The 56665-nt window shown below is 55.8% G+C and carries 55 protein-coding genes, 1 tRNA gene and 1 riboswitch (2 of these 57 cut by a window edge); of the genes, 29 read left to right on the top strand and 27 right to left on the bottom strand.

The annotated features are described in order from the left end of the window. The 10 genes from ACTJJI_RS14755 to ACTJJI_RS14710 all read left to right on the top strand — a co-directional run. On the top strand, window positions 1-848 hold the 3' portion of the coding sequence (locus ACTJJI_RS14755; RefSeq protein WP_440654618.1) for a phage tail-collar fiber domain-containing protein. Its footprint begins 1357 nt before the window's first position; only the last 848 of its 2205 coding nucleotides appear in the window; its start codon lies beyond the left edge, outside the window; the stop codon is at window positions 846-848. Between the two features lie 9 nt (window positions 849-857). Continuing rightward, window positions 858-1385, top strand: a complete 528-nt coding sequence (locus ACTJJI_RS14750; RefSeq protein WP_440654616.1) for a tail fiber assembly protein — start codon at window positions 858-860, stop codon at window positions 1383-1385. A gap of 124 nt (window positions 1386-1509) precedes the next feature. Further along, entirely contained in the window at window positions 1510-2703 is a 1194-nt protein-coding gene (locus ACTJJI_RS14745; RefSeq protein WP_014833333.1) for a phage tail sheath protein, read from the top strand. Window positions 2704-2714: 11 nt separating this feature from the next. Beyond that, a complete protein-coding gene (locus ACTJJI_RS14740; protein ID WP_014833332.1) occupies window positions 2715-3233 on the top strand; it encodes a phage major tail tube protein in 519 nt (172 codons plus the stop codon). Window positions 3234-3287: 54 nt separating this feature from the next. Then, complete coding sequence (locus ACTJJI_RS14735) at window positions 3288-3596, top strand: phage tail assembly protein (RefSeq protein WP_014833331.1); 309 nt, start codon at window positions 3288-3290, stop codon at window positions 3594-3596. Between the two features lie 32 nt (window positions 3597-3628). Next, window positions 3629-3748, top strand: a complete 120-nt coding sequence (locus ACTJJI_RS14730) for a GpE family phage tail protein (RefSeq protein WP_014833330.1) — start codon at window positions 3629-3631, stop codon at window positions 3746-3748. Next, complete coding sequence (locus ACTJJI_RS14725; RefSeq protein WP_440654613.1) at window positions 3741-6188, top strand: phage tail tape measure protein; 2448 nt, start codon at window positions 3741-3743, stop codon at window positions 6186-6188. Before ACTJJI_RS14730 ends, ACTJJI_RS14725 begins: the two co-directional genes overlap by 8 nt. 11 nt (window positions 6189-6199) lie before the next feature. After that, window positions 6200-6664: a phage tail protein gene (locus ACTJJI_RS14720; RefSeq protein WP_014833328.1), complete on the top strand. Its 465-nt coding sequence runs from the start codon at window positions 6200-6202 to the stop codon at window positions 6662-6664. Continuing rightward, window positions 6661-7806 carry a phage late control D family protein gene (locus tag ACTJJI_RS14715; protein ID WP_257256548.1) on the top strand — a complete coding sequence of 382 codons (1146 nt, stop codon included), beginning with the start codon at window positions 6661-6663 and terminating at the stop codon, window positions 7804-7806. The genes ACTJJI_RS14720 and ACTJJI_RS14715 overlap by 4 nt, the downstream gene beginning before the upstream one ends. A gap of 66 nt (window positions 7807-7872) precedes the next feature. Next, window positions 7873-8073 (top strand): ogr/Delta-like zinc finger family protein, encoded by a 201-nt coding sequence (locus ACTJJI_RS14710; RefSeq protein ID WP_014833326.1) that lies wholly within the window; start codon window positions 7873-7875, stop codon window positions 8071-8073. 154 nt (window positions 8074-8227) lie between these two features. On the opposite strand, the gene ACTJJI_RS14705 is transcribed toward ACTJJI_RS14710, so the two are convergent. Then, a tRNA-Ile gene (locus tag ACTJJI_RS14705) sits at window positions 8228-8303 on the bottom strand. Between the two features lie 125 nt (window positions 8304-8428). Here ACTJJI_RS14705 and mug point away from each other — a divergent pair. Further along, on the top strand, window positions 8429-8935 hold the full coding sequence (mug, locus tag ACTJJI_RS14700; protein ID WP_020689452.1) for a G/U mismatch-specific DNA glycosylase: 507 nt from the start codon (window positions 8429-8431) through the stop codon (window positions 8933-8935). Window positions 8936-9471: 536 nt separating this feature from the next. Here the strand turns inward: mug and rpoD are convergent. The 3 genes from rpoD to rpsU form a co-directional block, all read right to left on the bottom strand. Then, complete coding sequence (rpoD, locus tag ACTJJI_RS14695; RefSeq protein ID WP_013098777.1) at window positions 9472-11319, bottom strand: RNA polymerase sigma factor RpoD; 1848 nt, start codon at window positions 11317-11319, stop codon at window positions 9472-9474. Between the two features lie 153 nt (window positions 11320-11472). Beyond that, complete coding sequence (gene dnaG / locus ACTJJI_RS14690) at window positions 11473-13218, bottom strand: DNA primase (RefSeq protein ID WP_014833324.1); 1746 nt, start codon at window positions 13216-13218, stop codon at window positions 11473-11475. 116 nt (window positions 13219-13334) lie between these two features. Then, the gene (rpsU, locus tag ACTJJI_RS14685; RefSeq protein ID WP_001144069.1) at window positions 13335-13550 is read right to left on the bottom strand and encodes a 30S ribosomal protein S21; all 216 of its coding nucleotides are present in this window, start codon (window positions 13548-13550) and stop codon (window positions 13335-13337) included. Between the two features lie 236 nt (window positions 13551-13786). On the opposite strand from rpsU, the gene tsaD reads away from it, so the two are divergent. Both tsaD and ACTJJI_RS14675 read left to right on the top strand, forming a co-directional pair. Beyond that, entirely contained in the window at window positions 13787-14800 is a 1014-nt protein-coding gene (gene tsaD / locus ACTJJI_RS14680) for a tRNA (adenosine(37)-N6)-threonylcarbamoyltransferase complex transferase subunit TsaD (protein WP_014833323.1), read from the top strand. Window positions 14801-15092: 292 nt separating this feature from the next. Continuing rightward, window positions 15093-17105: a S8 family peptidase gene (locus ACTJJI_RS14675; RefSeq protein WP_440654609.1), complete on the top strand. Its 2013-nt coding sequence runs from the start codon at window positions 15093-15095 to the stop codon at window positions 17103-17105. 35 nt (window positions 17106-17140) lie between these two features. Here ACTJJI_RS14675 and ureG read toward each other — a convergent pair whose 3' ends face one another. The 9 genes from ureG to ACTJJI_RS14630 all read right to left on the bottom strand — a co-directional run bounded on the left by ureG (window position 17141) and on the right by ACTJJI_RS14630 (window position 23789). Then, the gene (ureG, locus tag ACTJJI_RS14670) at window positions 17141-17758 is read right to left on the bottom strand and encodes an urease accessory protein UreG (protein WP_003862566.1); all 618 of its coding nucleotides are present in this window, start codon (window positions 17756-17758) and stop codon (window positions 17141-17143) included. Between the two features lie 9 nt (window positions 17759-17767). Next, complete coding sequence (locus tag ACTJJI_RS14665; RefSeq protein ID WP_194515981.1) at window positions 17768-18442, bottom strand: urease accessory protein UreF; 675 nt, start codon at window positions 18440-18442, stop codon at window positions 17768-17770. Next, window positions 18442-18981, bottom strand: coding sequence for a HupE/UreJ family protein (locus tag ACTJJI_RS14660; protein WP_440654606.1), 540 nt, complete (start codon window positions 18979-18981; stop codon window positions 18442-18444). The genes ACTJJI_RS14665 and ACTJJI_RS14660 overlap by 1 nt, the downstream gene beginning before the upstream one ends. 9 nt (window positions 18982-18990) lie before the next feature. Beyond that, the gene (gene ureE, locus ACTJJI_RS14655; RefSeq protein ID WP_014833318.1) at window positions 18991-19455 is read right to left on the bottom strand and encodes an urease accessory protein UreE; all 465 of its coding nucleotides are present in this window, start codon (window positions 19453-19455) and stop codon (window positions 18991-18993) included. Window positions 19456-19464: 9 nt separating this feature from the next. Beyond that, on the bottom strand, window positions 19465-21168 hold the full coding sequence (ureC, locus tag ACTJJI_RS14650; protein WP_348579597.1) for an urease subunit alpha: 1704 nt from the start codon (window positions 21166-21168) through the stop codon (window positions 19465-19467). Then, entirely contained in the window at window positions 21161-21475 is a 315-nt protein-coding gene (locus ACTJJI_RS14645; RefSeq protein ID WP_014833316.1) for an urease subunit beta, read from the bottom strand. The genes ureC and ACTJJI_RS14645 overlap by 8 nt, the downstream gene beginning before the upstream one ends. A gap of 10 nt (window positions 21476-21485) precedes the next feature. Continuing rightward, the gene (locus tag ACTJJI_RS14640) at window positions 21486-21788 is read right to left on the bottom strand and encodes an urease subunit gamma (RefSeq protein ID WP_003862556.1); all 303 of its coding nucleotides are present in this window, start codon (window positions 21786-21788) and stop codon (window positions 21486-21488) included. 10 nt (window positions 21789-21798) lie between these two features. Further along, window positions 21799-22626 (bottom strand): urease accessory protein UreD, encoded by an 828-nt coding sequence (locus ACTJJI_RS14635; RefSeq protein ID WP_440654604.1) that lies wholly within the window; start codon window positions 22624-22626, stop codon window positions 21799-21801. A 149-nt stretch (window positions 22627-22775) separates the two neighbouring features. After that, window positions 22776-23789 (bottom strand): alpha/beta hydrolase, encoded by a 1014-nt coding sequence (locus ACTJJI_RS14630; RefSeq protein WP_440654602.1) that lies wholly within the window; start codon window positions 23787-23789, stop codon window positions 22776-22778. Window positions 23790-23937: 148 nt separating this feature from the next. Between ACTJJI_RS14630 and ACTJJI_RS14625 the strand changes: the two genes are divergently transcribed. After that, window positions 23938-24360, top strand: a complete 423-nt coding sequence (locus tag ACTJJI_RS14625) for a MarR family winged helix-turn-helix transcriptional regulator (RefSeq protein ID WP_014833313.1) — start codon at window positions 23938-23940, stop codon at window positions 24358-24360. Window positions 24361-24400: 40 nt separating this feature from the next. Here ACTJJI_RS14625 and ACTJJI_RS14620 read toward each other — a convergent pair whose 3' ends face one another. Continuing rightward, window positions 24401-25867, bottom strand: a complete 1467-nt coding sequence (locus ACTJJI_RS14620; RefSeq protein ID WP_063411992.1) for an MFS transporter — start codon at window positions 25865-25867, stop codon at window positions 24401-24403. Between the two features lie 91 nt (window positions 25868-25958). After that, window positions 25959-26573 (bottom strand): glycerol-3-phosphate 1-O-acyltransferase PlsY, encoded by a 615-nt coding sequence (plsY, locus tag ACTJJI_RS14615; RefSeq protein ID WP_014833311.1) that lies wholly within the window; start codon window positions 26571-26573, stop codon window positions 25959-25961. Between the two features lie 107 nt (window positions 26574-26680). On the opposite strand from plsY, the gene folB reads away from it, so the two are divergent. Together folB and bacA are read left to right on the top strand one after the other, a co-directional pair. Then, window positions 26681-27049, top strand: coding sequence for a bifunctional dihydroneopterin aldolase/7,8-dihydroneopterin epimerase (gene folB, locus ACTJJI_RS14610; RefSeq protein WP_440654598.1), 369 nt, complete (start codon window positions 26681-26683; stop codon window positions 27047-27049). A gap of 106 nt (window positions 27050-27155) precedes the next feature. Continuing rightward, window positions 27156-27977: an undecaprenyl-diphosphate phosphatase gene (gene bacA, locus ACTJJI_RS14605; RefSeq protein WP_014833310.1), complete on the top strand. Its 822-nt coding sequence runs from the start codon at window positions 27156-27158 to the stop codon at window positions 27975-27977. Window positions 27978-27987: 10 nt separating this feature from the next. Here bacA and ACTJJI_RS14600 read toward each other — a convergent pair whose 3' ends face one another. Together ACTJJI_RS14600 and ACTJJI_RS14595 are read right to left on the bottom strand one after the other, a co-directional pair. Continuing rightward, a complete protein-coding gene (locus ACTJJI_RS14600; protein ID WP_440654596.1) occupies window positions 27988-29229 on the bottom strand; it encodes a multifunctional CCA addition/repair protein in 1242 nt (413 codons plus the stop codon). A gap of 60 nt (window positions 29230-29289) precedes the next feature. Continuing rightward, window positions 29290-29910, bottom strand: a complete 621-nt coding sequence (locus tag ACTJJI_RS14595; RefSeq protein ID WP_014833308.1) for a TIGR04211 family SH3 domain-containing protein — start codon at window positions 29908-29910, stop codon at window positions 29290-29292. 238 nt (window positions 29911-30148) lie between these two features. Here ACTJJI_RS14595 and ACTJJI_RS14590 point away from each other — a divergent pair, with 238 nt between their 5' ends. From ACTJJI_RS14590 to hldE, 3 genes are read left to right on the top strand one after another with little or no spacing between them, the layout of a single operon-like run. Further along, window positions 30149-31450 carry a CYTH domain-containing protein gene (locus ACTJJI_RS14590; RefSeq protein WP_050860583.1) on the top strand — a complete coding sequence of 434 codons (1302 nt, stop codon included), beginning with the start codon at window positions 30149-30151 and terminating at the stop codon, window positions 31448-31450. Between the two features lie 18 nt (window positions 31451-31468). Then, window positions 31469-34327 (top strand): bifunctional [glutamate--ammonia ligase]-adenylyl-L-tyrosine phosphorylase/[glutamate--ammonia-ligase] adenylyltransferase, encoded by a 2859-nt coding sequence (gene glnE, locus ACTJJI_RS14585; protein ID WP_440654760.1) that lies wholly within the window; start codon window positions 31469-31471, stop codon window positions 34325-34327. A gap of 40 nt (window positions 34328-34367) precedes the next feature. Then, window positions 34368-35798 (top strand): bifunctional D-glycero-beta-D-manno-heptose-7-phosphate kinase/D-glycero-beta-D-manno-heptose 1-phosphate adenylyltransferase HldE, encoded by a 1431-nt coding sequence (gene hldE / locus ACTJJI_RS14580; RefSeq protein ID WP_440654593.1) that lies wholly within the window; start codon window positions 34368-34370, stop codon window positions 35796-35798. 79 nt (window positions 35799-35877) lie between these two features. Here hldE and ubiK read toward each other — a convergent pair whose 3' ends face one another. Further along, complete coding sequence (gene ubiK / locus ACTJJI_RS14575; RefSeq protein WP_014833304.1) at window positions 35878-36174, bottom strand: ubiquinone biosynthesis accessory factor UbiK; 297 nt, start codon at window positions 36172-36174, stop codon at window positions 35878-35880. A 120-nt stretch (window positions 36175-36294) separates the two neighbouring features. Further along, window positions 36295-36445, top strand: a riboswitch (FMN riboswitch). A 106-nt stretch (window positions 36446-36551) separates the two neighbouring features. Here ubiK and ribB point away from each other — a divergent pair. Continuing rightward, window positions 36552-37205: a 3,4-dihydroxy-2-butanone-4-phosphate synthase gene (ribB, locus tag ACTJJI_RS14570; protein ID WP_440654590.1), complete on the top strand. Its 654-nt coding sequence runs from the start codon at window positions 36552-36554 to the stop codon at window positions 37203-37205. 45 nt (window positions 37206-37250) lie between these two features. Here ribB and ACTJJI_RS14565 read toward each other — a convergent pair whose 3' ends face one another. The 5 genes from ACTJJI_RS14565 to zupT form a co-directional block, all read right to left on the bottom strand. After that, the gene (locus ACTJJI_RS14565; protein WP_440654588.1) at window positions 37251-38309 is read right to left on the bottom strand and encodes a fimbrial protein; all 1059 of its coding nucleotides are present in this window, start codon (window positions 38307-38309) and stop codon (window positions 37251-37253) included. Continuing rightward, a complete protein-coding gene (locus ACTJJI_RS14560; protein ID WP_440654586.1) occupies window positions 38293-39051 on the bottom strand; it encodes a fimbrial biogenesis chaperone in 759 nt (252 codons plus the stop codon). The genes ACTJJI_RS14565 and ACTJJI_RS14560 overlap by 17 nt, the downstream gene beginning before the upstream one ends. A 6-nt stretch (window positions 39052-39057) precedes the next feature. Further along, window positions 39058-41496: a fimbria/pilus outer membrane usher protein gene (locus ACTJJI_RS14555; protein ID WP_440654584.1), complete on the bottom strand. Its 2439-nt coding sequence runs from the start codon at window positions 41494-41496 to the stop codon at window positions 39058-39060. A 73-nt stretch (window positions 41497-41569) separates the two neighbouring features. After that, window positions 41570-42127, bottom strand: a complete 558-nt coding sequence (locus ACTJJI_RS14550; RefSeq protein ID WP_014833299.1) for a fimbrial protein — start codon at window positions 42125-42127, stop codon at window positions 41570-41572. A gap of 200 nt (window positions 42128-42327) precedes the next feature. After that, the gene (zupT, locus tag ACTJJI_RS14545; RefSeq protein ID WP_440654582.1) at window positions 42328-43101 is read right to left on the bottom strand and encodes a zinc transporter ZupT; all 774 of its coding nucleotides are present in this window, start codon (window positions 43099-43101) and stop codon (window positions 42328-42330) included. A gap of 197 nt (window positions 43102-43298) precedes the next feature. On the opposite strand from zupT, the gene ygiD reads away from it, so the two are divergent. Further along, the gene (ygiD, locus tag ACTJJI_RS14540) at window positions 43299-44087 is read left to right on the top strand and encodes a 4,5-DOPA dioxygenase extradiol (RefSeq protein ID WP_014833297.1); all 789 of its coding nucleotides are present in this window, start codon (window positions 43299-43301) and stop codon (window positions 44085-44087) included. A gap of 84 nt (window positions 44088-44171) precedes the next feature. Here ygiD and ACTJJI_RS14535 read toward each other — a convergent pair whose 3' ends face one another. The 3 genes from ACTJJI_RS14535 to tolC form a co-directional block, all read right to left on the bottom strand. Then, window positions 44172-45332: a glutathionylspermidine synthase family protein gene (locus ACTJJI_RS14535; RefSeq protein ID WP_440654580.1), complete on the bottom strand. Its 1161-nt coding sequence runs from the start codon at window positions 45330-45332 to the stop codon at window positions 44172-44174. A gap of 2 nt (window positions 45333-45334) precedes the next feature. Further along, on the bottom strand, window positions 45335-46000 hold the full coding sequence (locus tag ACTJJI_RS14530; protein ID WP_013098745.1) for a DUF1190 family protein: 666 nt from the start codon (window positions 45998-46000) through the stop codon (window positions 45335-45337). A gap of 190 nt (window positions 46001-46190) precedes the next feature. Further along, window positions 46191-47669, bottom strand: coding sequence for an outer membrane channel protein TolC (gene tolC, locus ACTJJI_RS14525; protein ID WP_046888658.1), 1479 nt, complete (start codon window positions 47667-47669; stop codon window positions 46191-46193). A gap of 203 nt (window positions 47670-47872) precedes the next feature. Between tolC and nudF the strand changes: the two genes are divergently transcribed. From nudF to parE, 5 genes are read left to right on the top strand one after another with little or no spacing between them, the layout of a single operon-like run. Continuing rightward, window positions 47873-48505, top strand: coding sequence for an ADP-ribose diphosphatase (gene nudF / locus ACTJJI_RS14520; protein ID WP_014833294.1), 633 nt, complete (start codon window positions 47873-47875; stop codon window positions 48503-48505). Beyond that, entirely contained in the window at window positions 48502-48924 is a 423-nt protein-coding gene (locus ACTJJI_RS14515; protein WP_014833293.1) for a DUF1249 family protein, read from the top strand. The genes nudF and ACTJJI_RS14515 overlap by 4 nt, the downstream gene beginning before the upstream one ends. 27 nt (window positions 48925-48951) lie before the next feature. Further along, window positions 48952-49779 carry a 3',5'-cyclic-AMP phosphodiesterase gene (cpdA, locus tag ACTJJI_RS14510; protein WP_014833292.1) on the top strand — a complete coding sequence of 276 codons (828 nt, stop codon included), beginning with the start codon at window positions 48952-48954 and terminating at the stop codon, window positions 49777-49779. Further along, the gene (gene yqiA / locus ACTJJI_RS14505; protein ID WP_014833291.1) at window positions 49779-50360 is read left to right on the top strand and encodes an esterase YqiA; all 582 of its coding nucleotides are present in this window, start codon (window positions 49779-49781) and stop codon (window positions 50358-50360) included. Before cpdA ends, yqiA begins: the two co-directional genes overlap by 1 nt. A gap of 28 nt (window positions 50361-50388) precedes the next feature. Beyond that, window positions 50389-52281 (top strand): DNA topoisomerase IV subunit B, encoded by a 1893-nt coding sequence (parE, locus tag ACTJJI_RS14500; protein ID WP_014833290.1) that lies wholly within the window; start codon window positions 50389-50391, stop codon window positions 52279-52281. Between the two features lie 59 nt (window positions 52282-52340). Here parE and ACTJJI_RS14495 read toward each other — a convergent pair whose 3' ends face one another. Then, window positions 52341-54482, bottom strand: a complete 2142-nt coding sequence (locus tag ACTJJI_RS14495) for a TonB-dependent siderophore receptor (protein WP_440654577.1) — start codon at window positions 54480-54482, stop codon at window positions 52341-52343. 384 nt (window positions 54483-54866) lie between these two features. Here ACTJJI_RS14495 and ACTJJI_RS14490 point away from each other — a divergent pair, with 384 nt between their 5' ends. The 3 genes in view from ACTJJI_RS14490 to ACTJJI_RS14480 are tightly spaced (each overlapping or abutting the next) and all read left to right on the top strand, a layout consistent with a single transcriptional unit that may run on beyond the window. Continuing rightward, entirely contained in the window at window positions 54867-55679 is an 813-nt protein-coding gene (locus ACTJJI_RS14490) for an ABC transporter ATP-binding protein (RefSeq protein WP_050860590.1), read from the top strand. Then, on the top strand, window positions 55676-56659 hold the full coding sequence (locus tag ACTJJI_RS14485) for a FecCD family ABC transporter permease (protein WP_440654574.1): 984 nt from the start codon (window positions 55676-55678) through the stop codon (window positions 56657-56659). The genes ACTJJI_RS14490 and ACTJJI_RS14485 overlap by 4 nt, the downstream gene beginning before the upstream one ends. Beyond that, window positions 56656-56665, top strand: the 5' portion of a protein-coding gene (locus tag ACTJJI_RS14480) for a FecCD family ABC transporter permease (RefSeq protein WP_440654572.1). The gene runs 1031 nt beyond the window's last position; 10 of the gene's 1041 nt are visible here — the first part of the coding sequence; it begins with the start codon at window positions 56656-56658; its stop codon lies off the right edge, out of view. Before ACTJJI_RS14485 ends, ACTJJI_RS14480 begins: the two co-directional genes overlap by 4 nt.

Below are 56665 nucleotides of genomic sequence, written 5' to 3'. Positions count from 1 at the left end.
AATTTCGAGGTGGCTCTGGCGATACTATTTGGCATGAAACTACTCAAGGAGGGGAGTATCGTTTGGCAACGGGAAATACCGATGCGCAAGAAGAATTTGTAATTAACACCTCTACGGGGGGGCGTTTCCGTGGAAATATCACATCGCAATCTGGTGCAATTTATTCAGGAAGCAGTAAAAAAATAGGTCTTTTTTCCTCAGGCACATCAGATAAAAATGCAAATTTACGTCTGTGGGGGGCTTCTGGTCGTCCGACAGTCGTTGAGTTAGGGGATGATGCTGGGTATCACTATTATTCGCAGCGAAATACAGACGGTTCAATTACGTTTCAGTTTAATGGCAGTGCAGGCTTCGGGAGCGGGATTATCGCATCCGGGGAGATTGTTTCGAAAAGCGCAAACGGCTTACGTATCGCTTACGGCAATTATGGCACTTTCTGGCGTAACGATGGCGGCAACCTTTATTTGATGCTTACAAACAGCGGTGATTCGACCGGCAGTTTTAACTCGCTTCGTCCGTTTGTAGTAAACCTCGCCAACGGCTACGTAACAATGGGCCGTTTGACACTTTCCGATTACTCAAGTTTCGATGCTCGCTATTACACAAAGGCGCAAACAGATGCGGGTTACATAGCTAAAACTGAAGCGAATGCAAAATTTGTCACCCAGACACGGCTCGGAAGTGTGACTAACTCAGGGCCGATAGGTAACAGCAATCTGAACTACGGAAACGGAATTGTGCTGACAGGTGTTTATGGTACTGGTAACTACACTGTTAACCTGAATATCTATTATCGAGCTATGCAATATATGATTAACGGTGTCTGGTATACAGCAACCTCAGCTTAGAGAGATATTATGTTCATTTTAAAAAACTTAACTTCCTATGTTCCTGATGAGAGTTATGAGGTGGCGGAACTATTATCACTGGGCGTTTCATTCTTGAAAGATGAGAGCGGTCATGACTGGTATGATGCACAAAAGGAATTTAATAAGGACAAACTAAAAATTGTTTACTCCTCCGACGGGATTATTCGCTCAGCAGATTATGACATTTCGGCACTCTGGCCTGTTAATATGTCGATAGCTGAAATTGAAAAAGAAGCAATTCCGGAAAAATTCAGTATTAATGGCGAATGGCTTTTTGATGGTGAGAAAATCACTCTTGCACCGGTAGATCATTATGCAGTTGCGAAGTTGGAAAGACAAAATCGGCTGAACGAAGCATCAAATGCAATTGCACCATTGCAGGATGCTGATGAACTCGATATTGCCACTGAAGATGAAAGGGCTGTGCTCTCGCTCTGGAAGCGTTACCGCGTAATGTTAAACAGACTGGATCTCAGCAAAGCGCCAGATATTCAATGGCCAGAACGCCCGGCCTGACCCCAAGCCCTCCTCCCGGAGGGCTTTTCGTTTGTTGTGTAATCCTTTCCCCAACCCCAATACGTCGCATCCATCGCGCGCTCCACAGAAAATACCCTCACCACTAAACCACGGAGTTAAACGGATGGGCGACTATCACCACGGCGTGGAAGTCATCGAAATCAACGATGGCACACGCACCATTTCCACCGTCTCGACGGCAATCATCGGTATGGTCTGTACGGCCAGCGATGCTGACGAACAGACATTCCCTCTTAACGAGCCTGTGCTCATTACCAATGTACAATCCGCGATTGCGAAAGCCGGGAAAACAGGCACGCTGTCCGCTTCCCTTCAGGCGATTGCCGATCAGTGTAAACCGGTTGTCGTTGTTGTTCGCGTGGCCGAAGGTGTCGATAACCCGGACGACCCGGAAGCCGCACAGAAAGAAACCATTTCTAACATCATCGGTACCACCGACGAAAACGGCAAATACACCGGCCTGAAGGCACTTCTCACCGCGAAAACGGTGACCGGCGTTAAACCACGCATTCTCGGCGTACCGGGGCTGGATTCGCAGGAAGTGGCGACCGCGCTGGCAGCGACGTGCCAGAGCCTGCGTGCGTTTGGCTATGTCAGCGCATGGGGCTGTAAAACCATTCCTGAGGCGATCAACTATCGCAAAAACTTCAGCCAGCGTGAGCTGATGGTTATTCACCCGGATTTCCTGGCGTGGGATACCACGACGAACGCCACCAAAACGGCCTGGGCGACCGCACGCGCACTTGGTCTGCGCGCCAAGATTGATCAGACTACCGGCTGGCATAAAACCCTGTCCAACGTCGGTGTTAACGGCGTCACCGGGGTGAGCGCCTCTGTCTCCTGGGACCTGCAGGAACAGGCCACCGATGCCAACCTGCTTAACCAGGCGGGCGTGACTACGCTGATTCGCAATGACGGTTTCAAATTCTGGGGCAACCGTACCTGCTCTGACGATCCGTTATTCCTGTTTGAAAACTACACCCGTACCGCGCAGGTACTGGCCGACACCATGGCGGAAGCGCACGCATGGGCGATGGATAAACCCATTACCCCAACGCTTATTCGCGACATCATTTCCGGTATCAATGCCAAATTCCGTGAGTTGAAAACCAACGGCTACATCGTTGACGGCTCCTGCTGGTATGACCCGGAATCGAATGACGTGTCGACCCTCAAAGCGGGGAAACTGTATATCGATTACGACTACACCCCTGTTCCGCCGCTGGAGAATCTGACCCTGCGCCAGCGCATCACCGATACCTATCTGGCAGACCTGTCAGATTCGGTTAACAGCTAAGGAGCTGCAGCATGGCGTTACCACGCAAACTTAAATATCTGAATATGTTCAACGATGGCCTGAGCTATATGGGCGTTGTTGAGTCTGTCACCTTACCGAAGCTCACCCGCAAGCTGGAGAAGTATCGCGGCGGCGGTATGCCGGGTTCGGTCTCTGTCGACCTCGGCCTGGACGATGATGCCCTGGCGCTGGAGTGGACCATTGGTGGTCTGCCGGACGTTGCACTGTGGGCGCAGTATGCCTCGCCAGGCGCGGACAGCGTGCCGCTGCGTTTTACCGGTTCCTTCCAGCGTGACGATACCGGTGAAATCTCTGCGGTGGAGATCGTGATGCGTGGCCGTCACAAAGAGTTTGACGGCGGCGAGAACAAGCAGGGCGAAAGCGGCACCACCAAGATGTCCACCGAGTGCGCTTACTACCAGCTCACTATCGATGGCAAAGAGGTTATCGAGATTGACATCATCAATATGGTGCTGAAAGTCGACGGCGTCGATCGTCTGGCGGAACACCGTAAGGCCATCGGCCTGTAACCCTTAACCGGCCGCCGCTGCTGGCCGGTTACTTACCCTTTTGAGAGTAACGAAATGGAAAATATCAACGAGACTGTTATCAACGAAAGCGAAAACCCACACACCGTCACGCTTGATAGCCCCGTTCTGCGCGGCGAGCAAAAAATCGAAAAAGTGACCGTCGCAAAACCCAATGCGGGCACCCTGCGTGGCGTATCGCTGGCGTCGCTGGCGCAATCCGACGTGGATGCCCTGATTAAGGTGCTGCCGCGAATGACCTCTCCGGCGTTGACCGAACATGAGATTGCACGTCTGGATGCCTCCGACCTGCTCTCTTTTGCCGGTAAGGTGGTCGGTTTTTTGTCACCGACTTCGGCTCGCTGAAATTTCCTGAAAACCTGTCGGTCGACGATCTGATGGCGGATATCGCGGTGATTTTTCACTGGCCGCCGTCAGAGCTGTACCCCCTGAGCGTGACCGAACTCCTCATATGGCGCGAAAAGGCGCTGCAGCGAAGCGGAAACCACCATGAGTAATAATGTCAGACTTCAGGCGCTGCTGGATGCAGTCGCCAGGGCAAGCCGACCGCTTAAAGCTATTCAGAATGCCAGTCTCTCTCTTGAGGGAGAGATCGGTGAATCGCAGGCGGCGCTGCGCGCGCTCGATGAGCAGGCGGCCCGCGTCGATGGATTCAGAAAAACAAGCAGTCAGCTCACCATGACGGGGCAGGCGCTTGCCATGGCGAAACAACAGACGGCGGCACTGGCGCGTGAACTGAAAAACACGCAAAACCCCACCCGGGAGCAGAACGATGCGCTGACGGCAGCCCGCCAGTCTGCCGCCGCCCTGAAGCTTGAGTACAACACTCTGCGCCAGTCTGTCCAGCGCCAGCGCGGCGAACTTGCGCAGGCGGGGATTAACACACGGACCCTGGCAGCAGATGAACGTCGTTTAAGAAAGAGCATCGGCGAAAAAACGCAGCAGCTCAACGGACAACGAGAGGTACTCGCCCGGGTTAATCAGCAGCAGGAGCGGCTCAATGCCGTTCAGCGTCGCTACGAATCCGGCAAACGTGTTGCCACGCGCATCCATCAGTTTGCCAGCGCGGGCGTGAGCATGGCGAAGGCGGGCGTTGACCAGACGTCCCGGTTTATGGCGCCGGGTATCAGTGCTGAAAAGCAGATGTCTGCTATTCAGGCCAGTCTTGGTCTGGAGAAGGGAGATGCAAGGCTTGAGGCTATTCGCCAGCAGGCGCGGGACGTCAGTGCCGGTACGGGAACCTCAACGGAGGCGGTCACCCGGGCGCAGACCGAGCTGGTTCGTTCAGGATATGACGCCGAGGGTGTGCTTGCAGCCACGCTTCCTGCGGTCAATCTCAGCCTTGCGGGAAATGTCGATGCCGCAAACGCCGCCGACATCATCAGCAATGCACAGACCGCATTCAACCTGGCCAATACCGATGCTGGGCGTGTCGCAGACGTGCTGACCCACGGATTTACCTCCTCTCACACCAGCCTTACCGAGCTGGGTGCTGCCGTGGCCTCTGTCGCGCCAATTGCCAGCGGCGCTGGCGTGAGCCTTGAAGAGACGACCGCGCTGCTTGGCATTTTGATGGAAAAGGGGATGAAAGGGAGCACGGCTGGCGCCGGGGTCGGCGCTGTGCTGAGCCATCTGCAGATGCAGAACGGTCAGGGTTCTGCCGCGCTGGGTGAACTGAACGTACAGACCCATGATGGACAAGGCAATCTGCTGCCTGCGGAGCAGATCCTCAAAGCCCTCTCCGCATCCTTTGAAAAGAGCCAACTCGGTACCGCGCAGCAGATGGCGTACCTGAAGACCATTTTCGGTCAGGAAAACGCGCAAGGCGCTGCGGTACTGGTCTCCGCCGCGGGTAATGGAACGCTGTCTGAGAAACGTCAGCAGCTCCAGGGGGCAAAGGGCAGTACCGCGCGGGTAGCTGCCGTTCAGTCCGATAACCTTGCCGGTGATCTAGGCAAGCTTCAGGCGGTGTGGAACGGCCTGAAGATGGATGTATTTGATAAGGCGGATGGCGCCCTGCGTACCCTGACCACCACCGCGACCGGGTGGATCAGTACGCTCTCTCTGTGGGTGAATGCCAACCCCGCACTGACGCAAGGCCTGGTCGGGGTTATCGTCGGCGCGCAGGCGTTTGCCGGCATAGTGGGCGGGCTGGGCACGGTCGTTGCGCCGATGGTGACCGGCCTGAACCTGGTCATTACCGCCGCCGGGATGTTAGGCACCGCCTTCAGCGTGGTCGGCGGTAGCATCATGGCGATCCTGGGTGCACTCAGCTGGCCCATCATTGCCATTGGTGCGGCGATTGCGGCGGGTGCATTACTGATTTTTAAATACTGGGAACCTGTCAGCGCCTTCTTTACCGGGGTGATGGAAGGGCTTTCTGTGGCCTTTGCTCCACTGGGCGAGCTGTTTTCTCCACTTCTGCAGGCGTTTGGTTTCATCTCAGAGAAGCTGGGCGGGATCTGGCAGTGGTTTACTGGCCTGATTACGCCAATCAAAGCGACTCAGGAAACGCTCGACAGTTGCAAAAACGCGGGGGTGATGTTCGGTCAGATGCTCGGGGAGGCGTTGATGGCACCGCTTAATCTGTTCAACACTCTGAGCAGCAAGGCGACCTGGCTACTGGATAAACTCGGTCTTATCAAAACAGAGTCGGATAACATCGAGCCCGCTGCGGCTAACGCAGGGGCGGCTTCCTCTGCGCCGGGCAGTGCGTATATTCCGCCGACATCGACCTATGGTGGCTATCTGAAGTATCAGCCAGCGCTGGCCACTGGCGGACGCTCTTATGTCGATCAGAGCAGGAGCGAATATCACTTCACGCTGCAGGGTGACATGACCTCCGGAGCGGACCTCAGCCGGCAAATTCAGGATGCCCTGGACAGCAGAGAGAATCAGAGAGCGGCGAACCAGCGATCGCGCTTTATGTATGAGTAAGGAGAGAGAAAATGTTAATGGTGCTGGGGCTGTTTGTCTTTGAGCGACGAACCTTGCCGTATCAGTCAATGCAGTTTTCAAAGGATTACCGCTGGGCCTCTAACGATCGCATCGGGAAGCCCAAAGCCTGGCAGTATCTGGGTGAGGGCGATACATCCCATACGCTCTCCGGAACGCTTTATCCTGAAATTACCGGAGGGCGATTGTCCCTCAAAGCCATCGAACTGATGGCGAATGAGGGGCGGGCCTGGCCGCTGATTGACGGGACGGGCATTATCCATGGCATGTTTGTGATTGATAAGGTCACGCACACCCATACGGATTTTTACAGCGATGGTACGGCGCGTAAAATTGATTTTACGCTTTCTCTGAAGCGGGTTGATGAATCGCTGATGGCGATGTTTGGCGACCTGAGAACACAGGCTGAAGAGCTGGTGACCAGCGCGCGTACCGAAATCGGAGGGCTGCTGGGATGATCACGGAAATGAATGTCCGGGCGGGGGGGAAAATCGCCCCCGATTTTATGCTCAAGCTTAATGGCCGTGATATTACGCAAAATTTTAGCCATCGCCTTATCCGCTTGACCATGACTGACAACCGAGGCCTGGAAGCCGATCAGGTGGACATTGAGCTGGATGATTCCGACGGTCTGTTAGACCTGCCGGCTCGCGGCGCGTTTATTACTCTATGGCTGGGCTGGCAGGGCACCCCTCTGGAGCCGAAGGGGAATTTCACGGTCGATGATATTGAATTTCGGGGGGCGCCGGACCGGTTAACCATTCGTGGGCGCAGCGCCGATTTTCGTGGCAAGCTCAACGTTCGTCGCGAGCAGTCATGGCATGACACCACCCTCGGCGAAATTGTTGATACCATCGCGCAGCGCAACCAGCTTAGCGCCAGCGTGGCGGCGGAATTTTCATCCATAGCCATTGCGCATATCGACCAGACTCAGGAGTCCGATGCCGCGTTTCTCTCCCGCCTGGCTGAACGCAATGGCGCGTTTGTGGCCGTTAAGGAAGGGAAGGTGCTTTTCATGAAAGCGGGCGGCGCCGTGACGGCCAGCGGCAAACCGGTTCCGTTGAAAGTGATTGAACGCGCCGATGGCGATAAACACAGCTTTTCCATCGCCGATCGCGAAGCGTATTCCGGCGTGACGGCCAAATGGCTGCAAACGAGCGATCCTAAACAACAACACCCCAAGGTCAGCATCAATCGTCTGCCTCAGGCGGCAGCGACAGGTGCGTTACCTCATCCGGATGCCGCAGCCGTATCCGGCAGCACGGAGCAAACGCCGCAGGAGACATTGGTTGGTGCCGCCGATAACGTCTTTGAGTTGACCACTATTTTTGCCTCCGAAGCGCAGGCACTCAGAGCGGCTGAAGCCAAATGGCGCGCTTTACAGCGCGGGGTGGTGAAATTTTCAATCCAGCTGGCGCTGGGGAAAGCTGACCTTTTTCCCGAAACCCCCCTTCAGGTAAAAGGCTTTAAGCGGGCGATTGACGAGCAAGCGTGGATCGTCAGCCGGGTCGTACACACCCTTGACGGAAGAGGCTTTACGACGGAGGTGAATCTTGAACCTGACATTGCCGACGAAAAATTTTCCATCGAAAGCGAGTAGTATGCTTTTAATTTTACTCTTTTTGGGTATTATTAATTCACAAAAAGTGAATTAAACGGAGGCGGTATGTTTCATTGTCCTAAATGTAAGCACTCGGCACATGCGCGAACCAGTCGCTATTTGAGTGAAAATACCAAAGAGCGTTATCACCAGTGTACCAACGTTGATTGCAGCTGTACGTTTGTCACCATGGAGTCGGTTGAGCGCCTGATTGCAGCCCCTGGCATGCCAGAGCGTGCCCGGGCGCCCTCGGTGAACCGCAGTTAGCGATAGCCGCATCAGTCAAAAAAACCGCCTCGTGCGGTTTTTTTTATCCCTGTAACAACTCAGCGATACCGCCATTTCATCGCCACTGCAAATTGAGCCAATAAAAAAGCCACTCATGTGAGTGGCTTAATTATATGATACTAAAGCTAAAATTTGGTGGCCCCTGCTGGACTTGAACCAGCGACCAAGCGATTATGAGTCGCCTGCTCTAACCACTGAGCTAAGGGGCCGTGGCGGTGGATTATAATGTAACTCCCCGCAGCAATCCAGCCATTCACACCCGCCTGCTGTTTTTATAAACAACGCATAATCAATCCTTTATACTTCCATGATGATGTATCAATCGGGAGTAAACATGATCAACGATATTCTGGCCCCGGGACTACGGGTGGTCTTCTGCGGGATCAACCCCGGTAAATCCTCGGCGCATACCGGTTTTCACTTTGCTCATCCGGGGAACCGCTTCTGGAAAGTGATCTACCAGGCCGGGTTTACCGACCGGTTACTCAAGCCTGAAGAGGAGCAGCATCTGCTGGATACGCGCTGCGGGATCACCATGCTGGTGGAGCGACCAACTGTGCAGGCGAGCGAAGTCAACCTGCATGAACTGCGCACTGGCGGGCGGGAACTGATTAAGAAGATCGAAGACTACCAGCCTGCCGCGTTGGCGATTCTGGGCAAACAGGCCTATGAGCAGGCGTTCAGCCAGCGCGGGGTGAAATGGGGGAAACAGGCCATCACCATCGGCGTGACGCAGGTATGGGTGCTGCCAAACCCGAGCGGACTTAACAGGGCAACGCTGGATAAACTGGTGGAAGCTTACAGGGAGCTCGACGAGGCACTGGTGGTGCGGGGGCTTTAGGGGGCTCTGCAGCCTGATGCCTCGTCCTGGCCCTCTCTCACAGGGCTGAGGGTTCCCCAGTAATTTTATTACCGAAAGCGACGAATGTTGTTTCAGGAAAATTAATGACTTACAGCGACGCCCTGGTCCGGCTGTAAATCGCTGAGGCGTTTCCTGCAGGCCGGGGCGAGGCGCATGGATGCGCCGAGAGGGCGGCTTTACAGGGACGTTACCTCCGCCCGTCCCCGATAAGCCGGAAGGAATAAGCCGAAGGTACCGCGAAGCGGCGATTTACCGCCGGGAGCCCGGGTCGCCAGGGTGGTGGCGATTGAGCCACCCTGGCACGTTCATGGGTCATGTTGTTACAGAGTAGCAAGGAACATAAAGTGAACGGAATTACCTCTACAGCAATATGTTCCCCCTCACCCCAACCCTCTCCCTCAAGGGAGAGGGGGTCCTCCGTGCAGGTATTATTTTATGGGGATCCCTCAGCCCACAGGGAGAGGGAATAAACAAAAAAAAGCTCCCGATTGGGAGCTTTTTGCTGTTTACCTGGATTAATCGTCCAGGAAGCTACGCAACACTTCAGAGCGGCTCGGATGGCGCAGTTTACGCAGCGCCTTCGCTTCGATCTGACGGATACGTTCGCGGGTCACATCGAACTGTTTACCCACTTCTTCCAGCGTGTGGTCGGTATTCATATCAATACCGAAACGCATACGCAGTACCTTCGCTTCTCGGGCGGTCAGACCAGCCAGCACGTCGTGCGTGGCAGCACGCAGGCTCTCGGTGGTGGCAGAGTCCAGCGGCAGCTCGAGGGTAGTATCCTCGATGAAATCACCCAGATGCGAATCTTCATCATCACCGATTGGTGTTTCCATGGAGATTGGCTCTTTGGCGATCTTCAGCACTTTGCGGATTTTGTCTTCCGGCATCAGCATGCGTTCAGCCAGCTCTTCCGGCGTCGGCTCGCGGCCCATCTCCTGCAGCATCTGGCGGGAAATACGGTTGAGCTTATTGATGGTCTCAATCATATGCACCGGAATACGGATGGTGCGCGCCTGATCTGCGATAGAGCGGGTAATCGCCTGACGGATCCACCAGGTCGCATAGGTGGAGAACTTGTAACCACGACGGTATTCAAACTTATCTACCGCTTTCATCAGACCGATGTTGCCTTCCTGAATCAGATCCAGGAACTGCAGACCGCGGTTGGTGTATTTCTTGGCGATAGAGATAACCAGACGTAAGTTTGCTTCAACCATCTCTTTCTTCGCACGGCGGGCTTTCGCTTCACCGATGGACATACGACGGTTGATGTCTTTAACCTGCTCAATGGTCAGGCCGGTCTCTTCTTCAATCTGCTGCAGCTTCTGCAGACCGCGATGCACGTCTTCTTTCACGTCGTGCAGTTTTTCAGACCACGGCTTGTTCATCGCGATAGCCGCGTTGAACCAGGTTTCGCTGGTTTCGTTGCCGGTGAAGAGGGTGATGAAGTTCTTCTTCGGCATTTTGCACTGCTCAACGCACAGCTTCATGATGATGCGTTCCTGGGTACGTACGCGATCCATCATCACGCGCATGCTGTTCACCAGGTAGTCGAACTGTTTTGGCACCAGGCGGAACTGTTTGAAGACTTCAGACAGTTTCAGGATCTCTTCCTGGGCAGCAGCGTGACTGCGACCTTTGGCTTTGATGGTGTCACGCGTCACTTCGTACTGGGTACGCAGTTCGGCGAACTTCTCACGTGCCAGTTCCGGGTCGATGCTGTTGTCATCATCGGCGCTGTCGTCGTCGCTCTCTTCTTCATCTTCGTCTTCGTCGTCATCCATCTCTTCCTGAGACAGTTCAGAACCGACGTGAGTGGCGGTTGGCGCCATATCTTCTTCAGCGTTCGGGTCGACAAAACCGGTGATCAGATCGGACAGGCGCGCTTCTTCCGCTTCAACACGATCGTACTGCTCCAGCAGATAGGTGATCGCTTCCGGGTACTCAGCAACAGAGCACTGAACCTGGTTGATCCCGTCTTCGATGCGTTTTGCGATGTCAATTTCGCCTTCGCGGGTCAACAGTTCAACGGTACCCATTTCGCGCATGTACATGCGGACCGGGTCAGTGGTACGCCCGATTTCAGATTCCACGCTGGACAGTACCTGTGCAGCAGCTTCTTCCGCATCTTCGTCAGTGTTGTTGGAGGTTTCAGCCAGCAACAGATCATCGGCATCCGGTGCTTCTTCCATCACCTGAATGCCCATGTCATTGATCATTTGGATGATGTCTTCGATTTGATCTGAATCGACGATATCTTCCGGCAGATGGTCATTGACCTCGGCATAGGTCAGATAGCCTTGCTCCTTACCACGTTGGACAAGAAGTTTCAGCTGTGACTGCGGGTTTTGCTCCATAAGACGGTATCCACACTTAATTCGTTTGATTGGTGTCGGCGATGGTTTGCCAACCTTTAAAGCGAGGGCGTACTTATATTTTTGCCGCTGCCTCTCAGTGCGGCTGCCGGGGGCTTCCCGATCGATATTCGGCACTTAAGCCGTTAAATTCTTTTATTTCTTCGCCAGTTCCTGGTTAATCATCCACAGTTCCCGGCGTTCTTCGCTGCTTAAGCCGTGTGTGCGCTCGCGAGCAATCAACTCTTCCTGGCGCAACTCAAGCATCGAATCAAACATATGGTTGAGTGAGTCGGTGAACGTTTTTTCTGCAATGTCCTTATCTGCTATATCGTCCCACATCGACAATTTTTCAAGGGTAGCGGCCTCTTTTGTGCCGCGATAATGTTCTAAAAGTTGTCCGGTGGTCAGACCTGGCTGAGACAAACATGTGTTGACCAGTTCTGAAAATAAGCCCAGCCCGGGCAATTTTTCGTGGTTCAAACCCGCCAGCGATGGCACTTGCGGCGCAAGTTCGGGGTTTTGGACCAGTAACCCTATCAGTATACGCATGGTTGTGCGTTTTAGCTGAGGCGCGGGGCGAACCGTGCCGTTTTCAGCCTGTTTTGGCATTAAACGTTCAAGCTGGCTGTCATCCAGAATGCCGAGCTTGTTGCCTAACTCCTGACGCAGATAGATGCGCAGCGTTTCGCCGGGCACCTGGCTAATTAATGGCAGCGCCAGCGTGCTGAGCTGCGCGCGCCCGTCAGGAGTACTCAAATCAACCTGCGGCATCAGGCTGTTAAACAAGAACGTGGAGAGCGGCTGAGCCTGCTCCATCCGCGCTTCAAACGCCGCTTTGCCCTCTTTACGCACCAGCGTATCCGGGTCTTCACCGTCGGGCAGGAACATAAAGCGTAACTGCCGCCCGTCGGTCATATAAGGTAGCGCAGTTTCCAGCGCACGCCAGGCGGCATCGCGCCCTGCACGGTCACCGTCGTAACAGCAGATGACGTTGTTGGTCACCCGAAACAGCAGCTGAATATGATCGGCCGTGGTGGAGGTACCCAACGAGGCCACCGCGTAATTGATGTCGTACTGCGCCAGCGCAACGACATCCATATACCCTTCGACGACCAGAAGGCGCGGAGGTTCCGCATTCGCCTGCTGCGCTTCATAAAGGCCGTAAAGCTGGCGGCCCTTATGGAAAATGTCGGTCTCCGGGGAGTTGAGGTACTTGGGCAGCGCATCACCCAGCACGCGTCCCCCAAAACCAATCACCCGGCCACGCTTGTCGCGGATCGGGAACATCACCCGTTCGCGGAAGCGGTCGTAGCTTCGTCCCTGGTCGTTGGTGACCAGCATGCCTGCGTCGATCAGCGATTTACGATCTTCGCTATTGCCGCCAAAACGCTTTAACACGTTGTCCCAGCCGGGCGGGGCGTAACCAATAGCGAAACGCGCAATAACATCGTCGCTCAGTCCGCGCTTGTTCAGATATTGGCGCGCAGGCTCAGCCGCAGAGTGCTTAAGAGACTGTTGGTAAAACGAATTCAGGCCATCCATCAGTTGATACAGCGTTTGACGCTGATGGCGCTCTATCTGGCTTGGTCCACTGCCCGCTTCATACGGCACTTCAAGGTTGTGCATCGCGGCCAGCTCTTCGACAGTTTCAACGAACTCGAGCTTGTCATAGTTCATTAAAAAATCGACGGCATTACCGTGTGCGCCACAGCCGAAGCAATGGTAAAACTGCTTTTCACCGTTGACGGTGAAGGAGGGGGTTTTTTCGTTATGGAAAGGACAGCACGCATGGTAGTTCTTGCCCTGCTTTTTCAGCTTTACCCGCGCGTCGATGAGATCGACGATGTCGGTTCTTGCCAGCAGGTCATTGATGAAAACGCGTGGGATTCGTCCGGCCATATGCCCCAAAAGTTTTTAGCAACTCATAAACGAAAACAAGCCGCGCATTCCTTCCGGAAGCACGGCCTTACGACTATTACTCTGTCTGTCAATTGAGGACTATCGCCCTCAACGGATTAGTACAGACGAGTACGGCGTGCGTTTTCGCGAGCCAGTTTCTTCGCGTGACGTTTCACTGCAGAAGCTTTAGCGCGCTTACGTTCAGTCGTTGGTTTTTCATAGAACTCACGACGACGAACTTCAGCCAGAACACCTGCTTTCTCGCATGAACGTTTGAAGCGACGCAGTGCTACGTCGAACGGCTCGTTTTCACGTACTTTAATTACCGGCATGTAACTCTCACCTTTGATAAATTCGGTTTGCCGCTGGCATCAACGCCAGCTTATTTCAAAATGGTGCGGAATTTTACTGCAAATGCTGCTGCTTTGTAAAGCACCGACGCGTTTTTGAAAGGGACTTTTATAAGGGGGAAGAGTATACACGAGCGGATGTCCTGGGGCGAACAAAGTTTTACATCAACCCGCCCAGGCTCTACACTGCGCGGTACTGAAACGAGGTAAAACAAGTCATGCGTGTACTGGGTATTGAAACATCCTGCGATGAAACCGGCATCGCCATTTACGACGACGAAAAAGGGCTTCTTGCCAACCAACTGTATAGTCAGGTGAAATTGCATGCTGACTACGGCGGCGTCGTGCCTGAACTGGCCTCTCGTGACCACGTGCGTAAAACGGTTCCCCTGATTCAGGCGGCGCTGAAAGAGGCCGGATTGAACTCAACTGATATTGATGCCGTCGCCTACACGGCAGGCCCGGGTCTGGTCGGCGCGCTGCTGGTCGGTGCCACGGTGGGCCGTTCCCTGGCCTTCGCGTGGGATGTTCCGGCCATTCCGGTTCACCATATGGAAGGGCATCTTCTGGCACCGATGCTGGAAGAGAATCCGCCCGAATTCCCGTTTGTGGCGCTGCTGGTCTCAGGCGGCCATACCCAGCTGATTAGCGTGACCGGCATCGGCAAGTATGAGCTGTTGGGCGAGTCGATTGATGACGCCGCCGGAGAAGCCTTCGACAAAACCGCCAAGTTGCTCGGTCTGGATTACCCGGGTGGCCCGATGCTGTCAAAAATGGCGTCGCAGGGCACGGAAGGGCGTTTTGTCTTCCCGCGTCCGATGACCGACCGTCCGGGGCTGGATTTCAGCTTCTCTGGCCTGAAAACCTTTGCCGCCAATACCATCCGCAATAATGACGACAGCGAGCAGACCCGTGCGGATATCGCCCGTGCGTTCGAAGATGCGGTGGTCGATACGCTGATGATCAAGTGCAAACGCGCGCTGGATCAGACCGGTTTTAAGCGCCTGGTCATGGCGGGTGGCGTTAGCGCTAACCGCACGCTGCGCACGAAGCTGGCGGAGATGATGCAAAAACGTCGCGGGGAAGTGTTCTATGCGCGTCCGGAATTCTGTACCGATAACGGGGCGATGATCGCCTACGCCGGAATGGTACGCCTGAACGCTGGCGCAACGTCCGATCTTAGCGTCTCCGTGCGTCCTCGCTGGCCGCTGGCGGAGTTGCCAGAGGCGTGACAATTCACCGCCCGAGTGTCAGACATTCGGGCGGAGATAAGCAGGCAGTGAAGATTCATTACTCTATTAGAGCAAATTATTTTATAACACCCGCATTTTCACCGACTCAATAATTCAACGGATATTTTTATTTTATTCGTTCCTTGCTTAATATTGCCTTATCATGGTTGACATATTTCCCAATCTATTTTGACTAATTTTACCCTGCGTTTTTATTGGCTGTGATGGGGAGTTAATTCATCCTGTAAAAAGGAACTCCCTCATCAAAATGTCATAAAGGAACGTTGGCGAAATGAAAAAAAGTCTTCTCTCACTCTTAATTTGTGCGGCAGTAACATGTTCTGCCTTTGCTGAAACCACGCCACAGGCAGAGTTTGCCCAGGACGGCGAATCCTATATTGCGATTGTGGTGAAGCTGAAGCCGGGCAAACCGTTGCTCAAATCCACCAGTACAACCACAACCACGGCAAATACGCTGACGCTGAGCGACCCCGCTCTGGTGTCGACCAGTATGTTCCGTCCAAATAAACTGCGCAGTACCCAATCTGATGAGTTTGCACAGCTGAATGCACGCTACGGTTTTGATCGTTATGTGCGGATTGATTTGCCGGAAAATAAAAGCACCGATAAAAATTATATCAATCGCGTCATTACGGAACTGGAACAAAACCAGAATGTGGAAATGGTCTACCCGGAAAGCGTCCCGGTATCATTAGATAAATACAGTGGTGAAGAACATCAAAATAAGCCACCATTAAAATCAACGGTGCAAAGCTCGGTGGGGGCATCGTCAGTACCAGACTTTCGTAGCCAGCAATATTACACTAAATCGCCCACTGACAAACGTCAGGGCTATTATATGGGCGGCGTCAATCGGGACAGTGTTAATAAATATCCTGGCAACGAGGGGGAGGGTGTCACGATTATCTCCATGGAGAACGATATCTGGAACGTCAACCATATCAACCTGCCGAAGCCAGCTCTGATTCAGGGCAGCAATAAATATATTGACGATCATGATACGGCTTCAGTGGGGATTATGGCGGCAAGAGACATTGGCGCAGGCGTCCGTGGGCTTAGCTGGAAAAGCCGCGTGGGCTTCAGCGACTGGCACTATAACAACCTCTATAACATGATCCCGTTGCTCAAAGCAGGCGATGTCGTACAGATTGGCATGCAGACCGGCGGCGGGGAGATCACAGGGTGCACCACAACCTGCTACGTGCCGCAGGAGAATGTGCAGAGCTACTACGACATCATCAAGGCTCTCACCGATAAAGGCGTCTATGTCATTGAAGCGGCAGGGAACGGCAACGTTAACCTCGATCATAGTGCGTTTAACGGTAAATTTGACGTTAATGTCCGCGATTCCGGGGCCATCATTGCCGGTGCGTTTTGTGCGAAGGAGGGTAAGAGAGCCTACTTCAGTACCTACGGATCGCGCGTCACCAGTTCGTCATGGGGATGCTGGGATGTGGTCAGCGCGGGCTTTGGCAACCTTTATAATGCGCCAAACGCACAGTATACGTCGACGTTCGCCGGCACGTCGTCCGCGAACCCGATTATTGCCGGCGTGGTCGCGAGCCTGTCGGGCATCGCGAAAGCCAACGGTATCACCGTGACGCCGCGTCAGATGCGTCAGATTCTGGCGGAGACCGGTACGCCGCTGGCGAACGGGGAGTCGGCGAAAGTGGGTACACAGCCTGACATGGAGCGCGCGGTAGCCCGCATTATGGCGCTGAAAGACGGTAACACGCCTGTCGCGCCGGCCCCAACGGCTGCGGCAGGGGCAGATTACACCATGGTGTCTCCGGCCACTGGCGTGAGCACCTACCCGCTGGACGGCAGCAAGAGCCTGAATGCCAAATCCTATAACTGGAGCGTGACGAAAGGGGCTGAAACCTTCTCACTGGAAGCGAAACTGAACGGCACGCTGGTGAAGAGCGTGGATAGCGCGCATGCCTATGCCGTCATTCCTGCCAACAGCGAGGGAGAAGCGGTCTTCACGCTGACCACAACCGGCGCAGACGGCCGTACCGCGACGGACAGCATGACCATTAAGGTCACTAAGCCTGCGGTACCCGAGAAAGACGACACCCCGGCAAAAGACGATACGCCGGTAAAACCTGCCGCACCGGCCTATAACGCCAAAATTGCTTACCCGACCAAATGCACCAAAGTCTCTTACAACGGTAAAATTTGGTTCAACCAGTGGTATGTCAACCCGGGCCAGGAAACCCCGGGAACCGGCGGGCAGTGGGGCGCATGGCGTGAACAGGGCGCTTCCAATAACAGCTGTAAATAACCCACACGGCCTGGCATTGCACCAGGCCGGTTTATTCAGATCCGCAGCATGCCTTTTTCTTCCAGAAACGCAATAATCGTCGCCAGACCATCCCCCGCTTTCAGGTTGGTAAAGGTCCACGGACGCTCGCCGCGCATGCGGTTGGTGTCGCGCTCCATCACCTCCAGTGAGGCGCCAACGTAGGGGGCCAGGTCGGTTTTATTGATCACCAGAAAATCGGATTTGGTGATCCCCGGCCCGCCCTTGCGCGGGATCTTCTCCCCTTCGGCCACGTCGATCACGTAAATGGTCAGATCCGCCAGCTCCGGGCTGAAGGTGGCGCTCAGATTATCGCCGCCGCTTTCAACGAAGATCAGATCCAGGTTACCGAACTTCTCACTGAGCGCTTCCACTGCGGCCAGGTTCATTGACGCATCTTCGCGGATGGCGGTGTGCGGGCAGCCGCCGGTCTCCACGCCGACGATGCGCTCCGGCTCAAGCGCGCCTGCTTCGGTCAGGATGCGCTGATCCTCTTTGGTGTAGATATCATTCGTCACCACCGCCAGGTGATACGTGTCGCGCATTGCCTTGCAGAGCGCTTCCAGCAGCGCGGTTTTACCCGACCCCACCGGGCCACCCACGCCCACGCGCAGGGGATGTTTGTAATCAGCCATGTTGCTTCCTCAGGAACGGAATAGTCGTGAATATTGTGTTTCGTGGCGCGCAGAGGCGATGGCGGACAGCGGCGTCGCCGCGCCCAGTGCCTCATCGTCACGTAAAAATGCCTGTTCAAACCCGGCGGCAAAATGATCGCTGAGTTCGATAATCAGCTGCTGCGCGGCCTGTTGCCCAAACGGCACCAGCTTGACGCCGGCCATCACCGCGCTCTCAATCCAGCTGTAGCCCAGACTCAGGGCCATCTCGTGCGCGCTAATCCCCCAACGCACGCCAAGCCACGCCATGCCGCTGAGCTGGCTCTGCATAAACAGCGGCTGCCACGGGGCCGGACAGTCCGGCTCCCAGCTTTTGATGAGCCGCGTAAAGGCGGCGCCGCGATTGCGTTCTTCTTCCCGCAGTTCACGGGTTTCCCGACAGGCGAGCAGATATGACGTCCAGCGTTTTGCTGCCGCCAGATCGCCCTCTTCACAGGCCCGGTAGAGCCGGGCAAACAGCGGCAGGTCGACGCAGAAAAAGCTCTGCTCCATCTGCAGGGTTTGCCAGTTTTTGAACGCCTCTGCGTCGGTAACCCAGTCTGTCTCGACGGCCCACTCCAGCCCCTGTGACCAGGTAAACGACCCGACCGGCAGGCTGCTGCTGGAGAGCTGCATCAGGCGCAGACGCTGGCGGGCGAGCTCCATCAGCTCATCAGCGCCAGCAGGGCAGAGACGATAAGCCCGCCGCCAAAAGTTTTACGCAGTCCGTCGTGGCGGCGCAGCAGTAACCCCGCGGCGAAGCTGGCGCACAGCACCGTGGCGCTGGCCAGCATAAAGCCGCTGGTGAAGAGCCAGAAGCTGTGGCCGGACATCTCCACCCCGTGCGCCCAGCCGTGGAACATCGCCAGGGCAGGCACCGCCAGCAGCAGACGATTTTCGGTTTTAAACATCATCACGCCGCAGACGCCCAGCGAGGCGATAATCAGCATCTCCATGCCGCTAAAGCCGCCGAGCAGGCTGCCTGCAATGGCACCGACGAGCATCATCCCGAGGGTGGCAAAAGGCAGCAGCAGCTTGCGGCCGCTCAGCGCGGAGAGCACGCCCGCACCGGCAAGCATCAGCAGGTGATCAAGTCCGGTCAGTGGGTGGAAAAAACCAGCATAGAAGCTGTCGGCACCGTGTCCCGGATGTGCCAGCGCAGGCAGGGAAAAAGCCAGCAGTAACAGGGGTAAGTACTTGCGCATGATGAATCCTTAATGTGAATGAGCGTGAGCGTGGCTATGACTGTGGGCCTCGCTGGTGTAGGCCCCCGCTTCGGGTTCAAACGGCAGGCTGGCAAAGGTCACTTCCAGCCCAAACTGGCGCAGCATGTCGTCGAGGACATGATCGTGGTGATAGCGCAGCTCGCCGGGCATGATTTGCAGCGGCACGTGGCGGTTACCCAGGTGGTAGCAGGCGCGGGCGAGCAGGAAAGGATCGTCGCAGCGCACCACGGAGACGGACTCCGGGGCGGCAATCACTTCGATCACCTCGCTGCCGTCTTCGTTACAGAGCAGGTCGCCGCCGCGCAACAGTAAACCGCGCGGCAGCATCAGCCCGGCTTCGCGCCCGTCGTTCAGCGCCACGCGGGCGCGGCTTTTCACCCGCACGTCAATCGGCAGCGTGACGCTGGCGGTGATCGGATGCGCATGGTCCAGGCGTTGGGTTAAATAGATCATCATCACTCCTCAAAACAGGAAATAGCGTTGCGCCATCGGCAGAACGTCAGCCGGTTCGCTGGTTATCAGTTCGCCGTCGACGCGCACTTCATAGGTTTGCGAATCGACGGTGATATTTGGCTGCAGGCCGTTGTGGATCATGTCGGCTTTTTTCACCGTCCGGCAGCCTTTGACCACCGCTGTGGCGCTCTGCAGGTTGAGCTGTTGTGCCATTCCCAGCGCGTCAGCAGCCTGCGAGACAAACGTCAGCCGGGTGGCGTGGCGTGCGGCACCCAGCGCACCAAACATCGGGCGGTAGTGGACCGGTTGCGGCGTGGGAATCGAGGCGTTGATATCGCCCATCGGCGCGCAGGCGATCATCCCGCCCTTGACGATGGTGGCGGGTTTCACGCCAAAGAACGCCGGGGACCAGACCACTAAATCCGCCAGCTTGCCCGCCTCGATGGAGCCCACTTCGTGGGCGATACCGTGGGTCAGCGCCGGGTTAATGGTGTATTTGGCGACGTAGCGCTTCACGCGAAAGTTGTCGTTATCGCCGGTTTCTTCCGGCAGTGCGCCGCGCTGCACCTTCATGCGGTGCGCCACCTGCCAGGTGCGGATAATCACTTCGCCCACGCGGCCCATCGCCTGGGAATCAGAAGAGGTCAGCGAGAATGCGCCGATATCGTGCAGCACATCCTCCGCGGCGATGGTTTCCCGGCGAATACGCGATTCGGCAAAGGCTACGTCCTCGGCGATATCCGGGTCGAGGTGGTGGCAGACCATCAACATGTCGAGATGTTCATCGATGGTATTGACCGTATAGGGCAGCGTCGGGTTGGTGGAGGAGGGCAGAATATTGGGGTGTGCGCAGGCGGTAATAATATCCGGCGCGTGGCCACCGCCTGCTCCTTCGGTGTGGAAAGTATGGATGGTGCGCCCGCCAATGGCGGCCAGCGTGTCTTCGACGAAACCGGATTCGTTCAGCGTGTCGCTGTGCAGCGCCACCTGAATGTCCATCTCTTCCGCCACCTCCAGCGAGCAGTTGATGGCCGCGGGCGTCGCGCCCCAGTCTTCGTGGATCTTAAGTCCGATGGCACCGGCGACTATCTGCTCGCGCAGGGCATCCGGGTTTGAACCATTACCTTTGCCGAGCAGGCCGATATTCACCGGCAGGGTATCGGCAGCCTGCAGCATACGGGCGATATACCACGGTCCCGGCGTGCAGGTGGTGGCGTTGGTCCCTGCCGCAGGTCCCGTACCGCCGCCGATCATCGTTGTGACGCCGGAAACCAGCGCCTCTTCGGCCTGTTGCGGGCAGATCCAGTGGATGTGGGTGTCGATCCCGCCAGCGGTGACGATCTTCCCCTCGGCGGCAATCACTTCCGTTGCCGCACCAATCGGGATCGTCACGCCGGGCTGAATGTCGGGGTTCCCGGCTTTGCCCACGGCGAAGATCCGCCCGTCCTTGACGCCGATATCGGCTTTCACGATCCCCCAGTGATCGACAATCAACGCGTTAGTCAGCACCAGATCCACGCAGTCTTGCGCGGTCATCTGCCCCTGGCCCATGCCGTCGCGGATCACTTTCCCGCCGCCAAATTTAACCTCTTCGCCGTAGACGGTGAGATCGTCTTCCACTTCGATCCACAGCTCACTGTCGGCTAATCGTACTTTATCGCCGGTGGTGGGGCCGAACATATCGGCATAAGCCTGGCGCGAAATTTCAGCCATTTTTCACTTCTCCCATCACGTCACCACGGAAACCGAAAATGCGCTGCGCCCCGGTGACCTTAACCAGCGTCACTTCGCGCTTCTGGCCAGGTTCGAAACGCACGGCGGTGCCTGCCGGAATATTCAGCCGGTAGCCTTTGGTGGCTTCCCGGTCAAACTTCAGCGCCGGATTCACCTCGTAAAAGTGGTAGTGCGATCCCACCTGGATCGGCCGGTCACCGTGATTTTCGACGATGACACGCCGGGTTTCGCGCCCGACGTTAAGGGCAATAGTGCCGGGTTGGATCTGATACTCGCCAGGGATCATCACGCGCTCCTTAGACGATCGGGTTATGCACGGTGACGAGCTTTGACCCGTCGGGGAAGGTGGCTTCCACCTGAATATCCGGGATCATCTCCGGTACGCCCTCCATCACCTGGTCGCGCGTCAGGACGTGACGGCCCGCTTCCATCAGTGAGGCGACGGTTTCGCCATCGCGCGCGCCTTCCATAATGAAGGCGCTGATCAGCGCGACCGATTCCGGGTAGTTGAGCTTTACCCCGCGCGCAAGGCGGCGTTCGGCAACCAGCGCGGCGGTGAACAGCAACAGCTTGTCTTTTTCTCTGGGGGTCAGTTCCATAACGTTTCTCTTATGTCTGCCAGATACGCGGCGAACAGGCGGTTTTGGTGGTGAGGAGCGGGCGAAGCGATTGCCAGATATCGCGCATCACCCGCTGGCAAATCAGGTTGTCGTGGGAGAGAAAACGCACCGACAGCAGGCCATCGGTGAGCGTTGCCCCGGCATAATTTTCCAGCGGTGCGAGCCGCTCGCGCACCGCGTCGAGGTGATCATCGGCAGCCGGATAGAACAGCAGCGTGCCGATCCACGGATGTCCGGCGACGGGCGTGAGATCGCCGTCGCTAAGATGCTGGCGCTCAATCAGGCGCGGCTCGTCATCTACCCACACCTCAAGACGGCTCTCCAGCGTGCCGTGGCTGAAGGTTTCGTTTATCACCGGGCGGCCCAGGCAGTACAGCTCCCACGCCAGCAGCGTGCTGGAGGCCTTCAGGTGGAAGACGGAGCGCAGTGCGGCATTCGCACCGGGAAAAATAATGGTGTCCTGCGGCAGCCATTCCAGGGTGGCGTCTTCATCGAGATAAAAGTGCTGGCTCAGACGGGCCTGCGGGCCGCTGCTGCGATAGAACTTGCTGGCGCCGGGCATGGTGATAAGCGTATGGCTTTTGGCGTCCAGTTGCACGGAAATATCCAGCGTATCGCCCCCCACGATCCCGCCGGGCGGATGGAGAAGATAGAGGTGGCAGGTTTCACCTTCGGGGTAAAACGGACGCTGAACGGTGAGCGGCCCGACGTGATGAGCGGAGTACAGGAGGGTTTTCTCAGGGGTGTGACAAAACTGCAGGGCAAGCGATGCCTGCCAGCCTTTATACGTATTATCAGTCACCTGAGCTGCTAACATGCTGCTTCCATCTGCTCATCATCGGGATACGTTTCAGTATGCCCTGGCAGAATTGAAGGCTGTCATATGAGTCGCTTATGGATGGCGTTTAAGACGAAACCAAAAAGCACGCCCCGGGGACGTGCTTTTTAACGAGGATCGCGATGCTGTTATTTCAGGTGCTCATGCAGCGCTGCGCCGGCCTGCTCAAGGGCAACCTTGACCGTCGGCTCTTCGCTCAGTGGATTGAGCAGGCCGTAATCGTGGATCATGCCGTTATAGCGTGTGACGGTCACCGGGACGCCAGCTGCATCCAGTTTACGCCCGAAGGCTTCACCTTCATCACGCAGAACGTCAAGTTCTGCTGTCTGAATCAGCGTCTCGGGGAAGCCTTTCAGCTGCGCGGCGCTGGCGCGAAGCGGAGAGGCCAGGATATTGTTGCGATCGTCAGCGCGGGTGGTGTAGTTATCCCAGAACCATTTCATCATGTTTTTCGACAGGAAATAGCCATTTTCGAACTGGTTATACGAGGCAGTATCAAAATTCGCATCGGTCACAGGCCAGAGCATGACGTTGTAGCGAATTTTTGGCCCATTAAATTGTTTTGCCTGCAGCGCCACGGAAGCCACCATATTGCCGCCCACACTGTTACCGACCAGACCCAGACGGCTACCATCCACGCCAATTTCCTGACCGTGCTCGGCTACCCATTTTGTCGCTTCATAGGCCTGATTGATTGCCACCGGGAAATGGGCTTCAGGTGACGGTGTGTAATCGACATAAACCGCAGCGGCGCCGGAAGCGCGAACGAGGTCGCGGATTAAACGTTCGTGGGTTGGGAAATCACCCAGCACCCAACCGCCGCCGTGAAAGAACATAAATGCCGGGAGCGTGCCGCTCGCGTTTTCAGGTTTCACTATTTTCAGCTTGATCGCCTGACCATTCACCTGGATCGTTTTTTCTGAAACGTCAGCGGGGGGAAGTTTTGCACCCTGCTGCGCGCCAATCAATACCTGACGTGCTTCCTGCGGGGTCATCTGTTCCATCGGTTTCCCTTTCCCGGCATTCAGAACATTAAGAAATGCCTGCACGCCCGCGGTCGGGGTTGGGGTATTGCTGGTTTGAGCGGATGCCGCGGCTGACGCGAAGACGGAAGAAACCAGGATGGCGGTCATTGTTTTCATGGTAGTACCTCTTTAAGCGAGTATTGAACAGTTACCGTATTAAGTAGTGCGCTACTTAGTTGTTGTTATAATACTTGCGCGCAAGATACTTTTAGTCAAACTTTATTTATAATTTTTTTTAGATAACAGCTTCAGGGTGGATACAAAAATGAAAGAAAACAAAACATTAGATGATTTACTTTGCTTCTCCCTGTACTCGGTTACCAATGCGTTCGTTCGACAATATCGCCCCTTGCTGCAGGAGCTGGACCTCACTTATCCGCAATTTGTTGTTTTGATGGCCCTTTATGAGAAAGACAACATCCCGCTTCGCGATCTGAGCGATAAGACGTTTTTTGATTCGGGTACATTGACTCCGCTCGTACAAAAGCTTGAGGCAAAAGGATTTTTGAACCGTGTTGCCGTGGCTAATGATGAACGGATGAAACACGTCGTTCTGACCGATAAGGCGAATGAACTTAAAAAGCAGGTGATGGCGCTGCCAGACCGGATTCGCTGCAGCATGCGGATGAATGATGATGAGCTTGAGACGCTAAAAAAACTCTCCAGAACGCTGCTGGAAGATTTATAAAAATCCTTCGGTGGGCTGACCCCACCGAAGTGATGCGTAATTACCGATAATCCTCCGCATCCACATCATACCCGGACGGCTCCCAGCGGATCGCCAGCAGTGAGGCCAGCCCGATAAACGGCGCCAGGGCGATCACCCAGAAGACGGCGGTATCCAGTGAGGCTACCAGCAGCGGGAACAGGAACAGTGACAGCGTTGAACTGCTGCGCATCAGCGTCTGGTTAAGGCCTACGCCCACGCCGCGCAGCGAGGTCGGGTAGCTGAGGGAAGCGAACGTCATGGTGTGCGCGCCTGGCCCAAAACCCTGACCAAACAGGAACAGCGCCAGCATGCCGACGGCAATCACACCCTCTGCCGCGCCCTCAGGCCGCCCTATCAGCGCCAGCCCAAGCAGTGCTACCAGCTGACAGGCGTAGCCCGCAAGTGACATTCGCCAGGCGCCGAAGCGCGGCACGTAGCGGACCGCCAGCAGTCCGCCAACGAAGGCAAACAGCAGGTTAAGCGCGAGCGAAATCAGAATGGTGGTCAGCATCGACTGGACAAAGAAGCTGGAGATGATCACCGGAAGACCAAACGCCACGGCGTTATAGGCGAAGGAAGAGACCACCGACAGCAGCGTGGCGAGCGTGGTGCGGCGTAAATAGATGCCCCGGAACAGGTTCAGGTAGTTCGACCATTTTGCCTTATTGACCACCGGCGCGGGCTGGCTGAGCGCGTCCTGCGGCACGTGGGCATTGATGTTATACGACTGACGTAAAATAGACGCCGCCTCTTTCAGGTTGCCCTGATTTGCCGCCCAGACCGGCGATTCGCTCATATAGCGACTGCGAATGGCGATAATCACCAGCGCAGGCACCGCACCAAAACCGAGGATTAAGCGCCAGAGCCAGTCGCTGTGGCTTGCCGGCAGCACGGCGTAGAAGAAAAGCACCAGCAGGTAAGAGATGCTGATGGCGGCATACCAGGTAGGGCACCACATTGCGACGCTGGAGGCCTTATTACCCGGGCCTTTGAGTTTGGCAAACTCGCTCAGAAAGGCCATCGCCACGGGGAGGTCGATCCCCACGCCGAGCCCCATCACAAAGCGCGCACCCGCCAGCACATATTCGTTTGGTGCCAGTGCGCAGGCGATAGCGGCGACGACAAAGAACACCATGTCGGCCATAAAGACGCGGTAACGCCCGATTTTATCCGTAAGATAGCCGCCAAGCAGCGCCCCGACGATAGCACCAAAGGTAATGGCCGAGGCCACCATGCCGGTGCCTGCAGGGGTTAAATTGAATTCGCGGGTAATGTCTTTGATGCCAAACGCCAGTGCGCCGAGATCGTAGGCATCGAGGAAAATCCCTCCCAGCGCGATACCGACCACAATACGGGCGTTGGTGCGGCCCTGAGAACCGTCGTTAACCAGACGTGAAACGTCCGATGCGTTACGTACCCACTTGATGTCGCCATCCGGGGTGTTTCCTGCCGTTGCAAGGGGAGTGGTGTCTGTGATTTCTGCCATTTTCTTTTTGTGTGGTTGTGTTGTGTCTCTAACAGTTACCACAGGCAGAAGATGACCAAAATCACATTTGGTTATAAGGCATAACTCTCCGCTACTCGGGATCTTTTTTCTTTCGCTTGAGCTTCGTCCAGATTTTGGTCTCCTGACGACGCCACAGACGCTGAATATTATCGTGATGACGCAGCAGGATAAGGCAGGAGAGCATCGACACCGGGAAGGTGAACTGGGGTTTGAACCACCAGACGTAGAAGGGGGCAATCAGCGCGCTGACGATGGCGCCCAGCGACGAATAGCCGCTCAGAAGGATGGTCAGCAGCCAGGTGCCCGCCATCACGCCGGTAAGATCCCAGCCGATGGGCGCGATGGCACCAAAGGCTGTCGCGACGCCTTTGCCGCCTTTAAAACCGAAGAATACGGGCCAGATGTGGCCGACACAGGCGGCGATGGCAATAAGCCCCAGCCAGAACGGAGTAACGCCCAGCGCATACGCGCCCCAGACGGGTAACATCCCTTTCAGAACGTCAAAAATCAAAACCGCTACGGCTGCTCCCTTGCCGCCAATTCGTAGTACATTGGTCGCTCCCGGATTCCCGGAACCACTTTCGCGCGGGTCAGGTAACCCGGCAATGCGGCAGACCAGAATGGCGCTGGAGATTGAGCCGCAAAGGTAGGCGAGGAGAATCATTCCAGGCGCGATTGCACTCATAACGCTGTTCCGTTTAGAAAATGTATCTGTATTCTCAGCATCTGTGGATAATACGCATAATTCACCGGAAGTGGTATCCGGTTTAGCCAAAAAGCAGGCAGGTCGTGATGGATATTGTATTTATAGAGCAACTTTCGGTAATCACCACTATTGGTGTTTACGACTGGGAACAGACCATCGAGCAGAAGCTGGTGTTCGATATCGAAATGGGCTGGGATAACCGCAAGTCAGCGAAGAGTGATGACGTAAATGATTGTCTGAGCTATGCCGACATCAGCGAAACGGTCATTGCCCACGTTGAAGGGCAGCGTTTTGCGCTGGTAGAACGGGTGGCGGAGGGGGTGGCCGAACTGCTGCTGACCAAATTCAACTCGCCGTGGGTGCGCATTAAGCTGAGCAAGCCAGGCGCGGTGGCGCGTGCCGCTAATGTGGGCGTCATCATCGAGCGTGGCACAAATCTGAAAGGAAAGATTTAACGTCATAATAGCTAAACCATTTTAGGTTATATCGGTCTTAAAGCTGTATCTTTCACGGTAGCTGTTGGGGCGACCGTTTTTTTTATATTTTTTTAGGGGTTTATAGATGAGCGATATGCACTCGCTGCTGGTGGCGGCAATTCTGGGTGTGGTCGAAGGATTGACGGAGTTTTTGCCGGTTTCCAGTACGGGCCATATGATTATCGTTGGCCATCTGCTGGGCTTTGAAGGCGATACCGCAAAGACGTTCGAGGTGGTCATTCAGTTGGGTTCCATTCTGGCTGTGGTCGTGATGTTCTGGCGGCGTCTGTTTGGGTTGATCGGTATCCACTTCGGGCGTTTGCCACAGCGTGAAGGTGAGAGCAAGGGCCGCCTGACGCTGATTCATATCCTGCTCGGGATGATCCCGGCAGTGGTGCTGGGGCTGGTTTTCCACGACACCATCAAATCGCTGTTTAATCCGATTAACGTGATGTACGCGCTAGTGGTCGGTGGTTTCCTGCTGATTGCGGCGGAAGTGCTGAAGCCAAAAACGCCGCGCGCAGAAGGCCTGGACGATATGACCTATCGTCAGGCCTTTATCATTGGCTGTTTCCAGTGTCTGGCACTGTGGCCGGGCTTCTCCCGTTCAGGAGCAACGATTTCCGGCGGGATGCTGATGGGTGTAAGCCGTTACGCGGCATCTGAGTTCTCGTTCCTGCTGGCGGTGCCGATGATGATGGGCGCCACCGCGCTGGACCTCTACAAAAGCATTGGCTTCCTCACCACGGGCGACATTCCGATGTTTGCTGTCGGCTTTATCACCGCCTTTATCGTGGCGCTGATTGCCATTAAAACCTTCCTGCAGTTGATTAAGCGTATCTCGTTTATCCCGTTCGCCATCTACCGCTTTATCGTCGCGGCTGCCGTTTACGTGGTCTTCTTCTGACCGACTGCCCTCAGTCTTTTGGCTGAGGGCAATGCTTTTCCTTCCAGTCTGATACCGCCTGAATTCGCCGTCTGGTGAGCTCCTCCCGGATCTCGGGACCTTTAAAGCCCGCGTCGACAACATCTTTCGTCGGTACCGCTTTGGCCACCGCCCACGCTGCGCGCAGCAAACGCCCCTGCGGGTAGTCGCAGGCTTCAAACCCGGTACGCCCGCGCACGTCAGCTTCGCTGGTGAGCGCGATCTGCTCGACGCGCTGGGGTTTACGCCAGGCATCGATGTTATCGAACAGTTTAACGATGGTGGCCGGTTTCAGGAGCGGGAAGGTGTGGATAAGGTCGTGGAATTCGGCCACCAGTTTCGCCAGATCGCGGATCTCGTTCGGCACCCGCAGGCGCTGGCACAGCCCCTCGACCAGCTTTACCCCTGCCGGGCCGTGCCCGTGGTGGCGAGGCCAGAATTCTTTTGGCGTTAAGCCTTTGCCAAGATCGTGGCACAGGGTGGAAAAACGCACGTCCACCTCCGGGCTGAGCATGGCCGCCATACTGAGCGTCATCAGGGTGTGCACGCCAGTGTCGATTTCCGGATGCCATTTTGCCGGGGCAGGTACGCCAAACAGCGCGTCTATCTCCGGGAACAGCACCTTCAGGGCGCCGCAGTCGCGCAGCACCTGGAAAAAGACCTGCGGGTTGCGGGTGGTGAGGGCATTTTCCGTCTCTTTCCAGACGCGCTCTGGCGTCAGGTGTTCCAGCTCGCCCGCCTCGGTCATGGCGGTCATCAGCGCCATCGTTTCATCGGCAATACGGAAACTGAGATGGGCGTAACGCGCGGCAAAGCGCGCCACGCGCAGCACCCGGAGCGGATCTTCAGAAAAGGCCGGGGAAACATGACGTAAAAGACGGTTGCGCAGATCGTCCTGGCCGCCATAAGCGTCTACGATCTGGCCGTTCTCGTCCTGCGCCAGCGCGTTGATGGTGAGATCGCGGCGCAGCAGATCTTGCTCCAGCGTGACGTCCGGCGCGGCATAGCAGGTGAAGCCGGTATAGCCGGAACCGGATTTCCGTTCGGTACGCGCCAGAGCGTACTCTTCGCGGCTTTGCGGATGGAGGAACACGGGAAAATCGCGGCCTACCTGCTGGTAGCCCGCGTCGAGCATCTCTTCGGGGGTGGCGCCTACCACCACCCAGTCTTTATCTTTGACCGGCAGACCTAACAACGCATCACGTACCGCACCACCGACCAGATAACTCTTCACGCCTTACACTCCCGTTTTCTCTTTTCCAGGATCATACGTAAGTCTGGCAGAGAAGACGAGTTAGTTCATCCAGCGGTCTTTACGCTTACGGCTTGGGATCAGGTGTGGCAGAACGAGACCCAGTACCAGACCGACGCCCAGCACGCCGCCGCCATACATAAACCACTGCATGATGATGGTGCGCTGTTTGTCATCGAGCTGCAGATTGGCGGCATTCACTTTCTTCTGCGCCACAATCAGCTCATTCTTCAGTTTCTGGTTCTCTTCTTTCAGACCGTTAATCACGCTGTCGCTCTGCGCGACTTTCTGCTGCATTTCCGCGGTACGCTGGTTCCAGGTGCCGTCAATGTTGTTCAGCTTGTCGGTCAGGGTTTTCACCTGGTTTTCCAGATCCGGCACGCGGGTGCGCAGGCTTGGCACGGTGCTCAGCTCTTTCAGGGGGATCCAGGACGTACGGCCGGAACTGTCGCGAACCTGACCATAATTGGTCTCCGCGTTGGTCTGTAACAGGGTGACTTCCTCGCCGGCATTTACCGTACCCACGAGGCGATAATTATCTCCGGGGCCGCTACGTACCCAGGTGTTCAGTTCGTCAGAAACGTAACGCTTTTCTTCAGCGTGGACCGCAGTCGCGGCGCTAAAAGCGAGTAAAGTAAGTCCAATCAGGCGTAATTTAAGCATATCAGTCGTTATTTTCATAAATAGTGGAACGATAGTAGTGGCATCAGTGTCTCTACGCAAAGGATTCGTCATCAATCAGAATCATCTGTGTCCCGATCGCCGCCGCTGCAAACTTTTTACGCCCGTCAAATTGCTCATTGCGTGGCAATTTGGCGCAAAATACTATGTACTGACAAACAAATGGCGAGGAAGTTCGCCTTCATCGACGCGTCTGTGACGCACGCAAAAGTACAAGGCTATGGCACAAGAGATCGAATTAAAGTTTATCGTCGAAAAAGACAGCGTTGACGCGCTGCGCCAGCATCTGCAAACGCTGTCCGGCGAACACCATGAACCCGTACAGCTGCTCAATATCTATTACGAAACGCCGGACAACTGGCTGCGTCGTCATGATATGGGCTTGCGCATCCGCGGCGCGAACGGGCGCTACGAGATGACGATGAAAATCGCCGGTCGCGTTGTGGGCGGTTTGCATCAGCGCCCCGAATACAATATCGACATCAATCAGCCAGAACTTGAGCTGGAACGTTTTCCGGCTGAAGTGTGGCCGAACGGCGAACTGCCATCCACCCTGGCAACAGAGGTGCAGCCGCTGTTCAGCACCGATTTCTGGCGCGAGAAATGGCTGGTAACGGAAGGCAAAAGCCGCATTGAAATCGCCCTTGATTTGGGCGAGGTGAAAGCGGGGGAATACCAGGAACCGATTTGCGAGCTGGAGCTTGAGCTGCTGGAAGGTGAGACGAACGATGTGCTGAAGCTGGCGCGTAAGCTAGTGAGTCAGTCAGGCTTACGTCAGGGCAGCCTCAGCAAAGCCGCCCGCGGCTATCATCTGGCAGCCGGGAATGCGCCACGCGTGCTGAAAGAGACCCCTGTGCTACGCGTTGCCCCAAAAGCCAGCGTTGAGCAGGGTATGGAGGCGGCGCTGGAGCTGGCGCTCTCGCAGTGGCAGTACCACGAGGAGCTCTGGGTGCGTAATGTCAAAAACGCAAAAGCCCACGTCCTGGCCGCCATCGGTCTGGTTCGTCATACCCTGACGCTGTTTGGCGGCATTGTGCCGCGCAAAGCAAGTGCTCACTTACGCGATCTGCTGACCCAAACCGAAGCACTGATGCTCTCCGACGTGTCTGCGCAAACGGCGATCTACAGCCCGCAAACCGCGGCCGCCAAACTGGCGCTGACCGAGTTTCTGGTGACGCGCGGCTGGCGCACCTTCCTGGACGCGAAAGCTCAGGCCAAAATCGCAGAAAACTTCAAACGTTTCGCGGATATCCACCTTTCCCGCCATGCCGCAGAGCTGAAAACCACCTTTGCTTATCCGCTGGGCGACCAGTACGGCGATCAGCTGATCCGCCTGACGCGCAACATCGACAGCATGTTACTGCTGTCAGGCGCCTATGATGGCGTCAAAGCGCAGGCCTGGCTGGAGAACTGGCAGGGGCTGAAACATGCCATCGAAACCCGTCAGCATATTGAGATTGAGCATTTCCGCAACGAGGCCATTTCGCAGGAGCCATTCTGGCTGCACAGCGGAAAACGTTAACTCTGGCAAGGAACCCCTATAATGCCGCTTTCTTCGCAGTTACAGCAGCAGTGGCAGACCGTTTGCGAACGTCTGCCTGAGTCATTACCGGCGTCATCGTTAAGTGAGCAGGCAAAGCGCGTGCTCACGTTCAGTGATTTTGTGCAGGAAAGTATTACTGCTAACCCGGACTGGCTGGTGGAGCTTGAAAACGCCCCGCCGCAGGCTGACGAGTGGCGGCATTATGCAGTCTGGTTGCAAACCGCGCTGGCTGACGTTGCGGATGAGGCCACCTTAATGCGGGTGTTGCGCCAGTTCCGCCGCCGGGTGATGGTGCGTATCGCCTGGGCGCAGGCGCTTGAGCTGGTCAGTGAAGAGAGCACGCTCCAGCAGTTGAGCGAGCTGGCGCAGACGCTGATTGTCGCTGCGCGAGACTGGCTTTACGCCGCCTGCTGTAAAGAGTGGGGCACGCCGTGCAGCGAGGAAGGGGTTCCTCAGCCGCTGTTGATTCTGGGGATGGGCAAGCTGGGCGGCTGCGAGCTGAACTTCTCCTCCGATATCGACCTGATTTTTGCCTGGCCGGAGAACGGCTCCACGCGCGGAGGCCGTCGTGAGCTGGACAATGCCCAGTTCTTCACCCGTCTTGGCCAGCGTCTGATTAAGGCGCTGGATCAGCCGACGCAGGACGGATTTGTCTATCGCGTGGATATGCGTCTGCGTCCGTTTGGCGACAGCGGCCCGCTGGTGCTGAGTTTTGCGGCGCTGGAAGATTACTACCAGGAGCAGGGGCGCGACTGGGAGCGTTACGCGATGGTTAAAGCGCGGATCATGGGTGACAGTGACGACGCTTACGCCAACGAGCTACGCGCCATGCTGCGCCCGTTTGTGTTCCGTCGCTATATCGACTTCAGCGTGATCCAGTCCCTGCGTAACATGAAAGGGATGATTGCCCGTGAGGTGCGCCGTCGTGGGCTGAAAGACAACATTAAGCTCGGCGCGGGCGGGATTCGTGAAATCGAGTTTATTGTACAGGTTTTCCAGCTCATTCGCGGTGGGCGCGAGCCGTCGCTGCAATCCCGCTCGTTACTCCCGACGCTGTCGGCGATTGAGCAACTCCATCTCCTGCCGGAGGGGGAAGCACAAACCCTGCGTGAGTCATACCTGTTCCTGCGTCGTCTGGAAAACCTGCTGCAAAGCATCAATGACGAGCAAACCCAGACCCTGCCGGGGGATGAGCTGAACCGGGCGCGTCTGGCCTGGGGCATGCGCGTGGACGACTGGGCCGCACTGACCGAACGACTGGACGCGCATATGGCAGGCGTGCGCCGTATCTTTAACGAGCTGATTGGCGATGATGAAAGCGAATCGCAGGACGATACGCTCTCTGAACACTGGCGTGAACTGTGGCAGGATGCCCTGCAGGAAGATGACACCACGCCCGTGCTGGCGCACCTGAGCGACGACGATCGCCATCGGGTGGTGGCGCTGATCGCCGATTTTCGCCTTGAACTCAACAAGCGCGCCATTGGTCCGCGTGGTCGCCAGGTGCTGGATCACCTTATGCCGCACCTGCTGAGCGATGTCTGTTCCCGTGCCGACGCACCGGTGCCGCTTTCCCGCATGATGCCGCTGCTGAGCGGCATCATTACGCGTACCACCTATCTTGAACTGCTGAGCGAGTTTCCGGGAGCATTGAAGCATCTGATCACGCTCTGCGCGGCGTCACCGATGGTGGCCAACAAGCTGGCGCGCTACCCGCTGCTGCTGGATGAACTGCTCGATCCCAATACCCTCTATCAGCCGACGGCGACCGATGCCTACCGCGATGAGCTGCGTCAGTATCTGCTGCGCGTGCCCGAGGAAGATGAAGAGCAGCAGCTGGAAGCGCTGCGTCAGTTCAAACAGGCGCAGATGCTGCGCGTCGCGGCGGCGGATATTGCCGGAACGCTGCCGGTGATGAAAGTGAGCGATCACTTAACCTGGCTGGCGGAAGCAATCATCGATGCAGTTGTGCATCAGGCGTGGATCCAGATGGTGGCGCGTTACGGTCAGCCAAAACATCTTGCTGAACGAGAAGGCCGCGGTTTCGCCGTGGTAGGCTATGGCAAGCTCGGCGGGTGGGAACTGGGATACAGCTCCGATCTGGATTTAATCTTCCTGCACGATTGTCCGGCCGATGTGATGACCGACGGCGAGCGTGAAATTGACGGGCGCCAGTTCTATCTGCGTCTGGCCCAGCGCATTATGCACCTGTTCAGCACCCGCACGTCATCGGGTATTTTGTACGAAGTGGATGCCCGTCTGCGCCCGTCCGGCGCGGCCGGGATGCTGGTGACTTCAACGGAATCCTTTGCCGATTATCAGAAAAACGAAGCCTGGACGTGGGAGCATCAGGCGCTGGTGCGCGCCCGCGTGGTGTATGGCGATCCGCAGTTAAAAACGCAGTTCGATGCCATTCGTAAAGCGGTGATGACCACCCCACGTGAAGGCAGTAAGTTGCAGACCGACGTGCGCGAAATGCGTGAAAAAATGCGTGCGCACCTGGGCAATAAACACCGCGATCGGTTTGATATTAAAGCCGATGAGGGTGGCATTACCGACATTGAGTTTATTACCCAGTATCTGGTGCTCCTGCATGCGCATGATAAGCCGAAGCTGACCCGCTGGTCGGATAATGTGCGCATTCTGGAGCTGCTTGCGCAAAACGACATCATGGATGAGCAGGAAGCGCTGGCCTTAACCCGCGCCTACACCACACTGCGCGATGAGTTGCACCACCTCGCCTTGCAGGAACAGCCGGGCCACGTGGCGCTCGACTGCTTTACCCATGAACGCGACCAGGTGAAAGCGAGCTGGCAGAAGTGGCTGGTGGAACCGTGCGTAACAAAACAAGTGTGATATCATCGCGCGCAAATTGTGAATCTTTCTGGAGTCAGGAATGAAAGTAACACTGCCAGAGTTTGAACGTGCTGGAGTTATGGTTGTCGGCGATGTGATGCTGGATCGCTACTGGTATGGGCCGACCAGCCGTATCTCCCCGGAAGCACCGGTACCGGTCGTTAAGGTCGATACCATTGAAGAGCGTCCTGGCGGCGCGGCAAACGTGGCGATGAACATTGCTTCTCTGGGCGCGCATTCGCGTCTGGTGGGCCTCACCGGTATCGACGATGCGGCGCGCGCGCTGAGCAAGTCGCTGGCGGACGTGAACGTGAAGTGCGATTTCGTCTCTGTTCCGACGCACCCGACCATAACCAAGCTGCGCGTGTTGTCCCGTAACCAGCAACTGATCCGCCTCGACTTTGAAGAAGGGTTTGAGGGTGTGGATCCTGAGCCGCTGCACGAGCGCATTAATCAGGCGCTGAGCAATATCGGCGCGCTGGTACTGTCCGATTACGCCAAAGGGGCACTGGCAAGCGTACAGCAGATGATCCAGCTGGCGCGTAAAGCCAATGTGCCGGTACTGATCGATCCGAAAGGCACCGACTTTGAGCGCTATCGCGGCGCAACGCTGCTGACGCCAAACCTCTCGGAGTTTGAAGCGGTGGCGGGCAAGTGTAAGACGGAAGCGGAGATCGTCGAGCGCGGTATGAAGATCATCGCTGACTTCGAGCTGTCTGCACTGCTGGTGACCCGCTCCGAGCAGGGGATGACCCTGCTGCAGCCGGGCAAAGCGCCGCTGCATCTGCCTACTCAGGCGCAGGAAGTGTACGACGTGACGGGTGCCGGTGATACGGTGATCGGCGTGCTGGCGGCAACGCTGGCGGCGGGTAACTCCCTCGAAGAAGCCTGCTACTTCGCGAACGCCGCGGCGGGCGTGGTCGTCGGAAAGCTCGGGACCTCTACCGTTTCGCCAATCGAACTGGAAAACGCCGTACGCGGCCGTGCCGATACCGGTTTTGGCGTCATGAGCGAAGACGAACTGAAAGTGGCCGTTGCCGCTGCGCGTAAACGCGGTGAGAAAGTGGTGATGACCAATGGCGTGTTCGACATTCTGCACGCGGGCCATGTCTCTTATCTGGCGAATGCACGCAAGCTGGGCGATCGTCTGATTGTGGCAGTGAACAGCGATGCCTCGACCAAACGTCTGAAGGGCGAAACGCGTCCGGTGAATCCGCTGGAGCAGCGTATGATTGTGCTCGGCGCGCTGGAAGCGGTGGACTGGGTGGTGCCGTTTGAAGAAGACACGCCTCAGCGCCTGATTGCAGGCATTCTGCCGGATCTGCTGGTGAAAGGCGGCGACTATAAACCGGAGCAAATCGCGGGCAGCGAAGAGGTCTGGGCCAACGGCGGTGAAGTGATGGTGCTCAACTTTGAGGACGGGTGTTCAACCACCAACATCATCAAGAAGATCCAGAAAGACAGTCAGTAAAAAAAACGGGCCAGTTGGCCCGTTTTTTTTACCCTCTCCCCGTGGGAGAGGGCTAGGGTGAGGGCACAACAGGCCGCACTTACTCCTGGTCATCCACAGGTGGGATCGCCGGTGCGGGTTTCACTTCCGCTGGCGTATTCCGGTTTTCCAGCTCGGTCAGACGCTGTTCCAGCAGCGCCAGCTTCTCGCGGGTGCGCAGCAGAACCTGCGTCTGCACGTCAAACTCTTCGCGGCTGACTAAATCAAGGCGAACCAACTGCGCCTGCAGCGTCTGGCGGATTTTCTTCTCAACATCATCACCAAACTCACGAATGCCTTTCGGCATGGATTCATGAACCTGACGTGCAATTTGCTCAATTTTCTTTGGGTCAATCATTGTCGTTTCCCTTGATGAAAAGGTGTTAGTGTCCATTGTAGCGCGTCATGCCACGGGTTAAACAAAATTGTTTGTTGCTTATGCATTGCCCAGGATAATCAATAGCGTTATAGTTATCTCGCTTATTCTCAGGGCGGGGCGAAATTCCCCACCGGCGGTAAATCAGCGTCATGCTGAAAGCCCGCGAGCGCTTTGGGTGAACACTCAAAGGTCAGCAGATCCGGTGTAATTCCGGGGCCGACGGTTAGAGTCCGGATGGGAGAGAGTAACGATCCAGTCGGGCATGGGCCCGCTCACGTTATCTTTTTGCCGCTTATACGGCGCTCCTAAGACTGCCCTGATTCTGGTAACCATAATGTTAATGAGGTTTTTTTACCATGAATCAGACGCTACTTTCCTCTTTTGGCACTTCAACTCAACGTGTTGAACATGCACTGGATGCATTGCGCGAAGGCCGCGGTGTGATGGTGCTGGACGATGAAAACCGTGAAAACGAAGGCGACATGATTTTCGCCGCCGAAAACATGACCGTTGAGCAGATGGCACTGACCATCCGTCACGGCAGCGGCATCGTATGCCTGTGTATTACCGAAGACCGTCGTAAGCAGCTTGACCTGCCGATGATGGTTGAGAACAACACCAGCGCCTTTGGTACCGGTTTTACCGTGACGATTGAAGCTGCGCATGGCGTGACCACCGGTGTGTCAGCGGCTGACCGTCTGACTACCGTCCGTGCAGCGATTGCGGATGGCGCGAAACCCTCCGACCTGCACCGTCCTGGCCACGTCTTCCCGCTGCGTGCGCAGGCGGGCGGTGTGCTGACCCGTGGCGGCCACACGGAAGCGACCATCGACCTGGTATCGCTGGCAGGCTTCAAACCTGCAGGCGTACTGTGTGAACTGACCAACGATGATGGCACCATGGCACGTGCACCAGAGTGCATCACCTTTGCACGCTTGCACAACATGCCGGTGGTGACGATTGAAGATCTGATCGAGTACCGTCAGGCGCACGAGCGCAAAGCCAGCTGAACGGTGCACGAATGAAAAAGCCGGGGAAACCCGGCTTTGTTGTCTCTAGTGGTAGTTAATTTTAAACAGCACGACCGTTTCAAAAGGACCAGAATCGATACCCTTTCCCTCTGCACGTGAAAGCTCAGCGGTGTACGTGGTCTCGAAATGCAGTACCGAACCGGTAAAATCAGCGTATTCGTCATATTGATTGAAGGTGTAGGGCTGTGTACCGTTAAGAATACGCAGCTTCAGCCCATTACCAATCTGCAACGCCGTGTCATTGGCCGTCAGTTCGTTATCGGTATAGAACGACGCGTCGATCTTAAACCCGTCTGAACACTGCGCATCCTGTACTTTACTGGTTTTAACCGAGAACGTTCGCGTGCGTGTGCCCTGATTGACGATGTCACGTGCGCTGAAGGTGCCAAAATCGATCTCCTGATTTTCAGGGTAAATGCTGAACGTCGCCCCGCAGTCCAGGACCCTGATGTTCTCCAGCCCGTTAATGTGATATTTGAGATTTTTCGCATCAGAAAGGGCATTTACGCCTCCTTTGCCGTCAAACTGCACGACGATGTAATCACCAAGCGTGCTGACGTAGCCCTGAGGCGGTATCGCCCTGAGCTTAACGTACAGTCTGAAGCGCGCCGCAAAGGTTCGTGAAGTATGAACATCCAACGCATTCCCCGAGCAAACGTATTTCTCCCAGCCCATCGCTTTTAACTGTTCAGCCGTATATTTACTCAGGCTGTTGTTGTCCAGACACTGACGGGTATCCACGCCGTAGGTTTGCCCGATGGCATCGTAATCCTCACCTTCGTAGGTCACACCAAGTTCGTAGTAAGGATCAGACACCGACGGATAAGGGTTCACCCAGGCGAACACATCTTCATTCTCATGATTTGACGCGGTATTTCTGTCGCAATACACGGGGATTTTGATATCGCTGGATTCCCAAATCTTTTGCCCAGCCCTGGCTGTGCTGGGAATTGAGAATTCGGATACCGTTTTGGTTTGCTCCACCGGGCCATTTTGTGTGCCAAGGTAGCAGTTCAGCGCCAGCGCCTGCTTAAGGGGACACATCACCAGCATAAAAAGGAAAAGCTTAGCGAGTTGTCGCATTTTGCCCTGCCTTACGCGGCGCCAGCGTGCATGGTGTTGACCCGGAGCAGGTTAGATTAACCTTGCGTAGCGCACCGTAATCATCGATATAACCTATGCTATAGCCCGTTCCTTGTGATTCACTCAGCGTCAGCGTGCTGGTCGCAAACGGGTCGATCATCAAACTGTCGAAGCCTGGCATCATTGTTTTACCGTTATTGCTCAGCCACGCAAGGGTGATGAAATAGGGCGTTGGGTTTTTCAGGCGCATGGTGTTGCCCGACAATGTCACCGCCAGTTGCATTTCCGTTTCCTCTCCCGTTTTTTTGCGGATGTTTTCCGGACGCCAGAACAACTTGATGCGGCTCTGCATAGCCACCTGCATGACGCTACGCGCCTCTTTCAGATTCGTGCTTTTGGGCGGCACTTCACGCAGATTGAAATAAAACAGCGTTTCCCTATCCTGAGGCAGCTGTTGCGTTGCAGCCTGTTTCACAATCCGTACCTGTGACGAAGTGCCAGGTTCAAGACGCTGAATGGGAGGCAGGACCATAAAATGGCTGTCCTCTTTGCGCCCCTCCTGATCCTCCACCCAGGCGAGGGCAAGATAGGGAAGTGATTTACTCTGGTTGTCGATAGTCAGGCTGCTGGCTTTATCGCTTGCGGAAAAGACGATGCGCGTCCTGTCCAGGTTAATCGCCGCATGCGAGATGCTGGAGCCACAAAACAGGAATGCTGCTAAATAAACGTATGATTTCATCATGATAATTTACTGACAGGGCAGCATTAGCTGCGTGGTGTTGTCGAGAGAGGCTGGCAGAGAGAAATGACACTGCTGATTGTCTCCCCACGTGACCGTAAAGTGCTGTTCCGCGTTTACCGCTCCCAGCCAGATGTGTCCGTCCTGGGCGACAATGCCCACCTCTTTACCTGAATCCTGCTCACGCACCTGGGCACCGAGAGGAGGCGTGCCGCGGGCGGTACGCACGACACCGGCAATATCCTGACCCTGACGGGAGGCAATCAGCCGATAACCGATTGCCCCCTCGGTCCATGTCGAGCGAAGGACGCGGTTATCGACATCGACACCCTCTGGCAGATTATTCAGATTGACCTGTACGCTGGCGGGCATATAGCTCGAAAAGGCGGGCAGGACGCCAATACCAAACATGTTGGTGGCATCACGGGACATATTCAGCGGTATGTTGCCGACACCTTCCGTGCTGACCATCACGCGTGGTTCGTTACCGTAGCTCCGGCGATGAAGCGCTGCCCCATGGGCGGTTGCGGTGAACGAACCATTCCAGCTCGCACTGACGGAACGGTAGTCATGGGCCTTGTAGCTTCCGGACAGGTTCAGGTCTCCCGTTCCGGCGTAATGCTGATAATTCGCGCTGACTTGCGCCCCGGCGTCGGCGGTTTCGCTCTCGGTCCCTGCGGAGATCCCCCAGGTATTGTTACTGTCTGAAGAGTCATACCAGGAGAGCGTCTGACGCGTCGTGTCGCTGTTTCTCAGGTCGTAATTGAGGCGGTGCTCCGGATCGAGGGGCAGGCTTAGCGAGAAGTAAACCTGCGTGTCATCGCTTTGATCCTGATAATGTGTTTTGCTCCATGAGGCCGTCACGCCGAGATTTTTCCAGCGGCCAAGGTCGAAGGTGTATCCTGCCGTGAGCGTGCCGGTGGTGGAGGGGGCTCTGTCCCACCAGGTCTGGCGCAGCATACCAAGGTAAAGGTTTAGCGACAGGGCGGGCATGAACTGGCTGGCAGTGATGCTCAGCGTTTGTTTTTCCATTTCTGCGTCAGCCTGATCGTTTTCAAGAAAACGGGCATAGCTGAGAAAGCGATTGTCGGAGTAACGGTAGCTGGCAAGCGTAAGCTGGCTCCCGGTGGTGTCGAAACGCTTGCTGTAGTTGATGCGATAGCTGTATCCGGTCTGCTTTGTTTCTCCTACGCGCTGGCTGCTGGCCCGGGTGACGTCAAATGACAGCGCCCCAAACATATCCATGTTTTGCCCGATACCTGCCGCCAGTGCGCGGTAATCATTACCGCTGTTGAGAAGCCCGCCGTACAGGGATGTCCGGGAGAGTACGCCCCAGGAGAATTCGCTGCTTAAAAAGGCCTCGCTTTCGACCTGATGCGAGCTGTCCTGACGGGGTTTACCGCCCGCCAGCTTATAGCGAACCTGGTCTTTTCGCGTCAGGAAAGGCACTGATGCTGCAGAAACCTGAAAGGTACTGGTGTGACCGTCTTCTTCGGCGACGATAACGTCTAACGTACCCTGTACCGACTGGTTGATATCCTGGATCACAAAGGGACCCGGCGGAACTTTGGTTTGATAGATAATTCTGTCTGCCTGGCTGACGGTCACGGTGGCATTCGTCTGAGCAATACCAGAAATTTGTGGCGCGTAGCCGCGCAGAGACCAGGGGAGCATGCGCTCGTCGCTGATAAGTGAGGCTCCGGTGTAGGAAAATCCGTCGAAAATATCAGACTGAAAATCTGACTCACCCAGCGTGAACGTTGAGCCAAGTGCAGGCAGAGGGCGAAAAAGGTAGGCGCGCGACAGGCGGCCATCGCTCTGCGACCTCCCATCCGTACGGTTAAGGGCGTACTGATAATCTCCTCGCAGTCGCCAGGCGCCCAGGTTGGCGCCAGCGGTCCCGTAGGTGTTGACGTTATCGCTGCTTGACCCCTCATCTGGCTGATAGCGGCTGGCAAACAGATTGTAATCCAGCAGCACGCCTGAGACACCGTTGTCCCAGGTCGCGGGCGGCATCCAGTTGGTGGAACGGTACTGTAGCCAGGCCTGAGGTAGGGTGACTTCCAGCGTTTGCGTCGCCTGAATAAACTCGAAACGAACCTGCGGCAGCGGGGAAAAGTCGACACAGCCCGCGTTAACCGTCAGCATGCTGCGGTATTTATCGTCCAGACCAAAAGTGTCCGCCAGATCGGACGGAATGCAGACTTCCGTTGTATCGTCTTTTTTATACCAGGCTAACTGCCAGCCGTTAGTGAGCGGCGTATTATTTATTGAAACGGTAACGAAATAATGACCCGGCGCAACGTGGTTCTTATCTTTGAACTGGGATAAATCAACATTGCCGCGCTGATCTTTATCGATAGCGTTAATATTAAATTCAACGGCGACCAGTGGAAGAGGCGTAAGAAAGCCAGCAATGATGATCGAAAACGCACTGTATTTCATCATTTAGCTCTCAAATAAAATTACGGCAATGGCTGGCAAATATATTGCCAGCCGAAACAGAATTCAGAGTCTTTGCTTATTTATACAGCAGGACGTAATTTGCGGTAGATTCAACCTGACCGGCCGTTGCTGTTTTACCACTGGCCACTTCCATCTGCGCTTTGAAGTGCAGCGTCTGAATTGCTGAACCTGCAGACAGATCGACAGTCTCTGTGGAGCCAAGCGTGACTGGAGACTCTGCGCTATCCAGCAGGCGAACGCCAACATTCTGTGCACCGCCCGCATAGGTATTGCTCAGCAAGCTGGTGTCTGTTGAATCGGTAGCGGTGCTGCTGAAGGTCACGTCCACTTTGGTGACGGGGGTGGCGGTTTCATCCGCTGCGTCAAGCTGGCAGTTTTCCAGATTGATATCAACCGGCACCGCCGTTGATTTTTTGTTGGCATTAATGACCGCGGTTGTTATCTGACCAAGATCGATCTCTTTATCAACGCTGTCAGGAGCGATATTACATGGCGCATCAATCACAACACCTTTGAAGGTAATTTTTCCGGAGCCTTGATCGCTGGCAAAAGCAGGTGCAGAGAGGAAAGTGGCGAGAGTCAGAGCAAGAAGGGTTTTATTTCCATCGTTCATTAGAATTTCCTTTACATGAGCATTTTTGAACGGTCAAAAATTGGCTATGTGTATTTTACTTTCAAATGTAACAATGTGTTGTTAGTAATTATTAAGCCCGCTTTAAGATGGCTTATATATATGCGGTTATTGAATGGGTGTGTGATTAATTACGCCTGGGAGATGGGCGCTTATAAAAAAATAAGCGCCATAATATAATATTAGCCAATGCCTGCCGTTTGTAACAACACCAGGCTTAATCCCATTACAGACATTCCGCATAACACGCCATAGCTTGGATTGTTGTCGGGATCGATCTCTTTCGCCAGTGGCATCAGTTCATCTACCGAGAGCGCCACCATAATCCCTGCAACCGCGGCCATAATGGCAGCCATCACCACCGGTGAAACCAGACTGCCCAGGATCAGCCATGCCAGCACACCGCCCAGAATTTCAGCCATGCCTGAAATTCCGGCCCAGAGCACGGCGGTGCGTTTTGATCCCGTGGCGGCATAGACCGGCCCGGCAACGGCCAGTCCTTCAGGAATATTGTGCAAGGCCACCGCCAGGGCGATACCCAACCCCATTTCCAGATTGCTGCTGGCGGTCACATAGGTCGCCACGCCCTCCGGGAAGTTATGCAGACTGATGCCGAGTGTCAGTAAAATAGCGGTACGTTTAATCTTACGTGGCACGGGCGTGACGCTTTTCTGCATCAAATCCTGCGGATGCGCGTGGGGCAGCATGCGATCGAGGGCAAAATAGCCCAGCAGACCAAAGACAAACATACCGTAACCCAGCACCGGAGACATGCCTTGCGTTCCCAATGCGGCAGGCAGCATCTCCATCAGGGAGATGAGCAGCATAATGCCGGCGGCAAAACCCAGTGAAAAGGCCAGCAGGCGATTAGACGGCTTTTGGCCGAGCACGCCGAGGAACGCACCGATAAACGTGGCGGCGCCCGCAAGTATGGTCAGGATCAAGGGGACAGGCATGCAATGCTCCTTGCGTTAATCATTCTAATCAATACTAATTATTCACTTTAGCCAAAGCGAGAGCGGGAACCTGTGCTTTACGCATTCCTTACATTCAAATTTCCTGATGATGATCTTCACGCTTATCAGCGTTCATCTTTGCAGGATTACGCGTAATGTAGCACCATCAAATTGACACCTTCTGTAAGGATATCACCATGACTTCTTCGCGTATGCCAGCACTGTTTTTAGGCCACGGTAGCCCAATGAACGTGCTGGAAGACAACGTCTATACCCGCACGTGGCGTCATCTGGGTGAGACGTTACCGCGTCCAAAAGCGATTGTGGTGGTGTCTGCGCACTGGTTTACCCGCGGCACCGGCGTGACCGCCATGGAAGCGCCAAAAACCATTCATGATTTTGGTGGCTTCCCGCAGGCGTTGTACGACACACACTATCCGGCTCCAGGCTCGCCAGAGCTGGCCCTCCGACTGGTCGATCTACTGGCCCCGGTTCCGGTCGCGCTGGATAAAGAAGCCTGGGGCTTTGATCACGGCTCATGGGGCGTACTGATAAAAATGTACCCTGACGCCGATATCCCGATGGTGCAGCTGAGTATCGACAGTACTAAACCGGCAGCCTGGCACATGGAGATGGGCCGCAAGCTGGCTTCGCTTCGCGATGAAGGCATCATGCTGGTGGCAAGCGGTAACGTGGTACACAACCTTCGCACGGCGCGCTGGCACGGTGAAAATACCCCGTATCCGTGGGCAACGTCCTTTAACGACTACGTCAAAGACAATCTGACCTGGCAAGGCCCGGTTGAAGAGCACCCGCTGGTGAACTATCTGGATCACGAAGGCGGTTCGCTCTCTAACCCAACGCCGGAACACTTCCTGCCGCTGCTGTATATCCTGGGCGCGTGGGATGGTCAGGAGCCGGTGACGATCCCGGTCGACGGTATAGAGATGGGGAGTTTGAGTATGTTGTCGGTGCAGGTAGGGTAATAAAAGCACAACCTGCGGCTGCTGTTTTTAGTGTTTGCACCCTCTCCCGTGGGAGAGGGCGGGGTGAGGGCATCAGGTCGCACTCTACTCCACAAAAATATGCGGATAGAAGCGTGACAGATCCTGGGTGATCAGCGCGCGATCTTCGCGGATGCCAATCCCGGCAGGCTGATCGTTGATGAGCCAGCTGCCAATTAGCGTATAGCTGTCGCCAAATTTCGGCAGTTGATAAAACTGCTGGACGATCATCCCTTCTTCGCCATAAGGCCCTTCAACCGCTTCCAGCGTTTTACCGTTTTCGATAATGGAGACGTTTGCCCCCTCGCGGGAGAAGATCGGCTTAACGACGTATTTTTCCATTTGTGGATAAACATCTTCCGCAAAGTACGCCGGCAGCAGGTTCGGGTGGTTCGGGAACATCTCCCACAGCATCGGCAGCAGGGCTTTGTTGGAGATGATGCTCTTCCAGGCCGGTTCCAGCCAGCGCACGCCAGCGTCTTCCAGCTTGGTGGAGAACATCTCACGCAGCATATATTCCCACGGATAGAGCTTGAACAGGTTGCTGATCACCTGATCCTGCAGGTCAGTAAACTGACCTTTCTCACCCAGTCCGATATCTTCGATGTAGAGAAATTCGGTGGCGAGTTCCGCTTCGGCAGCACAATCCTGCAGATACTGAACCGTACCACGGTCTTCTTCTGTGTCACGGCAGCAGGCGAGATGCAGCAGGTTAAAGCCGTGCTGTTCACGCAGCTCGGCGAAACGCTCAATTAACTTTTCCTGCAGGCTGTTGAACTGGTCGCTCTCTTCCGGCAGGTTGCCGGCGTTCATCTGATCTTCCAGCCAGATCCACTGGAAGAAGGCCGCTTCATACAGAGAGGTTGGCGTATCGGCGTTATTTTCCAGAAGCTTAGGTTCACCCACGCCGTCCCACGCCAAATCAAGGCGAGAGTAGAGCGAGGGCTGGCTGGTTTTCCACGACTGGCGTACAAAGCCCCAGGTGTGCTTAGGAATGCGGAATTTAGCCATCAACTCATCGCTGTCGATGACTTTTTCAACGACCTTCAGGCACATCTGATGCAGTTCTGCCGTCACCGCTTCCAGTTTTTCTACCTGGGCGAGCGTCAGTTTGTAATAAGCATCTTCACACCAGTACGGCTCGCCATACATGGTGTGGAAGTTAAAACCGTATTCGGTCGCTTTTTCGCGCCAGTCCGGGCGCTCGGTGATACTGACTCGTTCCATGATCAGCCGCCCATTGAGCGAGTCGAGGTGCCCGTCGCGCTACGCTGCATGCTGGTCTGTTTCGCCACAGACTCACCGAACCCGCCGCGGGTGATGGTGCTGGTGGTAGCCGGTTTCGGAGCCATCGCCGTTTTCGGTACGGTCACGGTACGGCCCGGGGTCGCTGCGCCATAGCCTTTGCCGCTGGCATCGGTGTATTGGCCGTAAGCCGGGCTGGCCGGGTTTTTCGAGCTGAACAGCGGTTGCTGCTGGTAACCCGCTCCGCCACCCATCAGGCGGCCCATCATATAGCCGGCCATCAGCGGCATCCAGAAGCTGCCGCTGGACTGTGCCTGCGCCTGGTTTTCTGGCGCCGTTCCCGCCTGAGCAGGTGTCTGCTGACACTGGCCTTCACCGAACTCTGCCACGCAGTCTTCGCGTGTGGCATATTTCGGTGCGGTACGTTCCGCTTCTTTCAGGGCGTTGTTATACGCGGTCTTACATTCTGCCGCGTTGCCGGTTGCGGCTGAGCAGTCCTCTGCGTTTTGATACAGAGAGACCGTTTCATCGCTTTTCTCACAGCCTGCCAGCATAAAGACAGCGGTAACCGCCAGCGCAACAGGAGTGAGGTGACGCGCGTTCCAGCTTTTGCGGAACGACGCGTGATTTATGGATTTTGTCCGTTTCATGTTTGTCTTCCAGGACCCAGTGGTTATAACGCTCAGGATAGAGGATGAGTGGTTGAAAATGAAGCGAAGAGGGGCGGAATCAGGGGGATCTTTACGTTGGCTTACGTTCGGATGTGATTCAGATGCGTCCTCTCCCTGTGGGAGAGGACCGGGATGAGGGCATCAGGCCGCAGTGGGCCTGATGACACGCTTAGTTACGGAACGGATTATTGCCTTTGCTGGTGGACGTCGTGGTACGCGCAGCGGCTGGCTGTGCAGCAGGCGCGCTGCTGTCAGCGTTGAAGTTATCAACCGCAGCAACCTGCTCCGGGTTCTCCGGTGCAACGCTGTCCGGCGACGTTGAGACTGGCTTGCCCAGTGCGCTGTTCAGCGCCTGCAGATCCTGCTCGTTCAGCGTACCCAGCGCCTGCTTAATGTTCAGCTGGTTAATCAGGTACTGGTAACGTGCGCTGGAGAGCTGCTGTTTGGCGTTATACAGCGTGGTGGTCGCGTCCAGCACGTCAACAATGGTACGGGTACCGACGGAGTAACCGGCTTCCATTGCATCCAGTGAGCTTTGGGCGGACACAACGGCTTGTTTATACGCGTTGATGCTGCTGATAGAGGCGTTCACGTTGTTGAACGACGAACGCACGGTCTGCACCACGTTGCGGTGTGCGCTTTCCAGCTGCTCGCTTGCGCCAACAAAGTTGTACTGCGCCTGTTTCACCTGAGAATTCACCATCCCACCCTGATACAGCGGCAGAGAGAAGCTCAGACCGACTTTGTTCTGGCCCTGGTTGCTGTCGTCATACTGGGCAGTGTTGGTTTTAGAACCGCTGTAGCTGGTATCAGACACGCCAGTAGAGGCGCTCAGGCTCAGGGTTGGCAGGTGGCCATCCTGCGCCTGACGAATCTGCTCGCGAGCCAGGTCCTGGCTCAGACGCGCCTGCAGTAAGGTCAGGTTGCGGTTTTCCGCTTCTTTCAGCAGGGCGTTCACCGCCTGTGGCTTATCGGTCTTGAAGCTGTCCACGTTCAGGGAAGCCAGTTCCGGGTAGTAATTGCCGGTGACCTGACGCAGGGATTCCAGCGCGTTGTCGAGGTTGTTACGCGCGGTCACTTCGTTGGCCAGCACGCTGTCGTACTGTGAACGGGCGTTCTGCACGTCAGTGATCGCCACCAGACCCACGTTGAAACGCTGGGTGGTTTGATCTAACTGGCGGTAAATCGCCTGTTTCTGCGCTTCAGTATAGGAGAGCGAGTCAATCGCGCTCAGGACGTTGAAGTACGCGGTCGCCGTGTTCAGGATCAGCGTTTGCTGGTCGGTCTGATAAGTCACATCCTGGATACCCGCGCTCTTTTCCTGCAGGGTCAGGGCGCGCCATTTGGACATATCAAACAGCGTCTGTGTCAATTGCAGTGAGGCGCTGGTAGCATTGGAGTTAACGCCGTTAGCGTCGCGGAAACCGTTGCTGTAGGTATAATCTGCACCTAAACCTAACTGCGGCAGCAGTGGGCTACGCGCTTCGTTAATCTTTTCAAACGCAGCATCACGATCGGCCGCTGATTTACGTAAATCAGGGTTGCCCAGACGTGCCTGCTGGTAGACCTGTAACAGGTTTTCCGCCTGGCTCATTGCACTGAAGCCCGTCAGGCTCAGGCCGATAAGGATGGGGAGCAATTTCTTCATTTGCATTCCTTGTTGTGAAGCAGTATTAGCGCTGATCTAATTAAAAATAATTGCCGATTCTAACAGAATCATCCACACCAAAAGGTTGGCGTAACGTGCCATCTGGCGGTAATTTGCACCAATCTACCATATAGCCTTACAAACGGCAGCCAAACAGCCTTGAAATTCATCATTTCATCACCATTGCTACCAGGACTCGACTCATGCAAAAACCAGATAAGTTGCCCGTGACATTCGCCAAAAACGATGTAGAAATTATTGCACGAGAAACACTATATAGCGGTTTTTTTTCAATGGAACTTTACCGTTTCAGGCATCGCCTGTTTAACGGTGAAATGAGCGGCGAAATTAAGCGAGAAATTTTTGAGCGCGGGCATGCCGCAGTCTTGCTACCCTTTGACCCAGTGCGCGATGAAGTTGTGCTGGTTGAGCAGATTCGTATTGCCGCTTATGACGTCAGTGAAAGCCCGTGGTTGCTGGAGATGGTAGCCGGGATGATCGAAGAGGGCGAGTCGGTTGAAGACGTCGCCCGTCGCGAAGCGCTGGAAGAAGCCGGGCTGGTTGTCGGCCGCACAAAACCGGTGCTGAGCTATCTGGCCAGTCCGGGAGGCACCAGCGAGCGCTTGTCCATTATGGTGGGCGAAGTGGACGCCACGACGGCGGAAGGGATCCACGGTCTGGCAGATGAAAACGAAGATATTCGGGTTCATGTGGTAAGTCGGGAGCAGGCTTACCAGTGGGTAGAAGAGGGGAAAATCGACAACGCAGCGTCTGTCATCGCCCTGCAATGGCTGCAACTGCATTATCAGACATTACGAAACGAGTGGAAAAAATGAAGCGTTATACACCTGACTTCCCAGAAATGATGCGCCTGTGCGAAACCAATTTCGCACAATTGCGCCGCCTGCTGCCGAAAAATGACGCACCCGGCGAAACGGTAAGCTATCAGGTGAGCAACGCGCAGTATCGGTTAACGATAACAGAATCAACGCGCTACACTACGCTGGTAGAGATTGAACAAACGGCCCCCAGCATTAGCTACTGGAGCCTGCCGTCCATGACAGTGCGGCTCTATCACGACGCGATGGTCGCTGAAGTGTGTTCAAGTCAGCAGATCTTTCGGTTTAAAGCGCGGTATGATTACCCGAATAAAAAGTTGCATCAACGCGACGAAAAGCATCAAATTAACCAGTTTTTAGCCGACTGGCTAAGATATTGTTTAGCACATGGAGCAATGGCGATTCCGGTTTGTTAGCGTCATAAACCTACCTAAGGACACCATTTGGAAAGCCTGTTGAACCTGACTGTTGCTGGTGGGGCACCAGTCAGGATATTACAAATCACCGATACTCACCTTTTTGCCGAAAAGCATGAAACTCTGCTGGGGGTGAACACCTGGGAGAGTTATCAGGCTGTACTTAGCGCGATTCACGCTGAAAATCGTGCCTGCGATCTGATTGTCGCAACGGGCGATCTGGCGCAGGATCAATCCTCCGCGGCCTACCAGCATTTTGCTGAAGGCATCGCGAGCTTTAGCGTGCCGTGCGTCTGGCTTCCGGGCAACCATGACTTCCAGCCTGCAATGTACAGCTCTCTCCTGGAAGCGGGGATCTCTCCGGCGAAGTGTGTGTTGGCGGGGGACCAGTGGCAGATCCTGCTGCTCGACAGCCAGGTGTTTGGCGTCCCGCACGGTGAGTTAAGCGAGTTTCAGCTCGACTGGCTGGAGACCAAACTGGCTGCCGAACCGGCGCGTCATACGCTGCTGTTGCTTCATCATCATCCACTGCCGGCGGGCTGTAGCTGGCTTGATCAACACAGTCTGCGTAACTCTGCCGCCCTGGATAGCGTGCTGGTGAAATTCCCGCGCGTGAAGAATCTGCTGTGCGGACACATTCATCAGGAACAGGATCTCGACTGGAACGGTCGCCGTCTGCTGGCAACGCCGTCCACCTGCGTTCAGTTTAAGCCGCACTGCGCTAACTTTACCCTGGATACCATTGCACCGGGCTGGCGCTGGCTGGAACTGCATGCCGATGGTACGCTGACCACCGAAGTCTGCCGTCTGGCAGGCACGCAATTCCGCCCCGATACCGCTTCAGAAGGCTATTGATGTCTACGCTCCTCTACCTGCATGGGTTCAACAGCTCGCCGCGCTCCGCAAAAGCGACACAGTTACGCCAGTGGCTGAGCGAGCATCATCCGCACGTTGAGATGATTATCCCGCAGCTGCCGCCTTATCCGGCAGAGGCGGCGGAGATGCTGGAATCCATTGTTCTGGAACACGGCGGCGAATCTTTTGGCGTGGTGGGCTCCTCGCTGGGAGGGTATTACGCCACATGGCTCTCGCAATGCTTTATGCTGCCCGCCGTTGTGGTTAACCCGGCGGTTCGGCCGTTTGAGCTGCTGCGGGACTTTCTTGGCGAAAACGAGAACCCCTACACCGGCCAACAATATGTGCTAGAGTCACGCCATATTTACGATCTCAAAGTTATGCAGGTCGACCCGCTTGAAGCACCGGATCTGATCTGGCTGCTGCAACAAACGGGTGATGAAGTGCTGGATTACCGCCAGGCAGTGGCGTATTACGCATCCTGCCGCCAGACTATAGAAGAGGGCGGAAACCATGCTTTCACGGGCTTTGAGGATCATTTCACCCAGATTGTCGATTTTCTTGGACTGCACAGCCTCTGACAATCAATGCGAATTGCTAGTTTAAATCATGACGCAAACCTATAACGCTGATGCCATTGAGGTACTCACCGGGCTTGAGCCGGTTCGCCGCCGCCCGGGGATGTACACCGATACGACGCGCCCAAACCATCTGGGCCAGGAAGTGATTGATAACAGTGTCGACGAAGCGCTGGCAGGCCATGCCAAACGCGTCGACGTTATCCTGCATGCCGATCAGTCGCTGGAAGTTATCGACGACGGTCGCGGCATGCCGGTGGATATCCATCCGGAAGAGGGCGTACCGGCCGTTGAGCTGATCCTCTGCCGACTGCATGCGGGCGGTAAGTTCTCCAACAAGAACTACCAGTTCTCCGGTGGTTTGCACGGCGTGGGGATCTCCGTGGTTAACGCCCTGTCCAAGCGCGTGGAAGTGAACGTTCGCCGCGACGGCCAGGTGTATAACATCGCGTTTGAAAACGGCGAGAAGGTGCAGGATCTGCAAGTTGTCGGCACGTGCGGTAAACGCAACACCGGTACCAGCGTCCACTTCTGGCCTGACGAAAGCTTCTTCGACAGCCCACGTTTCTCTGTTTCTCGCCTGACGCACCTGCTGAAAGCCAAAGCGGTGCTGTGCCCTGGCGTGGAAATCACGTTTAAAGATAACGTCAACAATACCGAGCAGACCTGGCGCTATGAAGATGGTCTTAACGACTATCTGTGCGAAGCGGTAAACGGCCTGCCGACCCTGCCAGAAAAACCGTTCGTCGGTAATTTCACAGGCGATACCGAAGCGGTGGACTGGGCGTTGCTGTGGCTGCCGGAAGGCGGGGAGCTGCTGACCGAAAGTTACGTCAACCTGATCCCGACCATGCTCGGCGGTACGCACGTCAACGGACTGCGTCAGGGTCTGCTGGATGCGATGCGTGAATTCTGCGAATACCGCAACATTCTGCCGCGCGGCGTGAAGCTGTCGGCGGAAGATATCTGGGATCGCTGTGCCTACGTTCTGTCCGTGAAGATGCAGGATCCGCAGTTTGCCGGGCAAACCAAAGAACGTCTCTCCTCACGTCAGTGCGCGGCCTTCGTTTCCGGTGTGGTCAAAGATGCCTTTACCCTGTGGCTGAACCAGAACGTTCAGGCCGCAGAGATGCTGGCAGAAATGGCGATCTCCAGCGCGCAGCGTCGTCTGCGTGCGGCGAAGAAAGTGGTGCGTAAAAAGCTGACCAGCGGCCCTGCGCTGCCGGGCAAGCTGGCGGACTGTACCGCGCAGGATCTCAACCGCACCGAGCTGTTCCTGGTGGAAGGGGACTCGGCAGGGGGCTCGGCCAAGCAGGCGCGCGACCGTGAATACCAGGCGATCATGCCGCTTAAAGGTAAGATCCTGAATACCTGGGAAGTCTCGTCTGATGAAGTGCTGGCCTCGCAGGAAGTGCATGATATCTCTGTGGCGATCGGCATCGATCCGGACAGCGACGATCTCAGCCAGCTGCGTTACGGCAAGATCTGTATCCTCGCGGATGCGGACTCCGATGGTCTGCACATCGCCACGCTGCTGTGCGCTCTGTTCGTGAAGCACTTCCGCACGCTGGTGAAAAACGGTCACGTCTACGTCGCGCTGCCGCCGCTTTACCGTATCGACCTCGGCAAAGAGGTGTACTACGCGCTGACGGAAGAAGAGAAAGCGGGCGTGCTGGAACAGCTCAAGCGCAAGAAGGGCAAACCAAACGTTCAGCGCTTTAAAGGACTGGGCGAGATGAACCCAATGCAGCTGCGCGAAACCACGCTGGATCCTAACACCCGTCGTCTGGTTCAGCTGACTATCAGCGATGAAGACGAGCAGCAAACCAACGCCATGATGGATATGCTGCTGGCCAAAAAACGCTCGGAAGACCGACGCAACTGGCTGCAGGAGAAAGGCGATATGGCGGATATTGAGGCCTGATGCCTTAGCCATAGCGATCGTAGGCCCGGTAAGCGCTAGCGCCACCGGGCTTTTTTATATCAAAACTCCATCTTCACCGTAAACTGCACTTCGCGCGGATCGCCAATCTGGTTGCCCAGGTTGTTGGTCGCAATGGACGAGGTATAGTAGGTTTTATCAAACAGGTTCTTCACGTTCACCTGCAGCGTCACTGGATACTGCAGCTTCATTTTGTAGGCTGCAAAGGCATCGGCAACAAAGTAACCCGGCAAATAATAATCCGCACCGTTGGTCGCTGAACGACGGCTCACGCCGTGCCCACCGCCGCCAAGGGTCAGGGTATTGCCGCCGATCACGTTATGAATGTCGTAAGTCAGGAACAGGGAACCGGTATGACGCGGCACGTTCGGCAGGGGCTTACCCGCATAGTCTGGATCTTCCAGCACTTTCGCATCGGTGTAACCGTAACTGGCGATAATATTGGTATTCTCAGTCAGTGACCCGGCAAGATCCACCTCCACACCCTGCGAGCGTACGCGGCCAGCGGTTTTAGCGATGGTTTCACCGCCCACGCTTTCGTTGTACAGCACGTTGCGCTTGTGAATATCAAACAGCGCGATGTTGGCGGTAATGCCATCGAACAGGTCAAATTTAGCCCCCACTTCGTAAGCATTTGACGTTTCCGGCGGCAGGTCACCAATGTAGCTCGCAATGGACGATTGCGGCATAAACGTCTGGGAATAGTTAGCAAACAGCGAGACGGATGGCGTGAGCTTGTAGACCAGCCCCAGCTTCGGTGTCCACTGTTCGTCGCGGCTGTCGGTATTCACATTGAACGGGCGACCCTTGCCTGCATACTGGGTGTAATACTGATAGCGCAGCCCGGCAACGGCAATCCATTTATCGGTGAGGTACAGGGCGTCCTGGGCGTAGGCAGAGTAGCTTTCCTGCTTGAGCGTCTGGTCGCTGTCAGCGGCGGAGACGGTGGTACATTTGCCGAGCTTGCCGTAGGTCGGATGGTAGATATTGAAGTCTTTAACGTTCTTACAGCGCATCATGTCCGTACGCAGCAGATCGTAATTCTCATACGACACGCCGGTCAGGATCTCATTGTAAAAGCCCGCGATATCCACGTTCCCCTGCAGATCCGCACGCGTGCTGTGCATGCGCTGAGTCGATCCCTGAGTTGCATCCACGCGACGGGTCAGGTTACCCGTTTTGGCGTCATAGGCCATCACGCGCGCCTGGTTATCGCTGTATTTATCCTGGCTGAAACTGTAGTCAAACTTCGCGGTCCATTGGCTGTTAAGACGGTATTCCGCGTTCAGCTGCGCCAGATCGGACTGACCATCAGTAACGTTAAACGGCTCGTCAAAGCGGGTTTTACGATCCACGTTTACCGGCTGTTTGGTGTTGAGATCGAAGATGGTTCCGCGATCGAACGGCGTCTTATAGTCGCGATGCGAATAGAGCACGGTCACGGTGGCATCATCCCCAAACCAGGTCAGCGACGGGGCGATAAAGGTGCTGCGCTCGTTGCCAAAATTACGCCAGTAATCTTCGTCCTGATACTCGCCCGTCAGGCGATACGCCAGTCGTGTGCCGTCAATCGGGCCGGTGACATCAACCTGCCCGGTGCCGCCGCCAAAGCTGGAGGAGGTGGCAGATATCGAGCCGCCGAAGGTGGTTTCCGGGCGTTTGGTAACCACATTGATCAGGCCGCCAGGATCGAGAATGCCATACAGCGTTGAGGCCGGGCCTTTCAGCACTTCCACGCGCCCGGTCGCGGCATTAAAGCTGCGCGGCAGCACGGTGCGCAGGCCGTTGGTCATTATTGACCCGTCGCGGTTCGCGCCAAAACCCCGGCGTACAAACGCATCCTGCGTACCGCCCAGGGTGTTGGTCTGCACCACGTTGCTGACGTTATAAAGCGCTTCATCAAGTGAAGTTGCGTGCTGATCTTCCAGCACTTTATCACTGACGGTATTCACCACCTGCGGAATATCCAGCATCGGCATATTGGTTAGCGTGGCGGTGGAGGTGTTCAGCGGCTGATAGCCGTTTGTGGCCTCGGCCACGGCATTAGGATCGGCGGTGACGGTCAGCGTTTCGCCGTCTTTAGCCGTTGTGGTGTCGGCTGCCTGCACCAGCGGTGCCATAAACAGCAGTGAAAAGAGCGCGCGCCCTTTTACCCCAGAGAGAGAATGTGTGAACGTAGCCATTACATCTGTTTTCCCAAAAATATCCCACGCATGAAGGGGCGCGGAAGAATGTGTGAGTCATTGCCCTTAATTGTCTGCTCGTTAACCGTGTGGCATCGAACATGTAATTGAGAATCATTCAATCATGCAGGAATGTAGTAGTAAATGGAAAAAAGCAAAAATCGGCTACAGCCTGAAGGTGCCCGTTCTGATGCGAAAAGGAGGTGGATAACGTGATGAAAATAATGATGTTAAAAACAACGTTGTTGCTGTAGCACCTGTTATTTAACCCTGGCTTTACCAGGGTATTTATCCCCTTGACTACTACATGGTGCAGCGGCAAACTCTCAAAAGAGAATGAGTTTTATTTTTATTTGTTAGATTTTTTATTAAGTTGGCATTCACGTGGCGCACAACACGCATAAGCCGGGGTTGGTTCTGGAGAACCTCTCCGCGGGCTATCAGAAAAAAATCATCGTCGATGATATCTCCCTTGCAATCCCCCGGCAGAAAATGACCGTGCTGGTGGGGGCGAACGGCTGTGGAAAATCCACACTGCTGAGCACCCTTGCGCGTCTGTTGCAGCCGCTTGGCGGCGCCGCGCTGCTCGATGGCAAAGCCATTCACGAGCAACCGACCAAAGCGGTCGCCCGGCAGCTCGGTATCCTGCCGCAATCTCCGCTGCTGCCGGAAGGACTGACCGTATTTGAACTGGTTTCACGCGGCCGTTTTCCCTGGCAAAATTTTATGCGCCAGTGGAGCGACGAGGACGAGCAGGCCGTTGATGAGGCCCTGCACCTGACCGGTACGGCAGAGTTTGCACATTTGCCCGTCGAAAGCCTCTCCGGCGGCCAGCGTCAGCGCTGCTGGATCGCCATGGCCCTGGCGCAGCAAACGCCGTATATCCTGCTGGATGAACCGACAACCTTTCTCGATCTTCGCTATCAGGTAGAAATCCTCGAGTTGCTGCATACCCTGACCCGCCAGCATGGTCGTACGGTAGTGGTGGTGCTTCACGATCTCAACTTCGCCGTAAACTACGGTGACTCGCTGGTCTTCTTACGCCAGGGGAAAGTGCAGGGCGTGCTGCACGAAGGTGATGTCTGCACGCCGGAGCTCATCAAAGCGGTGTTTGATGTCGACGTCCATATGTCGGTTAATCCGCTGACCGGTAAGCCGTTCTTTATGCCGTTTCGCCAGGTCGCAGAAAAATCATGATCCGAACGTCACTGGCTTTCCTGCTGTTTGCCTTGCTGCTGATGATGGGCGCGATTGCCCACCTGGGTGTCGGTGCGCGTGTCATTGCTCCCCAGACGGTGGTACAGGCCTTGCTTCATTTCGACCCGCGTAATTTCGATCATAACGTGATCGTCAGATTGCGCCTGACACGGCTGGCTGCCGCCATGGCCACCGGGGCCGCACTCGGCGTGGCGGGCGTGTTGTTACAGTCGGTTATTCGTAACCCGCTGGGCGAGCCGCATATTCTGGGGCTGAACGCGGGGGCGGCGCTGGCTGTGGTGCTGACCAGCGCGCTCGGGTTTACCTTGCCGTTTGGCCGCCCGCTGATTGCCGCTGTTGGTGCTGCCGCGCTGTTTGTGCTGGTGCTGACGTTCTCCTCCTCAGGGCGTACCGGACTCACGCCGATGAAAATCACCTTATGCGGCGTGGCGATGTCGGCGTTTGCCTCGTCGATTACCGCCACGGTGCTGATTCTGGACGAACAGACGCTGCTTGCCATGCGCACCTGGCTGGCGGGGGATTTGGCCGGGCTCAACGTGCAGACCATCCATAGCGCATCCTGGGTTGCCGCGGTGGGGTTCGCTCTGGCGCTCTGGTTGTCGCCTTCGCTTAATATGCTGGCCCTGGGTGACCGGATGGCGCAGGGGCTGGGCGTGTCGCTGTTGAAAACCCGCCTTTTGGCCCTGCTGGCGATTGCGCTGCTTTGCGGCGCAGCCGTCTCCATTGCCGGGCCGATTGGTTTTATTGGCCTGGTCGTGCCACAGCTGATCCGCCGTCTGGTGTCGGTGGACTTACGTGTGATGGTGCCGCTTTCCGCCCTGTGCGGGGCGTTGGTTTTGCTGCTGGCGGATATCGCGGCCCGTACGCTGTTTATGCCGTATGAGCTGGCCACCGGGATTGTGACCGCGCTGGTGGGCGCCCCTCTCTTTATCCTGATGGCGTCGAGGATGTTCAAATGAACCGGG

Source organism: Enterobacter sp. 22466 (genome assembly GCF_052044775.1).
Classification (GTDB): Bacteria; Pseudomonadota; Gammaproteobacteria; order Enterobacterales; family Enterobacteriaceae; genus Enterobacter; species Enterobacter dissolvens.
Note: the sequence above shows the minus strand (reverse complement) of the source record. Positions and strands in the feature narration are given on the sequence as shown.

Coding starts and splice junctions, on each gene's coding strand:
- ACTJJI_RS14750 (WP_440654616.1), top strand. CDS start 858: ATGTTCATTTTAAAAAACTTAACTTCCTATGTTCCTGATGAGAGTTAT.
- ureE (WP_014833318.1), bottom strand. CDS start 19,455: ATGATCTATTTAACCCAACGCCTGGACCATGCGCATCCGATCACCGCC.
- parE (WP_014833290.1), top strand. CDS start 50,389: ATGACGCAAACCTATAACGCTGATGCCATTGAGGTACTCACCGGGCTT.
- ACTJJI_RS14495 (WP_440654577.1), bottom strand. CDS start 54,482: ATGGCTACGTTCACACATTCTCTCTCTGGGGTAAAAGGGCGCGCGCTC.
- ACTJJI_RS14630 (WP_440654602.1), bottom strand. CDS start 23,789: ATGAAAACAATGACCGCCATCCTGGTTTCTTCCGTCTTCGCGTCAGCC.
- ACTJJI_RS14640 (WP_003862556.1), bottom strand. CDS start 21,788: ATGGAACTGACCCCCAGAGAAAAAGACAAGCTGTTGCTGTTCACCGCC.
- ACTJJI_RS14530 (WP_013098745.1), bottom strand. CDS start 46,000: ATGAAACGGACAAAATCCATAAATCACGCGTCGTTCCGCAAAAGCTGG.
- ACTJJI_RS14745 (WP_014833333.1), top strand. CDS start 1,510: ATGGGCGACTATCACCACGGCGTGGAAGTCATCGAAATCAACGATGGC.
- ACTJJI_RS14550 (WP_014833299.1), bottom strand. CDS start 42,127: ATGAACGATGGAAATAAAACCCTTCTTGCTCTGACTCTCGCCACTTTC.
- ACTJJI_RS14735 (WP_014833331.1), top strand. CDS start 3,288: ATGGAAAATATCAACGAGACTGTTATCAACGAAAGCGAAAACCCACAC.
- ACTJJI_RS14665 (WP_194515981.1), bottom strand. CDS start 18,442: ATGGAGCTCGCCCGCCAGCGTCTGCGCCTGATGCAGCTCTCCAGCAGC.
- ACTJJI_RS14620 (WP_063411992.1), bottom strand. CDS start 25,867: ATGGCAGAAATCACAGACACCACTCCCCTTGCAACGGCAGGAAACACC.
- ACTJJI_RS14675 (WP_440654609.1), top strand. CDS start 15,093: ATGAAAAAAAGTCTTCTCTCACTCTTAATTTGTGCGGCAGTAACATGT.
- ACTJJI_RS14660 (WP_440654606.1), bottom strand. CDS start 18,981: ATGCGCAAGTACTTACCCCTGTTACTGCTGGCTTTTTCCCTGCCTGCG.
- ACTJJI_RS14515 (WP_014833293.1), top strand. CDS start 48,502: ATGAAGCGTTATACACCTGACTTCCCAGAAATGATGCGCCTGTGCGAA.
- ACTJJI_RS14560 (WP_440654586.1), bottom strand. CDS start 39,051: ATGATGAAATCATACGTTTATTTAGCAGCATTCCTGTTTTGTGGCTCC.
- ureC (WP_348579597.1), bottom strand. CDS start 21,168: ATGGCTGAAATTTCGCGCCAGGCTTATGCCGATATGTTCGGCCCCACC.
- ACTJJI_RS14565 (WP_440654588.1), bottom strand. CDS start 38,309: ATGCGACAACTCGCTAAGCTTTTCCTTTTTATGCTGGTGATGTGTCCC.
- mug (WP_020689452.1), top strand. CDS start 8,429: ATGATCAACGATATTCTGGCCCCGGGACTACGGGTGGTCTTCTGCGGG.
- ureG (WP_003862566.1), bottom strand. CDS start 17,758: ATGGCTGATTACAAACATCCCCTGCGCGTGGGCGTGGGTGGCCCGGTG.
- plsY (WP_014833311.1), bottom strand. CDS start 26,573: ATGAGTGCAATCGCGCCTGGAATGATTCTCCTCGCCTACCTTTGCGGC.
- ubiK (WP_014833304.1), bottom strand. CDS start 36,174: ATGATTGACCCAAAGAAAATTGAGCAAATTGCACGTCAGGTTCATGAA.
- ACTJJI_RS14725 (WP_440654613.1), top strand. CDS start 3,741: ATGAGTAATAATGTCAGACTTCAGGCGCTGCTGGATGCAGTCGCCAGG.
- ygiD (WP_014833297.1), top strand. CDS start 43,299: ATGACTTCTTCGCGTATGCCAGCACTGTTTTTAGGCCACGGTAGCCCA.
- rpsU (WP_001144069.1), bottom strand. CDS start 13,550: ATGCCGGTAATTAAAGTACGTGAAAACGAGCCGTTCGACGTAGCACTG.
- dnaG (WP_014833324.1), bottom strand. CDS start 13,218: ATGGCCGGACGAATCCCACGCGTTTTCATCAATGACCTGCTGGCAAGA.
- tsaD (WP_014833323.1), top strand. CDS start 13,787: ATGCGTGTACTGGGTATTGAAACATCCTGCGATGAAACCGGCATCGCC.
- tolC (WP_046888658.1), bottom strand. CDS start 47,669: ATGAAGAAATTGCTCCCCATCCTTATCGGCCTGAGCCTGACGGGCTTC.
- zupT (WP_440654582.1), bottom strand. CDS start 43,101: ATGCCTGTCCCCTTGATCCTGACCATACTTGCGGGCGCCGCCACGTTT.
- ACTJJI_RS14710 (WP_014833326.1), top strand. CDS start 7,873: ATGTTTCATTGTCCTAAATGTAAGCACTCGGCACATGCGCGAACCAGT.
- hldE (WP_440654593.1), top strand. CDS start 34,368: ATGAAAGTAACACTGCCAGAGTTTGAACGTGCTGGAGTTATGGTTGTC.
- ACTJJI_RS14635 (WP_440654604.1), bottom strand. CDS start 22,626: ATGTTAGCAGCTCAGGTGACTGATAATACGTATAAAGGCTGGCAGGCA.
- ribB (WP_440654590.1), top strand. CDS start 36,552: ATGAATCAGACGCTACTTTCCTCTTTTGGCACTTCAACTCAACGTGTT.
- ACTJJI_RS14715 (WP_257256548.1), top strand. CDS start 6,661: ATGATCACGGAAATGAATGTCCGGGCGGGGGGGAAAATCGCCCCCGAT.
- ACTJJI_RS14645 (WP_014833316.1), bottom strand. CDS start 21,475: ATGATCCCTGGCGAGTATCAGATCCAACCCGGCACTATTGCCCTTAAC.
- ACTJJI_RS14535 (WP_440654580.1), bottom strand. CDS start 45,332: ATGGAACGAGTCAGTATCACCGAGCGCCCGGACTGGCGCGAAAAAGCG.
- folB (WP_440654598.1), top strand. CDS start 26,681: ATGGATATTGTATTTATAGAGCAACTTTCGGTAATCACCACTATTGGT.
- ACTJJI_RS14590 (WP_050860583.1), top strand. CDS start 30,149: ATGGCACAAGAGATCGAATTAAAGTTTATCGTCGAAAAAGACAGCGTT.
- ACTJJI_RS14720 (WP_014833328.1), top strand. CDS start 6,200: ATGTTAATGGTGCTGGGGCTGTTTGTCTTTGAGCGACGAACCTTGCCG.
- ACTJJI_RS14730 (WP_014833330.1), top strand. CDS start 3,629: ATGGCGGATATCGCGGTGATTTTTCACTGGCCGCCGTCAGAGCTGTAC.
- ACTJJI_RS14595 (WP_014833308.1), bottom strand. CDS start 29,910: ATGCTTAAATTACGCCTGATTGGACTTACTTTACTCGCTTTTAGCGCC.
- ACTJJI_RS14555 (WP_440654584.1), bottom strand. CDS start 41,496: ATGATGAAATACAGTGCGTTTTCGATCATCATTGCTGGCTTTCTTACG.
- nudF (WP_014833294.1), top strand. CDS start 47,873: ATGCAAAAACCAGATAAGTTGCCCGTGACATTCGCCAAAAACGATGTA.
- ACTJJI_RS14485 (WP_440654574.1), top strand. CDS start 55,676: ATGATCCGAACGTCACTGGCTTTCCTGCTGTTTGCCTTGCTGCTGATG.
- ACTJJI_RS14625 (WP_014833313.1), top strand. CDS start 23,938: ATGAAAGAAAACAAAACATTAGATGATTTACTTTGCTTCTCCCTGTAC.
- rpoD (WP_013098777.1), bottom strand. CDS start 11,319: ATGGAGCAAAACCCGCAGTCACAGCTGAAACTTCTTGTCCAACGTGGT.
- yqiA (WP_014833291.1), top strand. CDS start 49,779: ATGTCTACGCTCCTCTACCTGCATGGGTTCAACAGCTCGCCGCGCTCC.
- ACTJJI_RS14740 (WP_014833332.1), top strand. CDS start 2,715: ATGGCGTTACCACGCAAACTTAAATATCTGAATATGTTCAACGATGGC.
- bacA (WP_014833310.1), top strand. CDS start 27,156: ATGAGCGATATGCACTCGCTGCTGGTGGCGGCAATTCTGGGTGTGGTC.